Below are 53,929 nucleotides of genomic sequence, written 5' to 3'. Positions count from 1 at the left end.
GGGGTAACGCGCCGCAATGCCATCCCACGGATCGGCAAGCAGCTGCTTGATGCCGAGCGAGATGCGGTGCGTGTCCTGGTTGATCTTGATGATCTTGACCTTGACCGACTGGCCGATGGTCACGACCTCGGACGGGTGGTTGACGCGACGCCAGGCCATGTCGGTGACATGGAGCAGGCCGTCGATGCCGCCCAGATCGACGAACGCACCGTATTCGGTGATGTTCTTGACGACGCCGTCGATGACCTGACCCTCTTCGAGGCTGGCGACCAGCTCGGAACGGGCTTCGGCGCGGGTCTCTTCGAGGACGGTGCGGCGCGACACGACGATGTTGCCGCGGCGGCGATCCATCTTGAGGATCTCGAAGGGCTGCGGCTGGCCCATCAGCGGGCCGACGTCGCGGATCGGACGGATGTCGACCTGCGAACGCGGCAGGAAGGCCACGGCGCCGTCGAGATCGACGGTGTAGCCGCCCTTGACGGTGTTGAAGATGACGCCGGAAACCTTCTCGCGAGCCTCGAAGGCCTTCTCGAGCTTGACCCAGCTCTCCTCGCGGCGCGCCTTGTCGCGCGAGATGACGGCTTCGCCGAGCGCGTTCTCGATCCGGTCCAGATAGACCTCGACCTCGTCGCCGACCTTGATGTCCTGGTCACGGCCGGGGCCGTTGAATTCCTTGAGCGCGACGCGCCCTTCCGTCTTCAGGCCGACATCGATGATCGCCATGTCTTTTTCGATGGCGACGACGATGCCCTTGATGACGGAACCTTCGAGGGCTTCGTTCTGACCGAAGGATTCCTCGAGAAGGGCGGCGAAATCCTCGCGGCCCGAAAAGCTTTCCACAGCTGACATGTATACTCCTGACGCCGGCCGCGTATCCCGCGGATGTCCGGCAAGCGCCGATTGGGTTGGTGTGGCAGGCCGGACCGTTCCGTCGGCACCCCTTGCGAGGCTTGCCCGCCCTGGCCCGCGCCTGAAGGCGCCGGGGCTGGAGCGGGCGGCGCATGGCCGCCGGTTCAGATCCGCATCCGAACGATCCGCCCCAAACACGAAACGGGAGCCGGCCTGAAAGGCCGCCCCCGGCTGTGATCGATCACGGCCTTATCGGACAGGCGCGATGTAGTGGAAATGGGCCGCGAGGGCAAGGGCGAAGGCGCTTCAGCCCTCAGTCAGCCAGTTCTCGACCTTGAGGCCGGGGATGTCGCGGAAGTCGCGCTCGTTGTTGGTGACGAGGGTGGCGCCCAAGCTGATCGCGTGGCCCGCGATCATGCGGTCGAAGTCGCGACTGCGGACCCAGCCCTGCGCCGACAAGATCGCTCCGTAGGCCTCGGCCTGAGCCTTGCCGAAGGCAACGACGGGCAGGTTTGCCAGTAACTTCTCCAGCCGGATGCGACGGCCCGACGCATCCTGATGGTTCGAGCTTAGCCCTCTCTGAAGCTCGGCGATGCTCAGAGCTGACACCAACACGGCGCCTTCGTGCTCGATCATTTTCCGCAGGACGGACCGCACGCCGTCACGGGCATCAATGACGACGTTGGTGTCGAGCAGAAAGCCCACTTCTCAATACCGCTCTCGTTCAGGCAGCTCGATTCGCTCGATCGGCTCGGAAGGCGGCAGCGGTGGGGCTGCAAGAAGCTCTTCGAGGACCTGCCGAAGACCTTCGCGCTTCGGCAGGATCGTCAGCACGTCGCCATGACGCGTGATCGTCAACTCCTCGCCATCCTCGAACGCCATCTCGGCCGGGACGCGGATCGCCTGGCTGTTGCCGGATCTGAAGGCACGGGTGGTGGCCATCGACTTTCCTCCTGCGCAGCGATCTCTTCTCATGCAAAATGGCGAGCACGAAAAGCCATGTCAATCCTCGTATATACATGAGGCTGCAATGACCGACGACCCCGACACGCCCGCCGACAGCAAGCTCACCCGCACCAAGCAGGCCTGGGCGCGCTCGGCCAAGTTCCTGACCGGCCGCATCGCACGGCCCGAAAGCGATCGGCTGCCGCCCGGGCAGCATCTCGTGAAGGATTGGCCGGTGCTCGATCTCGGGCTGCAGCCGGATGTCGCGACGGCGAACTGGACGCTCGACATCGACGGCGCGGTCGAGCAGCCGCAGCACTGGCGCTGGGCCGAGTTCATGGCGCAGGAGCAGACGAGCGAGGTCTCCGACATCCACTGCGTCACGACCTGGTCGCGCTACGACAATCGCTGGGAGGGCGTATCGACGCGGACGCTGCTCGACCTCGTACAGCCGAAACCCGACGCCGGCTTCGTGGTGCTGCATTCCAATGACGGCTACACCACCAACCTGACGCTGGAGGATTTTGCCGGTGCGGACGTGCTGCTGGCGCATTCCTGGGAAGGCGAGCCGCTGACGACCGAGCATGGCGGCCCGGTGCGGCTGGTGGTGCCAAAGCTGTATTTCTGGAAGAGCGCGAAATGGCTGAAGCGGATCGAGTTCACGACCGCCAACCAGCCAGGATTTTGGGAGGTGCGCGGCTATCACGGCCGCGGTAACCCATGGGCGGAAGAGCGCTATAGCGGGGATTGACGCCGGCTCGCTTTGGGCGGCCGGTCAATGCCGGGCGCCATCGATGCGCGCCTGGATCGAAGGTCTCAGAATTCCGACCAGCCGCTCGCCGCCCCGCCGGCGGCGCGACGCTGCGGCCGGGCCGCCGGCTGGGTAGCCCCGGCGCGAGCCAGCGCCATATGGGGCGCGGCCTGCCTCAGTTCGGCGATCACGCTGGCGCCGAGGTCGCGTGCCGAAGCACCGCCGGCGATCTTGAAGTTCTCGACCATCTGCTTGAGCGAACCCGTCGCCGTCTGAAGCTCGCGCGCGACGCCGGCGCTCTGGTCGGCCATGCTCGAGTTGCGCTGGGTCATGTCGTCCATATGGGCGACGACCTTGGCGACCTCCTCGATGCCGTTGGCCTGCTCGTTGGAAGCGCTGGAGATGTCGGCAAGCGCGGCGGCGACGCTCGTCGAGGAGCCGACGATTTCGGACAGAGCCGAGCCGGCGTCCTTCACCAGCCTGACACCGGTCGCGACCTCCTGCGTCGAATTCGTAATCAGCTTCTTGATGTCGTTGGCAGCCTCGCTGGAGCGCTGCGCCAAGGCGCGGACCTCGGAGGCGACGACCGCGAAGCCCTTGCCGGCATCGCCGGCCCGCGCGGCTTCCACCGCCGCGTTCAGCGCCAGCAGATTGGTCTGGAAGGCGATGTTGTCGATGACCGTGATGATCTCGGCGATATCGCTGGATGCCTTTTCAATCCGCTCCATCGCCACCACCGCGTCGCCCACGATGCCGCCGCCGCGATTGGCGATGCCGTTGGCGGTTTCGCCGAGGCTCGTCGCCTCCCGGGCGCGCTCGGCGCTCTGCTTGACCGAAGCCGCGAGTTCTTCCGTCGTGGCCGCCGTTTCCTCGAGGCTGCTCGCCTGCTCTTCGGTCCGTTGGGCCAGATCGTGGCTGTCCTCGCCGATGCGGTCGGCGCCGGTGGTGATCCGTTGCGAAATCGTCGACACGGTCCGGATGACCTCGGCGAAGGAATCGACCAATTCGTTGATGCCGCCGCAGAGTTCGGCGATCTCGCCGGTCTTGCCCTGAAGCGAGACGCGCTGCGTCAGATCCCGTGCCATGGCAGCATTGACGACATCACGGGTGTCGGCGACGGCGGCCCGTAGCGCATCCTGAGCCAACTTGTTGGCAGTGATGTCGGTGGCGTATTTTACGACTTTGAAGGGCTTGCCCAGCGCGTCGAAGATCGGGTTGTAGCTGGCCTGGAGCCAGATCTCCCGCCCGCCCTTGCCGAGGCGGCGATACTGACCCTCGTCATACTCGCCGCGCCCGAGCTTCTCCCAGAACCGGCGATAGGCCTCGCCGTTATGCTCGGCCGGATCGACGAACAGGCGATGATGCTTGCCCTCGATATCGGCTAGGGTGTAGCCCACGGCGACGAGAAAATTATCGTTCGCATCGAGGATCATGCCGGAAAGATCGAACTCGATGACGGCCTGCGACTTGCGGATGGCGGCGATCTGGCCTTCCAGATTTGCCACTGCGTCCTTCTGTGCGGTGATGTCGGTCGCGAACTTGATCACTTTGACAGGCTTGCCGAAGCTGTTGAGAATCGGCGTGTAGGTCGCCTGTAGCCAGACCCGCTTGCCGCCCTTCGCGATGCGCAGGAACTGAGCCTCGATCGCCTCGCCGCGATTCAGGCGCGCCCACAATTCCGCATACTCGGCAGAAGCGCGATACGCCTCATCGACAAACATCCGATGATGTTTTCCAATAATTTCTGCAAGAGAGTACCCGACAACGCCAATAAAATTCTGGTTGGCGTCGATAATATTCCCTGAAATGTCGAATTCTATGACGGCTTGAGAGCGCCTTATCGCCGCGCCTTCGCCTGAAACTGAGCCTCCTGACCCCAAGAACGGCATTCTCATAGCTTTCTACTCCCGATATTTTTTGGGGCATGATAGTGACGCAGCGCCCGCTTCTGTTTTGAATTAGAATGTTAAAAAATTGATGCGCCCAAGTCTGGGCAGGGTTGCGTCGATTGCATGAAATCAGGTGGGCAGTGGCCTTCAAGCCTCGCCTTGATCGAAGCTGCGGCCCGTCTTCCCCAACGTCGCCCTTCGTGCAAGGTTGCGACCGGATTTCGACCGCAGGCAGGAGCGCGTCATGGGCTGGGTCATCTTGGGGCTGCTGGCGGCCCTCGTCGTCTACGGGATCATGACCTATAACGGTCTGGTGGCGATGCGGCAGCGTGTCGGCCAAGCCTTTGCCGACATCGACGTCCAGCTGAAGCAGCGCCACGACCTGATCCCCAATCTGGTCGAGACGGTGAAGGGCTATGCGACGCACGAGAAATCGACTCTCGATGCGGTGGTCGCCGCCCGCAATGCCGCCCAGGGCGCCGGCAGCGTGCAGGACAAGGCTGCGGCCGAACAGCAATTGTCGGGCGCGGTCGGCCGGCTGCTGGCGCTGGGCGAGGCCTATCCCGACCTCAAGGCGAGCGCGAATTTCCAGCAGCTCCAGGTCGATCTCGGCAATGTCGAGGACAAGCTCGCGGCGGCCCGGCGTTTCTTCAACAACGCCGTCGGCGAGTTCAATGCCGCGATCCAGGCCTTTCCGGCGATGCTGTTCGCCCCGCAGATGGGCTTCACGCCGCGCGAGTTCTTCGATGTCGGCGAGACCGTCCGCACGCAGATCGAGGCGCCGCCGAGCGTGAAGTTCTGACGCCGGCGCGCGGCCGGCAGACGGGGCGGCGGCAATGGTCGGTCAGGCCTTCGGGCTCTACACGCATCAGCGCAACAACCGGATCAGGTCCAACCTCCTGATCGTCGGGCTGTTCGCGCTCGCCTATCTCACGGCCTGGGGCCTGATCCTGATCGGGCTCGGCTATGGCGGCGTGCCGCGCGGGCGCACCGCCTTCGGTGAGGCCGGGCGGGTGTTCTGGTCGTGGCTGCCCTTCATCACGGCGGGCACGGCGGCCTGGGTCTTCATCGGCTTTCGGATCAATGTCGGGCTGATCGGCGCCGTCTCGGGCGCCAAGGGCATCGCTCGAGACGACAACCCCAAGCTCTACCGAATGCTGGAAAACCTTTGCATCTCGCGTGGACTGACTGTGCCCAAGCTCGCCATCGTCGAAAGCGAGGCGCTGAATGCCTTTGCCAGCGGCGTCAACGAGAAGCAGTTCACGGTCACGGTGACGACCGGCTTGCTCGCCCAGCTCGACGATGCCGAGATCGAGGCGGTGCTGGCCCATGAACTGACGCATATCCGCAATGGCGACGTCCGGCTGATGATCATCGCCATCGTCATCGCCGGCGTGATCTCGCTGATCGGAGAGGTCGTATTCCGCAGCGCAGGGCGGGTCCGCGTTTCGTCGGACGACAGCAAGAAGGGTAGCGGCCTGGCGATCCTGCTCGGCGTGGCCGTGATCGCCGTGTCATGGTTCCTGGCGGTCCTGATCCGGCTCTCGCTGTCGCGCTCGCGCGAATATCTCGCCGACGCCGGTGCCGTCGAGTTGACGAAGAACCCCGACGCGATGATCTCGGCGCTGCTGAAGATCGCCGGTCGAGCCGATATCGAGGGCGTGCCGTCTGGTGTGATGGACATGTGCTTCGAGAACGACCCCGACGATTTCGCCGACCTGTTCTCGACGCACCCTTCCGTCACCAAGCGCGTGCAGGCGCTGGTCGAGACGGCGGGCGGGCGCATGCCGGCGATGCCGCCGCACCCTCCCCTCATGGCCGAGCGTCAGCCGATTCCGAACATGGTCGAGGATGTTGCCACGCGCGACCCCGCGACGCGCGGACCCTGGGCGCGGCCGCCTTCTGGCCACTGAACCCGCTGACCGCAACGCGCAGTAGACGGCGCCGGCAACATAAGATTAACCTTCCCCAAGGGAAGACAGGAGGGTCGATCATGAGAACGATGATCGCGAGCATGGCAGGGCTGATCGCGCTCGCAGCGATGGCCGGTTCCGCCGTCGCGCAGGAGGGCTGCAAGACCTCGCAATTGTCCTGTTCGCAGATAAGCGCGGACTGCACCAAGAAGTGCCAGAGCGCCAACAGCCCCAGCGCCTGCGAGGCGCGCCTGTGCACGGTGCCGTTCAGCACCTGCAAGGCGAACGGCGTCTGGAAGTCGGTCGCCAGCCCGGCCTGCTGGAAGACGAACAACCGGAGTTAGCGCATCGGCCTCAGCGACCGTTTCTGGCCCAGTCGAGCGCTTCTTCGAGCCGGTCATCGCCCCAGAAGACTTCGCCATCCTCGGTCACGAAGGTCGGCGCGCCGAAGATGCCGAGCGACTTTGCATATTCGGTCTCGGCCTTGAGGCGGCCCTTGACCTCTTCGCTGCGCGACGCCGGGAAGGCGACGCCGGGGTCGGCGCCTGCATGCTTGAGCGCAACATTCAGCACCGACTCCTCGGCGATGTTGCGGCCCTCGCAGAACTGCGCGTGGAACAGCGCCTTCGAGAAGACCGGCATCCAGCCCGCCTCGCGACCTGCCAATGCCAGCCGCGCCGCAATCAGAGAGTTCTGCGGAAAGACCTCCGGCCGCACGATCTTCATATCATTGCGGCCGGCTCGGCGCGCTATGTCGCGCCACATGTAGCGGCCCTTGTTGGGGTAGAGATTGAAGGGCGACGTCGTCCAGCCCTGCGCTGCGAAGATCGGCCCCAGCAGGAACGGGCGCCAGCGCAGCGTGATGCCCGCTTCATCGGCGAGGGCTTCGATCCTCAGGGCGCTCAGACAGGAGTAGGTCGATGCGAACTCGTACCAGAAGTCCAGAACAGGACGATTCGGCATTCGGCCTCCGAGTCGATGGTCTAGGGTTTGAGTCGCGCAACCGGACTTTCTGCCTCGCGGCATCCGACTGCAAGGGTGGCTGGCGAACCTCCCCGAACAGGACGGATGTCATCAACATCGATCCATCAGGGGAAGACGCGAGATCAATCAAAAGGTTCCGATTGCGTCGCATCCGGCCCTGAGATAGTGCGCCATTGAGCCCAAAACGCGGCCGACCAAGGCCCGACGATCGCGGCATCGCCCGATGCCGCCACAGCAGGACAAAGCAGCCATGACCGACAAGAGCGTGAAGAAGGTCGTCCTCGCCTATTCCGGCGGACTGGACACCTCGATCATCCTGAAATGGCTCCAGATCACCTACAACTGCGAGGTCGTGACCTTCACCGCCGATCTCGGGCAGGGCGAGGAGCTCGGACCGGCGCGCGACAAGGCGCTGCTCCTCGGCATCAAGCCGGAGAACATCTTCATCGAGGATTTGCGCGAGGAGTTCGTGCGCGATTATGTTTTCCCGATGTTCCGGGCGAATGCCGCCTATGAGGGCGTCTATCTGCTGGGGACCTCGATCGCGCGGCCGCTCATCGCCAAGAAGCTGATCGAGATCGCCGAGAAGGTCGGCGGCGACGCCGTCTCCCATGGGGCGACCGGCAAGGGCAACGACCAGGTCCGTTTCGAACTCACGGCTTATGCGCTGAAGCCCGATGTCGTGGTGATCGCGCCCTGGCGCGAATGGGACCTGCGCTCGCGCGAGCAGTTGATCGCCTTTGCCGAACAACACCAGATCCCGATCGCCAAGGACAAGCGCGGCGAGGCGCCGTTCTCGGTCGACGCCAACCTGCTGCACGCCTCCTCCGAGGGCAAGGTTCTGGAGGATCCGGCGCAGGAGGTGCCGGACTACGTCTATTCGCGCACGATCTCGCCCGAGGACGCGCCCGACAAGCCGACCTACATCACGATCGATTTCGAAACCGGCGACGCAACCGCGATCGACGGCGAAAAAATGTCGCCCGCGACGCTGCTGGCCAGGCTCAACGATCTCGGCCGCGACAATGGCATCGGCCGGCTCGATCTCGTCGAGAACCGCTTCGTCGGCATGAAGTCGCGCGGCATGTACGAGACGCCCGGCGGCACGATCCTGGCCGTGGCACATCGCGCCATCGAGTCGATCACGCTCGACCGCGGCGCGGCCCATCTGAAGGACCAGATCATGCCGCAATACGCCGAGCTGATCTATAACGGCTTCTGGTTCTCGCCCGAGCGCGAGATGCTGCAGGCGCTGATCGACAAGAGCCAGGAGTTCGTCGCCGGGACCGTGCGGCTGAAGCTCTACAAGGGCGGCGTCCATGTCGTCGGGCGCTCGAGCCCCTATTCGCTATACGACCAGGACCTGGTGACGTTCGAGGAAGGCGCCGTGGCCTATGACCACCGCGATGCGGCCGGGTTCATCAAGCTGAATGCGCTGCGGCTGCGGACGCTTGGGCAGCGGAAGAAGAAGCTGGGCCTCTGAGGCAGCCTAAAAACCTCTTGGCGCGCGCCATCGCGCGCACCAAGAGGTCGAACCTCCCCGCCTTTCGCGCGTTGAAGCTGCACCCTCCCCCAGAGTGCCCATCATGACGCGCCTGACCACCACCGCCCTGCTGATCGCAACGCTGTTAGCGGCACCTGCCCTTGCACAGACCGCAGGCCCGACCTCCGGCGCCCCGTCGGAGAAGCCTGCCTCGCCGGAGATCGCTTCCTGCAAGTCGGCGGCGCTTCATACGATCTCGACGCGGGAGCCTGAGATCAAGGATATCTACCTCGACGAGGACGGCGCGACGATCGCCACGGCGGAAACCAAAGTCGAGGACACGCCGATCACCAAGATCATCATGGGCGAGGCCTATCTGCGGACCGACAAGTCGGACAAGCCGCGCCGGTTCCTCTGCCTGATCGGCGAGAAGGGCAAGGTGCTGCTGACCTTCTTTACGGCCCGCTGACCAGAGCGGTCAGGGCTGGTCGATGACACGGGTCGCCGGCCGGTCGTGACCGTCGGCCAGTTCCTCGTGCCACTTGCCGTCCTTGTCCTGATAGACGATGCCGTCGGTGGTGCCGGCCACGGTCTGGCGGGCGGCGGCACTGGACGCCGCCTTCAGGGCCGCATCATGCGTCGGAAACGTCTCCGAAATCGCATCGCCGACCTTGTAGGCCCAGCCGCCATCATGCTCGACGACTTCGTACTTGACCGTGACCATCGCGTCTCTCCTTGTCGGTTGACGGAAGAACTGCGGGCGCTCGCCCGAGTTCCTTACTCGCCGGTGCCGGCATCGGCTGCGCGCAGCCCGTCCAGCGCCGGCATCGAGGTGATGTTGTAGCCGGCATCGACATGGTGGATGTCGCCGGTGACGCCGCCCGAGAGATCGGAGAGATAATACAGCGCCGAGCCGCCGATCTCGTCGAGCGAAACCGATTTCCGCAGCGGCGAATTGGCGCGCTGCCAGGAATACATTGCGCGGGCATCCGAGATGCCGGCGCCGGCGAGGGTGCGGACCGGTCCGGGCGAGAGCGCGTTGACGCGGATGCCACGCGGACCGTAATCGGCCGCGAGATAACGCATGCTGGATTCGAGCGCGGCCTTGGCGACGCCCATGACGTTGTAGTTCGGCATGACTCGAGTCGAGCCGCCATAGGTCAGCGTGATCATGCTGCCGCCTTTGGGCATGCGCTCTGCGGCGCGTTTGGCGGCTTCGGTGAAGGAGAAGCAGGAGATCACCATGGTGCGTGAAAAATTCTCGCGGCTGGTGTCGGCGTAGAGGCCCTTGAGCTCGTTCTTGTCGGAGAAGCCGATGGCGTGGATCAGGAAATCGAGCGTATTGCGCTCGGGATCGCCGCCCCAGGCCTCGTCGATCGCGGAAAAGGCCGCATCGACCGTGGCGATATCCTCCACGTCACAGGGCAGCACGAGCGTCGAGCCGATGCTTTCGGCCAGCGGCCTGACACGCTTGCCGAGCGCATCGCCCTGATAGGTGAAGGCCATCTCGGCGCCATGGGCATGCAGAGTGCGCGCGATGCCCCAGGCGATCGAGTTCTGGTTGGCAACGCCCATGACGAGGCCGCGCTTGTTGTGCATGAGGGGGAGCATGGGGACCGTTCGGTTCGTTGATCAGGAGGCGGACAGTGCGGAAGGCAAGTCGGTCTGACCGAAGTCGTCGCCTTTGAAAAGGATCGGCAGAGCAGCTTCAGCCGCAACGGCATAAGCGAAACAATCGCCCATGTTCAGCCTCGCGGCGTGCTGGCCTTTGCCAAAACGCTCGTGCGCCGACAGCGCGGCCGAGGCATGACGATCGTCGAGAGGAGCCACCGCAACCGACATGGCCTTCAACAACCCGACGACCAGTTGCCGCGCCCGCGCCACCGGACACGACAGAACTCTGGCAACGCCAAGAGTCGCCTCGTAGATGGCGATCGGCGCTGTGAACCGGCCTGTCGTCGACGTGCGAATAGCCATGCCGAACTCTTCAGCCTCGGGCTCGTCCACGATGATCGCAACCAACGCCGAGGCATCAATATACATCAGATGTCGCCCGACAATTCGTCGTAGAACGCCTTGTCCGCCTTCAGACCCGTTTTTGGATAGGCAGCAGCCTGACGTTGGATATCGCGGATGCGCGCCATGAAAGCTTCGTCATCCACGCTATCGCGGTTGAGTTCATTCTCTGCTGCGAGCCGAACAGTCTCGGTGATGCTGAGCTTACGGCGGGTCGCCAGTTGACGAACGACCCTGTCGGTACGGTCATCGCGTATGTGAAAGGCCATCTAGCATCTCCTGATCTAGACGCAAGGCCTATCAGTCTAGACCGCCACTGTCACGTCAAATGCTTCTTGACCGCCGCCGCCGTGTCCTTCGACGTGGCCAGCGGCACGATCTCGAAGCGGGCGAGATCGCCCCAGGCCAGGACCCATTCCTGCAGCTTGGTAACGTCGTCGCATTCCATCACCTGGAAGCAGCGGGCGAAATCCGCTGAGATCCAGCTGTCGAGATAGGTCAGGCCTTCGGGCGCCATGCGGCCCTTCTCGTGGAAGCGCGCGTAGATCTCCTTCACCCGCGCCTGATCGAAATGCTCGATCACCATGAACAGCATTGGCGCGACCTCAGGCTTCGAGCTTCTTCATCACGATGGTCGCGTTCGTCCCGCCAAACCCGAAGGAGTTCGAGAGAACGCAGCCCAGCCCGGCATTGTCGATGCGCTTGCGCACGATCGGCATATCGGCGAAGGCGGGGTCTAGCTCGTCGATATGGGCGCTCTCGCAGATAAAGTCGTTGTTGAGCATCAGCAGCGAATAGATCGCCTCCTGCACGCCGGTCGCGCCCAGCGAATGGCCGGTGAGCGACTTGGTGGCGGAAATCGGCGGCGCCTTGTCGCCGGAGCCGAAGACCTCGCGGATCGCCTCGATCTCCTTGGCGTCGCCGACCGGGGTCGAGGTGCCGTGGGGGTTGATGTAGTCGACCTTCGCGTTGACGCCCTGAAGCGCCATTTTCATGCAGCGCACCGCGCCCTCGCCCGACGGCGCGACCATGTCGTAGCCGTCCGAGGTCGCGCCGTAGCCGACAATCTCGCCATAGATCTTCGCGCCGCGCGCTTTCGCGTGCTCCAGTTCCTCCAGCACGACGACGCCGGCGCCGCCGGCGATGACGAAGCCGTCGCGGTTGACGTCATAGGCGCGCGAGGCGCGGGCGGGCGTGTCGTTATAGTCGGTCGACATGGCGCCCATCGCGTCGAAGAGCACCGACAGCGTCCAGTCGAGTTCCTCGCAGCCGCCGGCGAAGATGACGTCCTGCTTGCCCCACTGGATCAACTCATAGGCGTTGCCGATGCAGTGGTTCGAGGTCGCGCAGGCCGACGAGATCGAATAGTTGACGCCCTTGATCTTGAACCAGGTCGCGAGCGTCGCCGAGGCGGTCGAGGACATGCCCTTGGGCACGGCGAAGGGACCGACCTTCTTGGAGGAGCCGCTCTCGCGGGCCTTGTCGTATGCATCGATCAAGGCGCGGGTGGAGGGGCCGCCCGAACCCATAACGATGCCGGTGCGCTCATGGCTGATCTCGGAGGTTTCGAGACCGGCATCCGCGATGGCCTGCTCCATGGCGACCTGGTTCCAGGCCGAGCCGCCGCCGTGGAAGCGCATGGCGCGCCGATCGAGCACGGTCGCGGGATCGAGGCTCGGCATGCCGCCGACACGGCTGCGGAAGCCGTGCTCGGCGAAATCGGGCATGAAGGAGATGCCGGATTTCGCTTCATGCAGGGAGGACAGCACTTCCTGCGTATTGTTGCCGATGGACGAGACGATGCCCATCCCGGTGACCACCACGCGTCTCATGCTCGCTTCTCCGGCTTCATATCTCGTGCGGCCAGGACCGTCGGACCCGGTGCTTTCTATTCGTCAGGCGCAGATGGCCTGCCGGAATGACAAGCGCAAGGCGCAAGCCGTGGTTTTGCTCAGGCGGCTTCCGGCTTGAACAGGCCGACGCGCATGTCGCTCACCGTGTAGATTCGCTTGCCGTCCGCCTCCAGCCAGCCATCGGCGATGCCAAGCACGAGCTTGGACTTGAAGACGCGCTTGAACTCGACGCCATAGACGACCTGCTTGACCGATGGCAGCACCTGATCGGCGAACTTGACCTCGCCGACGCCGAGCGCCCGGCCGCGGCCCGGCAGGCCGAGCCAGCCGAGGAAGAAGCCGGTGAGCTGCCAGAGCGCGTCGAGGCCGAGGCAGCCGGGCATCACCGGGTCGCCCTTGAAGTGGCAGTCGAAGAACCAGAGGTCGGGCTTGATGTCGAATTCGGCGCGGACGACGCCCTTGCCATTGGCACCGCCGGTCTCGCTGATCTCGACGATGCGGTCGAACATCAGCATCGGCGGCAGCGGCAATTGCGCATTGCCTGGCCCGAACAGCTCGCCGCGACCGCAGCTGAGGATGTCCTCATAGCTGAATGACGATTGCCGCTCCATGCGCGTTCCGCTCCGTGTCCGTCCGCCGAGGTGGCGGTCGTTTGCTATCGGGCCGTGCCTAACACGTCGCCACGCCGGAACGGAAGGGCGTAAGGCCAAACGTCCCGCGCTTGCGACCACCGGGCCGAAGCCTTACATCTGGACTGTGTTCTTCGTCGGACGCCGCAGGCCAGAGATGCGCGGTGCGGCAAACTCCAGAGAGGCCGGCCCAAAGCATGAGCGATCTGATCTCCCAGGACCAGGGCTATGGATCGACCGCACGGCAGGGCTGCCCGTTTCATGACGTGCGCCAGCGCCTGCGACGCGTGGGCCTTCGCCCGACGCGCCAGCGCGTTTCGCTCGGCTGGCTGCTCTTCGCCAAGGGCGACCGCCATGTCAGCGCCGAGATGCTCTACGAGGAGGCGATGAAGGCGCGCGCGCCGGTCTCGTTGGCGACGGTCTACAACACGCTGCACCAGTTCACCCAGGCGGGCCTGCTGCGCGAACTCGCGATCGACGGGGCCAAGACCTATTTCGATACCGACAACAGCGAGCATCATCATTTCGTCGTCGATGGCGAAAATACCGTGATCGACATCCCGGCCTCGGCCGTCGATGTCGCGGCCCTGCCCGAGCCGCCGGAGGGCTACGAAATAGCCCGCGTCGATGTCGTGGTGCGGCTGCGCCGGATCGACGCCTGAGCCGGCGCCCGGGTCAATCAACCTTCTCGTTGGGATAGACGCCCCACAGGCGTTCCTGCTTGAGATAGCCATCCGTCTTGGCGATGCTGACGCGGCACCAGCTGTTGGCGCAGTTCGCGACATTGACGATGACGTTGGGCTGAAGCCGGGCGACGACGGCCGCGTTCGCGTCGGCGCTGCCATACAACGTGATCGTCTGGTCCTTGGCCTTCTCCCATGGCGCGACGAGCGCGGTGCGCCGGCCCGACAGCAGGCTGTGGAGAACCCAGCCTTCCGAACCGTCGGCATCCCGAACGCGCCGCCAGGTCTCGAACTCGGCGACGATCTCGACCGGCAGGCCAGCCCGCTGATAGACCCAGCGCGTGCTATGCTCCTTGGAAGGACCCTCGCGCAGGTTCACCCGGTCCGACTTCAGACTGACATAGCGTGGGACCGGCAGGCCGGTGACGGAGCCGGCCGCCATGTCCTGGGCCGACGCGGCGCCGCCCGACAGGGCCAGACCGGCCGCCAGAACAAAAGCACGCACCGCGAAAGCCACCATCGCCTCAAACTCCCTATCATCCGCAAACCAGCCGCAGGCGGCACCCCGGCGAAGGTCATGTTGTCATCCGCCGCGCCGCCACTTAGACAACGGAACAAGTGCCCCGCGATCCAGCCGTCATTCATTCCTGATCCCACTCGGTTAATGACGGGTTGAGGCCAAAAGGCGGCGGGGCGAAGACCAGCGGAGAGGAGCAGCCGATGTCGAAGAAAAAGCCGCTGGTCGTGGTCACGCGCAAACTGCCCGCCGTGGTCGAAACCCGTATGCGCGAGCTGTTCGACGCGAGGCTCAACATCGACGACACGCCGATGAGCCAGGCAGCGCTGGTCGAGGCGGTGAAGACCGCCGACGTGCTGGTGCCGACAGTCACGGACAGGATCGATGCGGGACTGATCGCCCAAGCCGGCGACCAGCTCAGGCTGATCGCGAATTTCGGCAATGGCGTCGATAATATCGACGTCGCCAGCGCCGTGCAGCGCGGCATCACCGTGACCAATACGCCGGGCGTCCTGACCGACGACACCGCCGACATGACGATCGCGCTGATCCTGGCCGTGGCGAGGCGGATCGCCGAGGGCGCCCGGGTGATCCCAGACGACGAATGGGCCGGCTGGTCGCCGACCTGGATGCTCGGCCGCCGCATCGCCGGCAAAAGGCTCGGCATCGTCGGCATGGGCCGCATCGGCCAGGCCGTGGCAAAGCGCGCGGCCGCCTTCGGATTGTCGATCCACTACCACAACCGCCGCCGCGTCGATGCCAAAACCGAGGAAAAGCTCGACGCGACCTATTGGGATTCACTCGACCAGATGCTGGCGCGGATGGACATCGTCTCGGTCAACTGCCCGCATACCCCGGCGACCTACCACCTGCTCTCGGCGCGCCGGCTCAAGCTGATGAAGCCCGACGCGATCCTGGTGAACACGGCGCGCGGCGAGATCGTCGACGAGACGGCGCTGGCCCGGATGCTGGAGGCGGGCGAACTCGCAGGCGCCGGGCTCGACGTCTATGAGAGCGAGCCCGCGGTCAATCCGCGCCTGCTCAAGCTCGCGCGCAACCACCGCGTCGTGGTGCTGCCGCATATGGGCTCGGCCACGCATGAAGGCCGCGCCGACATGGGCGAGAAGGTCATCGTCAACATCAAGACCTTCATGGACGGCCACAAGCCGCCGGACCGGGTGCTGCCGAGCATGTTGTGACGAGACCATTTGCGAATTCGACCATGGCGGCCGTCTGACGCGACTGTCTCCGCTTCCGGTGCTCACGGACAGAAAGTCCGCTGCGCTCCGGTTCTCGACAGCCACGCCAGCCGACTCACCCTGGCGAATTCTCAAAAGGTCTCGGAGCGGAACGGCAGAAGCTGTTCACCCCGCCCGGGCCGTATCGAACTGGCCGGTCTTGCGGAAGCGCCAGAGATAGGACGGCACGATCGCCTCGATCGAACTCGGCGCGATGCCGATCCCGGCGAAGTCGCGGCCCTCGGCCCTGGCGGCATCCGACACGACATTGTCGCTTTCGAGCAGCGTGACCTGGTCGCGCGTTAGCTTGAGTTCGTTGGGAAGCAGACCGAGCGTCAACCCATCGACGATCTCGATGATGCGCGCCTGCAGGCGGGCGAGCGGAAACGGCAGAGACGCGAGGACCCGCTTGCGGCCGGTGACCTCGCAGATATAGGCGAGGAGTTCGCGGAAGCTCTTCACCTCGGGGCCGCCGAGTTCGTAGACGCGCCCGCCGGTCAGCGCACCATCGACGGCGCGGGCAACGGCCTCGGCGACATCGCCGACGAAGACCGGCTGGAACCTCGTCTCGCCGCCGCCGATCAGAGGCAGCACCGGCAGCATCCGCGCCAGCGAGGCGAAGCGGTTGAAGAAGCCGTCCTCGGGTCCAAACACGATCGAGGGCCGCAGGATCACCGCGCCGGGCACGGCCTGGAGCACGGCAGCCTCGCCTTGCGCCTTGCTGCGGGCGTAGAGCGACCCGGAATCGGCAGCAGCGCCGATTGCCGAGATCTGCACGAAGCGCGAGACGCCGAGCGCGGCACAGGCTTGGGCGATGGCGCGCGGGCCGTTGGCCTGTACGCTGGTGAAGTTCTGCCGACCACCCTCCTGCAGGATGCCGACAAGGTTGACGACAGCGTCAGCGCCCTTGATCGCGGCCGCGACCGATTCCGGATAACGCAGATTGGCCTGGACGGCATGGATTTGCCCGACCGTGCCGAGCGGCTGCAGGAAGCCCGCGAGATCGGGCCGTCGCACTGCGACGCGCACGCGATAGCCGCGCTTCACCAGCGCCCTGACGACATGGCGGCCGACGAAGCCGGAGCCGCCGAAGACCGTGACGAGTTGCTGGCTCGGAGGGAAGAGATCAGTCGCCATGGTCGGCTCGCCTCATGCGCGGGGATTGGAACGCTCCTAAAGCATTTCGCCCCGATGTGGAAAGCCGGTTTGCGTGCCGCCGGCACGCGCAACGCTCGGCCCGAGTCGAATTCGTGCGGACACTGAGACGAGGAACCGGTGAATCCGGCGCTTTTCAAAACTTCCTTAAGGCTCTGCCGCTAGGTTCCAGGCCAGTTCGATCGGATATCGCAACCGGATCGCCTGCCCGGGGATTTTCGCGGCAGCGATATAATCGGTGGAGGCATCAACGCCTCGCAGTTCGGCGAAGGGGAACGTCCGGGCTATTCGACCCATTCGCCGATTGTTGCCGCCACCCGATACACCCCTCATGGCACTCCGAGCCATTCGCCTTTCGAAGGTTTGACCGCACAATGCTCAAGCACGTCTCCATCGTGTCCAAGTTCATCGGCGTCGTCGCCGTCATGAGCGCCGTCGCCGTCGTCATCGCGATCGTCGGGTGGCTCGGATTGACCCAGATGAAGCAGTCCATGCTCGATGTCGAACAGACCGGACGGGTCGCACGCGAAAGTATGGATCTGCGCATCGACATCATCGCGATCAGCCGGATGACCTACCAGCTGTCGGGCCAACCCGAGAAACACGCCGATTTCGCCGTGGAATCGGAGCGGCGGATGAGCGAGATGCTGGCCCGGCTTCCCGTCCTGGAAAGCCTTGCCGACCAGGAGGAGAAGCGGCTGCTGGGAGATGTGCGCGCCAAGCTCGGCAGCTATTTCCAGGACATCCGCGCGATGGTCGCCATGGCGAAATCCGCGACCACGGACCGGGCCCGGATCGACGCGGCGCTGGCAGTCGCCCTGAACGGGCAGAAGAACGTCACCGACTCGGTCAAGGCCTATACGACTTATTCCGGCCAGACGATCGAAACGACGCGCAACAACGCCTTCGCGTCGGTCGATCGCTTCCTGCTGATCCAGATCGTCGTAGCCGTTCTGGGCGTGGCCGGCGGTCTTCTGCTCAGCGTCTTCGTTGCCCGCAACGGCGTCCTGCTGCCGCTGCGCGGCTTCACCGGTACGATGCGCAAGATCGCCGACGGCGACCTCGATAGCGAGGTTGCGGGCGCGGACCGCCGCGACGAGATCGGCCAGATGGCCGCATCGCTCCAGCTCTTCCGCGACAAACTGCTGGCGATGAGGAATCTCGAAGCAGCCGAGCGCACGGCTTCGGCGGCGCGTCTGGCGCGGGCGCAGTCGATGGAGGCGGTTGTCTCCGACGTCGGCGAGGTGGTTGCGGCGGCGGCCGCGGGCGATTTCTCGGCGCGGCTGCAGATCGACCATGCCGACGAGCAGATGCAGAAGCTGGTCTCCGGCATCAACGAGATCAACGCGGTGGTCGACAGTGCGACGAGCGAGTTCGCCCTGGCCCTGCAGGCTGTGGCGGGGGGCGATCTGACGAGCCGGATCGAGACCGGCTACCTCGGCAAGTTCGCCGAGTTGAAGGGCGCGATCAACGAGACGGTCGATCGCCTTTCGACGACGGTGCGCACGATCCAGACGACCTCGTCGGATGTCGGTCTGGCGGCACGCGAGATCAACATGGGCGCCGACGATCTGTCGAAGCGCACCGAGGAGCAGGCCTCGAGCCTGGAGGAGACCGCCGCCACGACCGAGGAACTCGCGGCCTCCGTCAAGGCCTCGGCGCAGGGTGCGCGCCAGGCGGCGACGATCGCCGACGAGGCGATGCAGGCGGCCCAGTCGGGCGGCGCGATCGCGACTGAAGCCGTGGCGGCGATGGCGCGCATCGAGACCGCCTCGCAGAAGATCTCCGACATCATCCGGGTGATCGACGACATCGCCTTCCAGACCAATCTGCTGGCGCTGAACGCGGCGGTGGAAGCCGCGCGCGCCGGCGACGCCGGCAAGGGTTTTGCGGTCGTGGCCAGCGAGGTGCGCACGCTGGCGCAGCGCTCGTCCTCGGCCGCCAAGGACATTTCGGGCCTGATCTCGTCCTCCAACGAGGAGGTCACCGGCGGCGTCAAGCTCGTGCGCCAGGCCGGGGAGCAACTGGCCCGCATCCTCGAGGCCTCGCGCAAGGTCGCCTCGACCATCGCCGAGATATCCACCGCCTCGGCCGAGCAGGCCAACGGCATCGACGAGATGAGCCAGGCGGTGGCCCATCTCGACGAGATGACGCAGCAGAACGCGGCACTCGCGGAACAGAGCGCGGCCTCGGCGGGCTCGCTCACCGGCAAGATCGGCCAGCTCAACGACCTCGTCGCGGCGTTCAGGACCGGCCAGGACACGCCCGGCCGCAGCACCAGCCCCGCCGGCGAGCCCGAACGCCTGCGCAAGCTCGCAGAAGCCGCGTTCGCCCAACTCAGGCCGACCCCGCCGGCAAGGACCGCGGCCCCCGCCCGGCCCGCTCCCGCATCTGCACCCGCCCGCAAGGCCGCCGCAGGCGGACGCGCAAGCGATGCGGGATGGGAAGAGTTCTGAGACGGGGGCAGCGGATCGCGCCGCACCGCAAGCCTTGCTTTCGCCGAAACGTCACGATTGTCGTTTGATGCGTTGACAGGCCCTCCCCGCCCCCGTAAACGAACCGCCGTTGCCCAGGTGGCGGAATTGGTAGACGCACCAGCTTCAGGTGCTGGCGCTCGCAAGGGCGTGGAGGTTCGAGTCCTCTCCTGGGCACCACATTGGTATGCGTCGGCGTGCGCCGACATACGAAAAAGCCCCTGAGACCACTGGTCTCGGGGGTTTTTCTTTGCGGTGGTGTGCAGCGGCATGCGTTGACAGCCAGCGCCATTGTTGGCTCTGCTGTTGGTCTAGCGCGAAAACCAACACTCTCAGGCGATCCGAGGCCAACACGATGCCTCTCACCGATACCGCGATCCGCAATGCCAAGGCCGGCGATGCTGTGCAGAAGCTCTCCGATGGCGAGGGCCTCCAACTGTGGGTGATGCCCACAGGCAAGAAGCTATGGAATCTCGCGTATCGCTACGAGGGCAAGCAAAAGAAACTCTCGATCGGCCCTTACCCTCAGATCGATCTTCGCAGTGCGCGCGCCACGAGGGACAAGGCCAAGGACCAGTTGCGAGCGGGCCAAGACCCATCCGAGCAGAAGAAGCTCGGACGGATCGCAGCCAGCGCCAGCAAGGCGCTCACGTTTGGTCTGATCGCGGACGAACTGATTGCGAGGAAGCGTCGGGAGAAGAAGGCGGAGCGCACCATCGAGAAGGTGATTTGGCTTCTGGACATCGCGCGGCCTGCGCTCGGCAGACGGCCAGTCGCGGATATTAGTGCCGCCGAAGTGCTGGCCGTCCTCCGCAAGGTCGAGGCCAGGGGCAAGCTGGAGACAGCTCGTCGTCTCCGCGCAACGATCGGCCAGGTTTTCCGCTACGCCATCGCGACCGCACGCGCGTCGAATGATCCGACCTTCGCACTTCGGGGCGCCCTGATTGCGCCAACCGTCACGCACCACGCGGCCATCACGGCTGCGAAGGAGGTGGGCGGACTGTTGCGGGCGATCGACGTATTCATGGGCCAACCCGCAACGAGGGCAGCCTTGCAGCTCATGGCGCTCCTTTTCCCCCGTCCTGGCGAGGTGCGGAATGCCGAGTGGACCGAGTTCGATCTGGATAGTGCGCTTTGGACCATCCCGCCCGAGCGGATGAAGATGCGCCGGCCGCACCACATCCCTCTACCGTCTCAGGCAATTGCCATCCTGAAGGATCTGCGCGCCATCACCGGCAAGGGGAAGCTCGTTTTTCCTTCTGTGCGGACGACCGCGCGGCCGATGTCCGAGAACACCATCAACGCTGCACTTCGCCGCATGGGCTACGGCGTCGATGAGATGACGGGCCATGGCTTTCGCGCTGCCGCGTCCACCCTTTTGAACGAATCGGGCAAATGGAACCCGGATGCCGTAGAGCGCGCGTTGGCTCATCAGGACGAGGACGAGACCCGTCGAGCCTACGCGCGTGGCCAGCATTGGGATGAGCGCGTTCGCATGAGCCAGTGGTGGGCGGACTATCTCGATACACTGCGCAGCGGCGCGAAAGTCATCGCAATGCCAACCAAGGAAGCCGGCTGACATTGCCCGAGCTGGATGGGGCTATCCCGGCCAGGAGAAAAGCGCGACGCACCGCGCGCCTGCCCCATCCTTTTGCATTCGGTGCGTCGCGAGGTGCGACGTGGAGTATCCGAAGATTTCTGCAAGTTACCGACTTGATGCCGAAGGATGGCAGCAGGCCGAGCTTGAGCCGAAGCCAATCGATCTATCCGACTATTCAAGGTCTCAACTCGCCAAAGTGGCGTCCGACCACTTTGTGCTGGCTGGGCGCCTGGCCTCGGACTTAGGAAATGATTTTTTCGGTCATTCGGAGCGGCATGCACCTCGCTCACGGATCCGCTATATCTGCGCGCTTGCTTCACTTTCTGAACACCTAGGACGCCTTGGCCTATCACCAGCGCTCTCGGTGGAGTTGCTCGAATTGGCACACGCTCTCAGCGATCTAGATGCAGGTACCGTTCATCCGGTTCTGCGTGCCTCGCCCCCCAACGGCGCGCCGCCGGCTAGAGGGGACGTATGGCGCACGCGTGCATACATTGCATCAGCTGTCTCATTACTAATGGAGGACGGCACAAGAAAAGGCGCAGCATGCGAGCTAGTCGCGAAACGACATCCTCACTTCGGCTGGCCGCCGACCGCAAAAGTGGGACCGTTGCCCGCCGATAAACTGGCTGCAGCTATCGCTGAGTGGCATAAGGTTTTTGCGGGAGGCGATGCGACAGACGAGATTGCCCAATCGTCATTTGATGATCGATATGCATTCTTCCGGTCTTTGGCGGAAACGCATGCACTGATCGAACGGCGCGACATTGCCCTTCGGGTTTTGGATCATGCGGAAGCATTGGCGGCTCGGTCCAACGACGCCGACAGTCTCGCCATCGCACGCGAGCTTCTCAAGCGCAAAAGGCCCGCCAGGGGTTAACCCCTAGGGTTTCTCCCCCGATTGCGGGGAATTAATGCCAGGCAAATCTCTGGAAAGAAAGAATTAAGCCCCAGTTTTACTCCCTGGGAAATCGTTCGAAGTTGCCTCTGCCACCAGTTGCACGCCACCGCGCGCAGCTAAACAGAGGAAGCACTATGACCCATCAGATTGCGGAAATTGTAGACCCGCTGGTGCCGATCCGCGAGGCGTTGCCGATGGCGGGGCTTCGCCCCTCCAAAGGATACGGCGAGGTTCGGGCCGGTCGTTTGAGCGTCGTTCGTAACGGCCCCCGCACCTATATTCGTGCCAGCGAGATCAAGCGCTACATCGATGCGCTGGTTGGCGCCTCCCCGAAAGCGGAGGCCGCGTGAAGCCATGACCCACAAAAAGATGAACCCCAAGGCGCCGTGCAGGGCGGCCAAGGGGTCCGGGACTTCGATCAGCTCACCAGCGATCAACTCGGACAATATCACGACGGCACTCGCGCTCAAGCGCATTCTCGCTCGCGTCACCGTCTCCCCGAGCGTCGCGCTGGTCATCGCCGCCCATGCCGGCTTTCTTCCGGAGGGCCGCATCCATGGCTAAACGGTCTTTCCCCAAGGTGCTCGCCCGCATTGCCGGCGGCGCCCTCATCAACACCACCGGACGCGAAGCGCTGACGCTTCTGACGCTCGTCGAGCGCGGCAGCAAGGGTGTCTCGGGCCTCGATTTCCCCGGCGGTCCGGCCTACCGCCTCGGCGCCTACGTCTTCGATTTGAGGGGCATGGGCGTCGGCATCCGCACTGAAACCGAGAGCCACGGCATCGGCCATCACGGACGATATTTCCTCACGACCGAGGTCCAGATCATCGCGGTCGATCACGGCGCAAAGACGGGAGAAGCGGCATGACAAACGCTACTCCCGAGCTGCGTGCTCAGCTCATCGCCGGCATCCTACAGCATGTCGCTGAGACGCCCGCGACCGTCAGCTATGACTCAGTGTTCCGGCGCGCGCTCGCCGCAACCGGGCTTCCGGAGGAAGAGATTGGCGAGGAGATCAAGGACGCCACGTCGTGCCTGATTTTCGCGAACACCCTTCTTTCCAACTGCTTTGTCCGCGAGGCGGGGGAAATCCGCTACTCGGCCAACATGGAGCTGGTGCTTGGCCCCTGGCTGCTCGGGTTCGTTCATGGCGATCGGGTGCGCCGGCATGGTGGGAGGCGAAGCATGAACGCCCCCGTCTTGATCCTGAGCCAGTGGGCCAAAAACCAGCGCGAGGTCGTCCGCGTCGCGCTGGAAGAATTCAACGGCAAGCCGGTCGTCAACATCCGCACTTGGTATCGCCCGGAAGGCAGCGATGACTTGCGCCCCGGAAAATCCGGCATCGCAATGTCGGTTCAGCATCTTCCGGCGCTGGCGGCCGCGATCAATGGCGCGCTCGGCATCGCTATCGAGCGTGGTGATATCGAGGGGTCGCGCTGATGCAGACGCACGCCAACTCGATCGCGCCCGCCGCCGCCGACCCCGCCGTGTTCATGCTGGAGCAACTTGGCTTCGTCGCGATGCACGCCGGGATGGCGCAGAACTATCTCGAAGCCGGGGATGCTCCCGGCTTCAACTACTCGGTGAAATCTTTGACCGCCCGTGTGCGCGCCGTCGTCGGGCTTGTGAATGACCTTGAGGCGCGCACTGCGGAAGCGAGCGCCCATGGCTGAGATCGATACCACCGGACTGACCATCGGCAACGGCGCCAGACCGATTGCTTTGCGTGTGGTAGACGGAGGGGGCTGGCCTAGGCCGGTCCCCATCGTCAGCACACTTCCCCCCGTAGCGCGCTTCAGCGCCGATCTGCTCCCCGAACAGCTGCGTCGCTACGTCTTCGATGTCGCGGATCGCCAACAGAGCCCGGCCGACTTCGTCGCGGTCGCGGCGTTGTGCGGATTGTCCGCCGTCGTCGGCAACAAGGTTCGGGTTCGGCCAAAGCAGCATGACGACTGGACCATCGTGCCAAACCTCTGGGGGGCCATTATCGGCCCGCCCTCGGCGATGAAGAGCCCGGCGATGGATTCCGCTCTGGCTCCGGCCTTCATGCTTCAGGACGAGATGCGGCAGCTTTGGGAACAGCGCTGCGCCACTCTTGCCGAAGACGAGATGCTTGCCGAGCTTGGAGCGAAGACTGCCAAGAGCCAGGCACTCAAGGCGATGAAGTCGGGCGATCGGGAGGCAGCACGAAAGCTTCTGCAAGAGGCCGGCGGCGACGGCGAGGAGATGCCGCCGGAGCCACGCCTGATCGTCAACGATGCGACGGTCGAGAAGCTCGGCGAGCTGCTGAACGAAAACCGCAACGGGCTGCTTCTTATCCGCGACGAGTTGCCGGGCTTCCTCTCCCGGATGGAAGACCAGGAGTGCCAGGGCGAGCGAGCGTTCTATCTGGAGGCGTTCAACGGAACCGGCTCGTTCACCTTCGATCGGATCGGCCGTGGGACCGTTCGCATTGAGGTCTGCACCATCTCGATCATCGGGGGCGTGCAACCGTCGCGGATCATTCCGCTGGTCAAAGGTGCTGTCTCCGGCGTCAGCAACGACGGGCTTCTTCAGCGATTGCAGATGACCGTCTGGCCGGATGCCAGTTCGTCATGGAGGTGGATCGATCGGGCGCCAGATGCTTCCGCTCGGCTGGCCATGGATCGGATCTTCCGTGACGTTCGCGATATCCAGCCCGGTGCTGATGGCGAACCCCGCATCATGCGGTTCGAACCGGCGGCGCAGGATGCGTTCCGGGAGTGGATGGAGAGCATTCAGAAGGAAGCACGCTCCCGGTCGCTGCCGTCTGCACTTGAAAGCCACATCCTCAAGATGCCCAAGACGGTCGCCAGCCTGGCGCTCATCTTCGACTTGATCGAGGGGGACGGTGACGACCTGATCGGTGACACGGCCATTCTGCGGGCGTTGGGCTGGGCTGATTATCTGCGGACCCACGCCAACCGGCTCTATGCCGCCGGGCAGACGATGGCTGAGGAAAGCGCCCGCCTTATCATCGAGCGTCGAGGTCAGTTGCCCGACCTGTTCACCGCGCGTGATGTGCACCGAAAGCAGTGGACCGGCCTGTCCGATCGCGAGTCCGTCGCCACGGCGCTGGAGGTGTTGGCATCGACCCATCACTGCCGCGAGCGCTCGGTCAGCCACCCCGGCGCCGGGCGTCCGACCACGGCTTTCGACTGGAACCCCCACCTTGCAGGCCAGGAGGGCTGAGCGATGAGCAAGTGGCTGGACCGACTGCGCGAGCATGAAAAAAACATGCACATGCGCAGGAACGGCACTGACAAAATTGACAGAATGCCGTCTGAGCCAATTTCGGCGATTTTGTCAGTTCGCTCTGAGGGGAATAGCGCAATATTTTCCTCCGCGGCGGAAGAGGATGCGGCGGCGCTTTACGACGAGCGCGCCGCCATACTTGAGTACGACGCAGGGCTTCCCCGCGATGAAGCCGAGAGACTGGCTCTAGCCCAGATCAGCCCGACACGACATTAGGGGCGGTGATGACCACCGCCCCTCCCGCCTATCCCAGCTCTTCGGCTCCAGCCCGGCCAAAGTTCAAGGCTGTCGCGTGCGAACGGGGAGAGCCATTTCGATCGCCGTTACTGCCCAGCACGGGCAAACTGAACAATCGCGTTGGCTGCGGCAGTGGTACGACCTGTGAATGTATGGGGCGTGTTAGGTCGACATGGTGGTCCAAAGCCGCCACCACCTGTTACCCAGTTTGCTCGGGCCCTTCCTCTCGACCAGCGCACGAATTCCGGTACAGCCTCAGGCGGCGTCATCATGCAGCCGTCGTCGCGATGGTGGAGAACCATCGTCTTAGGTAGCCGCGACGGATCACCCAATGCTTCCACCACCGAGCCGTTAGGTGTACCGGGTGGAAGAAGGCCGCCGGCAGCGAACACTACCGCATCTGGCCGAGCACCCGATGCGATTGCTTGAGCAGCGGTGACGGCGCCAAGGCTCATACCAACAAGGACGACCCGTGCATTTGACGCCTTTAGCCGAGCAATCATTGATGAGGCCTGACCCGCGCTCGTCGTATATTCGACTGTAAAGCCTGCAGCTTCAAATGTGGGCTGGCTTTGCACTAGAAAATCTAGCGGGTGAAGACCGCCCGCGCCTGGTATTAAGACCAGCGCTACAGGTTGGCGGGCGTTCTGCGCCATCGCTGGCCATGCAAATATGCCCAACAATGCGGTAATGATGCCTAACTGTTGCATGGAGTTACCATTAGAGCTTCGTTTGCAGGCTCGGCAACGAGCGGACTAGCTTTGTCCCTAGCTACCGCCAGGCTAGCTACGATTGCTCGTCTTCCAGCACGCGACCGCAGCCGACGCTTTCCAGACGCCGTTGGCCTTGCAACCATTCATGCTGACAGAACAAATTCTAGCCACGCATGCGCTGGGGTTATTTCCGTTTTGACAGTTTTTTTCGCAGGTAGCGTTCATCTGCGAACACGACGCAGCGACCGTCTTACAGCCTTCTTGCGCCAAAGCTGTCGAAGCGGAAATGCCAAATATTGCTAGCGCAAAGACCGAGGCGAATTTGAAGTTCGTACGCATATAGGTAGCCCTCCCTTTAAGTAAGATCAGACTACATGTTGGTTCCTCAGAGTCTAGTGGCCAAAGCCGGTCTGCTCGACTCATTGTCCAGCACGGCATAGCTTCCGGCCTAGGCGCCCTTGCCTAGGCCGAGCCATGAGAAATCCAAGACGCGCCTACAATCGGGACGGCAGCATGATCCAACCGGCGACGGTAGGCGACCAGCTCGCCCAAGGTCGTCACAGGGTCGAGATCTGGTGCAACCCGTGCAGCCGCCATGTCGAGGTCGAGATCGACACCATGGCGCCCGATCTGCCGATACCCGACATCGCCATGCGCTTCCGCTGCTCCGTCTGCGGCGGGAGGAATCTTACGTCCCGGATGAGCATCGTGGAGTTCTACGAGCGGCCGGATGCGAGACGCGAGCGGAGCTGAGGTTTGTCTTCCCGCAGTATGTGAAACAGAAATCCGGGCCGTGCGCGCCCGTGCGCATACTGGCGACGAAATCCTGCCTCGCGCGCGCACGGGCGCGCACTGGTCCCGAAACTCACCAAGGCCCTTGGAAGGCCGCAGGGCAGCTGGAAGGCAATTTGGCTAGCTCGGTACGGAAAAATGAGATGCCGGCAGTTCTGGCTTGCATGAAGCCGGCGCGGTATCTTCTAATTTGTACGGTCTAAAGCCTGGTCGGTATGGGGTCCGCGACGACCTTCCCTGAACTATCGTTCGCGAGCACCAGGGTGATTGCGCGGCAATATTCTCCCCAAGTTGCCAACGGCCGCGCGCATCGTCCGCACAGAACCTGGCTCTCGAAAGAAAGATTGTCCGGTATTGAGACATGGGGCGAACCGCATGTCTCGCAACGAAACTCGGTCTGATCCACAACGCTACTCCAGGTCCCTGCACCAACGATTCTTTGCAGACTTCATCTCTCTGCTTGCATCGGTCGGGCGAAGCTGAGGTTTGGTAGGCTTCGGCGCGTCGCGCTGGCTGACGAGCGGCCCTAACCCGAGAACCCGGCTGGCCACTGCCGCCGCCGGCTCGCATGATCAACCACCAAGTTCTTCCCGCTGCGCGATCAGCCGGCGGACGACCTCCCGCGTAACCCTGAGCCAATGATACATGGCAACGTCGTCGCCCGCCGCCTTCGCCTCTCGGACGCCGTCAGCGCAATAATCGATCGCGGCATCCTGATATTCGTCGAGCAGCTCCAAAGCTGAATCTTCCGGCGATACATCAGCGAGGGGCGCGCTGGGATTGTCTTGATCAGACATGGTTCCTCCGAAGCCTCAGGGGCACAAGTGCTGCCTCACGTCGAGATGTTGCCCTCCTGGCCCTCTTGCTGCCCAAGAAGCTCATTCAACCGGTCCTGCTGGTCGTTGATCCGCGCCGCGATACTTTCCTCGGCGGCGGCGCCGGAAACGCCGGTAGCTTGCGCCGTCAGATCCTCGATGTTCCGTCGGGCCATCGCGATCCGGTCTTCGAGGTTATCGACTGCATCAGCCATTTCCAGCTCCATCATGTTTTTCATCGTGCGCTACCTCTACCAGGGCGCCCGTCGCGCAGAGGACGCTGAAGGGCGGACGCTTGTTCCCAAGAGGCCGACATCAGGTCTGATCTCAGCCAAGTGCGCTTGAACGAGACGATCCGAGCATGGCAAGTTCGCGCACGCCTCGGTTCGGTCGCGGACGCAAAGTAGGCCCGGAAGGAAGCCGGGACGCAAGGACCATCGGCCGACTACCAGTACGGCGAGATCGAGATCCAAGCGATGCCGCCGAGGATGGCGGCTAAGCACAAGCCCCACAGAATTATTGACGTCGACATGGCGCTGCTAGCGCCAATCAATCGACGGGTAGATCTGAGAATTCGTTCAGACCGGATAGAGCGATCAAGATCAGGACAAACGCGAGGCCTGCCCACATCCGCTTGTGCATCCGCGCGGGCGGCGAGTTAGGCAAAGTCAATTCGGCCATAGATAGTCGTCCTTGAGGTGGTCGGCTTTTGTCGCCAACGCACAACTTTCTGGATTCCATCAAGTTCCAAGGAAAAGCGCCGCCGGTGGAGGCCTCTCTCCACCAGCGACTATTCCGCGAGACCCTGGGGTTCAGGCCCGCCGCAGCGTCTTGGAAAGATGCGCAGCGTTTGTGATTCGAGCAAAGTGCAGTCGCCTAGAGAAGTGCAACTAGCTTTTCGAATCGAGCGTTTGCGACCTGGACCTTTAGCTTTGTCGCGCCGTTGATCGCCGAGACAATTGATCGCCGAGTATTTGTCGCGGTTTCGACCTGTAGAGACGTTGCCTTGGTCGATATGCAGACGACCTCACAAACGGCCAGCATGAGCGCAAGGTCTCCGCGAGCACGCTCAGCGGTTGAAACCAAGTTGTCGTTCCGCATGGCCGTCTACCGATACCCTCGCCAGGAGATCGATCAATCGAGAACGGCGGGCGGAGTTCCGCAATTACCTTTGACAAGTGGTCCCGCGTCAGGTCGCGAGGATGAATATCTCACCGGCATCAGCATCGTCTCGCACACCCTTGAACGATGCGTGCCGGAGTTTCCCGTCGGTCGTCCAGGCCCGGAAGGCGACCTCTGCGGCGAGCGCCGGCTCAACCCACCGCATTCCTTTGGTGGTCACGCCAGCAACGGCGGGCTTCTCGATCAGGATGCTCATCAGACGACGCTTCAGTTCCGTCGCCGTCTTGGTCGTGAAGCCCGTCCCGACGCTCCCCACATATGCCAGGGTCTTGCCCTTGCGCGCCGCCAGGAGCAGGCGCCCGATGCCGCCTAGTGCCGCTGCAGACGGCTCGTAGCCAATGATCAGGAAGGTCTCCGACTGGACGCATTTGATCTTGAGCCAGTCGCCGCCGCGGCCGGATCGGTAGGGCGCGTCCAGGCGCTTGGCGATGATGCCCTCAAGGCCCATCTCGCAGGCGAGTTTCAGGAAGGGCGCGCCCTCAGCGTTGACCTCTTCGCTCATCCTGATCGAGCTGTGCTGTTTACCGATGAGGTCGTCGAGCATGGCGCGCCGATCCGCCAGTGGCATGGAGCGCAGATCGTGCCCGTTCAGATAGAGCAGATCGAACGCATATAAGAGAGCAGACGCGGAAGACCGTTTGCCACCCCGACCGCCAAGCGCCTGCTGCAGCGCGCCGAAGTCGGAAGCTCCCCGATGGTCTAGGACGACCGCCTCGCCGTCGAGGATGGCGCTGTCGACTTTCAAATCGCGCATATCGTGGGCGATGGTCGGAAAGCGCGTTGTCCAGTCATGACCGCCTCTCGTCAGGATGCGGACCTTGCGACCTGGCTCAAGATGCACGGCGAGGCGATAGCCGTCCCATTTGACCTCGAACGCCCACTCGTCACCGGTGGGCGCCTTGGCCGCCAGCAGCGCCAGGCAGGGCTCCACACGGTCCGGCATTGGGTCTAGGTCGATAGCCCGCTGACGGGTGTCACGACGCTTCGCAAGCGGACTACGGGCGACGTCGGCCTCGGGGCCGGAACGCAGGACTCGACGCGCACACACAGACCAGAACTCCGGAACGCAGAACTCAACGATTGGCGGTCGACGGGCTCGCGCTACTCATCATCTCGCGAAGGTGTTTCGAATTTCTGGCAATCGACGAGCGGAATGCTCATCCATGGCCCCGTAGCCTCCAAATCATGCGCCTCGGCGTCCTCGATCAACGAGGTGATCAGCGCGTCGGCTTCCTCGGCGACCATGGCGATGCTGGCGTTGACCGCCTCAGCATCGGTCTTGTCTGGCTCACCGGTGGTCCGGATCGCCTTCACCTCGGCGAGCTGAGCCGCAAACCCGGCAGCCTGCTCGGCGATGGCGTCGACCTTGTCGACCCAACCATCGACGGGGTTGTAGGAGCGATACGTGGTGCTCTCGATCTTGGGAAACTGCGCTTCGACCCGCGCAAGCTGCATCTTGAGCTTGGTGTTCTCGGCCGAGAGGCGCTCGATCTTATCTAACGCTGTCGACGCTGGCGGATCGAGATCAAGGGCGCCCTGACGCTCGTCTTCCCGCGGCGGAAGACGGCTTTTGGCAACGTCGGACGATAAGCCCGACCGCAACATCCGATGCTCTCGCATGACCAACTCCGCAACTCACGCGAGTCGCAACAATGACCTTGGGGAATCGTTCCAAAGCATGCAGCCTTTTAGCCTTCTACGCGTTGCCGAACTTCTGTCATCGAGCAAGACGCATCTCGTCTAGCTCGATCGCCAGCCAAGGGGGATGGGATGGCGCCGAAAGGCTCAAGGCGACGAGACGTCACTAGCATCATCAATTCCGATGCAGATTACGTACGGGCGGTAAGTCGACTTGCTGATTTAGCTGCCGGCGAAGGCCATCCCGCGGCCGAAGGTGAACTCGGGGATCTGCTTCTAGCGGCGGCAAGATGGGAAAGGTGGAAATCCAGCCCTCTCACTTCCCGACCGTTCGTTCGCACCCGGCGAACAGGGAGGGCTGCCCGAAACCTCTCGGAAATCGATTCGACGCCCTAGCAAGGAAACGCATCTGGTGGCTAAGTGGCTGTCAAATTACAGTTTATGTTCAGCGTCTATCTGGATAGGCCAACAAAAAGGCCAACAAAAATCCTTCCACACTGCCATTTTAGCGACGGAGGCGGCTCTTTCGTTGGATAAAAATCGATCACCCGCGCGGACTGCCGCCGGCTAGGCACGATGCAACCTTCTGCGCGGCGGAATCGGCCTCGTCCTGCTCCATAGCCATGTCGTCCTCGGTCCTCGCCTGGAAATGCATCTCGGCGGCGTAGACCTCCTTGCCGCTCTCGTCCTCGACCTTCACGCCAAAGTCGGCCCTCTTGCCATTGGGAAGCTTTTCGCGAGCCATCTCGGCCAGGGCGATCTGAGCGTCGTCGGTAGCAGCCTTGGTATGGGGGAACTCGATAGGCTCATCGGGCACCTCGGGTCCAGAACCCGCGTCCGTGGTGATCGTGAACTTAGGCATCTCGTTGGACCTCATGTGCCCCATTTGGTGAACGAGTATTCCTGCACCTGGTTCCGATGCCCCCGCCGGCGAGGAGATTTGCGGGTTGGCGCGCCCTATTGAGCATTTTCAATATTTTCCGCCCGGCCGCAGTTTCGGCAGACGACAGCCGGTCGCCAACTTCACTGCCTTAGCCTTGTGCGCGTCGCCGCCTTTGATCTCGTAATATCGCTCACTATCCATGGTGGTGTAGTACAGGAAGACGCCGTTCTCGCCCTTCGCGCGGCGATCGGCGGTTGGTTCTGCGCCGCCCTCCGATGCGGCGTACCCTTGTGAGTCGCGCAGGAAAGTTCCCGGGCACCCCTTGGCCGCAGCGAGCGATGGCATTGCGATTGAAGCAAGTGCGGCTAGAAGCCGGACCACGCCTGTTTTTGTCATCGAAACCTCCCTGTCATTCAAACAAATACCCCGTCGCGCCGGGGGGGCAGCACGACGGGGTAAGTTAGTCTCTCCTCCAGAAGTCTGATCATGATGCCGAACCGAGGTTAACCTTAGGTAAAGCGAAGCGTGGGCTTGATCTGTGTCGGCGCAGTCACCCCGGGCATGACTACATGATCCGTCATTCCATCGGCTTCTGGTCGCCCAGTGCCGTTACAAACGAAGGCCAGGGTTGAGATGACGACAATGTGGAGCATGGGAGCGCCGCCGGTTCGCAAGGACATCAGTGACGTCGTCGAGGTTACAGATGGCACGATCCTCGCCCGCGCGCGCTATCGCCCAGCCGGGCAAATCTGGGAAACCGATGCTTGGGTACATGAGGATGGCGAGGAGGCCCTGATGTGGCGTCCAACGCACTGGCGGACGGCGTTACCGGTTCCCAAGGAGCCGCCGGCATCGGTTTTCGAGATCGACTGAGGATTCGGACGAAAGTGTCAGTCTTAGCGTTCAGAGTGCACTGCTCATTCCAGTCCATCCACTTCGACTGGCCGTCAGATTTCCTGATACTCTCCATCTGGTGGCAATCATCGAGTCCCATAACGGCACAACATTTGGAGCGGTCGAGCCATTGCCTTATGAGGAGCGACCGTCGGTAAAGGGGTTATGGCTAATGTTGAAACCGTCCGTGTTCGATCAGGCAGAAAGCAGCGCGCTACGATACTCGCGGCCCCCGTCGATCAGGCCGATGTTTGCCGGCATTGTCGCCGCTTCGACCGCCGCCGCTCTTTTTGGTGTGCTCACCGGGCTCTCAAAGCCGGAACACGAACTGATTGAGGATATCCTTACGGTTATTTTCGTGTCGGCAGTCGCCTTTTGCGCGATCTACCTCGTCATCCGGAATTTGCACCAGGCATACTGGAAAGACGTGCAGCAGGAATTGATCCGTTTACAGCACAGCGTAGAAATCCCGGTGACGCCTGAAGTGCAATTGCCTCGCAAGAAATCCAATGCGCAAGGTTTACAAGCTCAGGCGGCGGTGGAAGGTAGGCAATGACGCACCATCTCCTTTCTCGCTGCGCTGGGTAAGAGCAATCAAGAGACCAAGCGCGTTGACAAAATTTAACTACGCTTGGAAATCGGATACGGCCACGAGTTGACACTATCGGTGCCATCATCAATTGCTGCTCCAGACGCGGGTGTAGCTCAATGGCAGAGCGTCAGCTTCCAAGCTGAAGACGAAGGTTCGATCCCTTACGCCCGCTCCAATCCTTCAGACGCAGAACCGCTCCATCCATTCGGTCTCAGTCAAGATCGGCGCAAGCTCATCGGGCTCGTCGAACAGGAAGCCGTCGTCATCCTTGCTCGCGTGCCACTCGTCCTCGGTTAGAGGACGGTCGCTGACGATGTAGCGGATGCGGGCGCCGCCTCGATCTCGTTCCAAGTTAGCCAAGCGCCTATTGATTTCTCGGCTCATGCTGCGGCCCTCGGCAGGCGGGCGACGATAGATGCGTGAAGCTCCGCGTCGGACATCGAGCGAGCAGCCTGATAATCGCCCTTTCCACCGCCATCATGGACAGTCGAGAGATACTCCAGTTCGACGAGCGACAAGTCCGCGATGTCGGTCCAGCGGATGGCAGGAAGGGGACACGGCTTGGGGATGACGCCCAGGATGATCGGATCGCCGACCTTCACCTCGCCCTCAGCCATGGCAAGCTTAAGCGTGGCGTCAGCCTCATCAAGGGTGTGTTCCCAGATCACAAAAGCAATGGTCGGCCGGTTGTCACGACTGCTGCGGATCTCCAGTGCCTTCAGCCGTCGTTCGATCGTTGCGAGGTTCATGTGTCCGCCCTCCATGCTGCCAGTATCGCTGCGTGATGAGCACGGGCGCCGGGGTAGTCGCCACCAAGTAGTCTGACGCCGATCTGGTGGAACCATTCCGGGTCGGCCAGTGCCATAGCGACCGCTGCATCGCGCTCGGCCTTTGGCGTAATATGGATGCGTGGCCGGCGACGCGCCTCCAGCATCACAAGCCGATGACTGACTGAATGCCTCATGTCCGCAAACCCTCCAGAGCATCGAGACGGCGGGAAAGGTCCGTCACCTCGATCGCCTTCACATGGGCATCCACCAGCTTACCGAGCTCGGCAGCTTCGGAAGGCGTCAGGTCGCCAGCAGCCACCGCCGACATGAGGGCCTGCGTCGCTTTCGGAAGGTCGTCGACACTATCGATCGGGGGCAGTTCGAACGACACCGGCCTGTCTTTCCGAGCGGGTGCGATGCGATCCATGCAGAGGCGCAGCGCCTGCATGTCGCCAGCAAGGGCAAGCTCAATCGCCTTCCGGGTCAACGCCTCGGCGTCGCCATCGAGAAGTGCCTCGATCGCAAGCGTCACCTTGTTGCGTGAGCCTTTCGGACGCCCTGACGGGTTCGGAGACGCGCCAGGGGCAAACGGAGCACCCCGCTGTTCTTTCGCTGTTTTATCAGCGTGGCGAGCCATCAGACGAGCCCTCGCATCATCGCCCATGCGACCATGGCAAAGCTTGCGCTCATCAACGCGCCAGCGGTCCTTGCCGGCGCCGAACGCAACGCGCATGCTGACATCATGAGACGGTTCGCCTTCATTGCTGCCATGGCTTTCGTTTGGCTGGTCATCGATTATCCGTGGGGCTTTCTACTGTTCGTCGTCGGCTGCGGCTGGCATGCCGCCCTGAACAATCCGAGGCCTGACCGTTACCTCAAGTGGAGCCGCTGAGGTGATGCCGGCGAGCTTGCCGGCTTCGTCTGCAATGCCGCCGAGCAGCTTCATGATGCCGGGGCTTTTCACCGCCATCTTGGTGACCTTCTGGAGCTGCTTCACGTCACCGCTTGCCAGCATCTCCGCTATTTTCTTCGCGAGGCCAGCGTCGAGCTTCATGCGCCCATTTCGGAGGGCGGCACCTGCGACGGCGCCAGCGACTGCCCCGGGACTTCCACCCTGATAATAGCCCGCAGCTCCCCCTACCGCGCCCGCCATGCCCTGCTGGGCCAACTGATAGGCCGTGCTGGAATTGCCCCCTACGGCCGCCTGCAACCGCAGCATCGCCGTCTCGGTAGCGAGCGCACCTTCAAGGGCAACTGCCTGCTGCGGTCCAAGGGCGATGCTGACGCGCTCACGGGCAGCCGGCGTGCCAAAGATGGCTTTGACGATGTCGCGGCCGTCGCCGGTCTCCCGAATCTTGGCGATCAAGTCGGTTCGGAAGCCCTCGGCGAATAGGTCGCGCTCGGCCGCATTCATCCGCGCGAGCGCCTTGCGAGCCGAGATGTTGTCCATGCGGGACATGACGAACTTCTGGCCGGCCTCCAGCGCGTCCTCCGCCTGGAACGCCTGCGCAGCGCCTGAGCGCGCCTCCCGGAAGGCGGGGACGGCTTCGTCGAGATGGCCGAGGATCTGACGGCGCAGGTTGGTGTAGTCGCCCGCCAGATCCTTATTGCCGCCACGAGCTGCTTCCCCCGCCTTCCCGCGAAGCTCGCGGGAGACGTAATCCCAAAACTGCAAGTTCGGTCGTGCGATCGAGCCATCGGCCTGGCGAGCGAGCGTGAGATTGCCTGCGGCATCGGTCGTGAAGGGATTGCGGATTGGTGGCATGCCGTCGGCGACGGTCTTATTGGCGCCGGTCTTGATCACACTGCGGATGGCGTCCTGCACCGCCGGGGCCTGGGCAAGGCCCTCCAGCTCGGGCGTCCAGAGGCCGCCTCCGCCTTGCGCGTACGCACGACCGTAGGCGGGGCGGTTGGCGGCACGGGCGGCGGCCTGCAATTCGTCCAGCGTCTTGCCAGCGGCGGACGGGCCAAACCCCCTAAGCAGATCCGTGATCCGATCGCCCTGGCCGGCGAAGCGATCTGAGGTCGCCTCGGTCAGCGCCCCCCGGCCTTCAGTCGAAAGGTTCGCAGCCGATCGAGCCAGCGCCCGCGTGGTCTCTCCACCGACATCGCCTATGACAGCCGGAGCCCCCTGCGCCTGCATCTCCGCGAGACGGGCTGCCGGGTCCTCGACGCCGTCTCGGGCCATCGCGGCATTGATCCGGCGTGCTGCCTCGGTCTCGGGGGTGAGCGCCGATCGGAACGGCCGAGCAACGCTGCTGGCAAGCCTCCCGGTCGCGCGGGCGAAGGCTTCAGCGCCGCGAACGAAGGTTGGGGCAACGGCACCTGCCGCCAAACCCATGGCGCCCTGCTGGGCTGCGCCAACGGCCTTGCCCTGCATGCCGCCATCCGTCTCGACGGCGCCGGTCAATGCACCATAGAGGCCGCCGGTCGTGGCTGCGTTGATCGTGGCGCCACCCCGCACACCTTCCTTGACGATGTTGGCCGCCGGGAGCACCGCAGCGGTCGCGACAAGGCCCGCGCCCTGGCCGGTCATTCTCGAGCCGGGGTTCAGCGCTTCGTCTGCCGTATCCATGGCGCGCTGGCGCATCAGGTTGTCGCTGTAGCGCTCGCCGAAGCCTTCGCCCTGACCAGCACCGAATGCAGCATCGCCAGCAGCGGCGAGCTTGTTCATGCCGGGCATCCATCCGGCGACACCACGGGCATAGGCGTCGAGCCGGCCCATGGGGCTCGTCTGATCCTGCTGAACGCGCGTGCGAACCGCGTCAGCCAGATATTCCGCCTCCTGCATGTTGCCGCCCTCGCGTTGCCCTCGCGTAGCAAAGCCGGAAGGTGATCCACTCGGCGCGGCTGGCGCGTCGAACTGGTCGAAGACATTGCCGGACGCGCGGGCGGGGGGCTGCGCCATCGAGGGCACTCCCCTGGCAGGGGAAGGGGCAGGCGCATCGAACTGGTCGAAGATATTAGCCATCGCTATCGCCCCAGCACAGACGCCGAAGCGCCCTGTCCATACTTCGCATCGAACTCCTGACGGGCGCCGGGATTGGCGCGCAGGAACTCGATCGCCTGCGCAGGAGCCGCGACGGTCTGGCGCTGCTGCGGCTGCTGGGCCTGGGGCTGGGCCTGCTGGGGAGCGGGCTGGGTCATTCCGCCCTGCTGCCGGCCCTGGCCGCTGCCGGGCTTGTAGAACCCGCCGCCGCGAAGCTCGTCTGCGCGCTGCTGGCTGAAGCCAAGACGCTTCTCAGCCATGGCGATGCCCCTGTCGTAGATCTTCTGACGGACGTTGTCGGGCTGGCCGATCGAGCCTTGGATATCGAGCAGGATCTTGCGCTCGCCCTCGGTCGGGGCAGATCCAAAGATGGACTTGAGCTGCGCAAGCGCCTGGCTCGTCACCACGTTCTCAAGTTCAGCCGTGGACTCGCCCTGCTGAGGGCTGCCGATAAGCCGATCAGGCACCATCCAATCCGGCAGGTTGTTCGCAACCGATGCTTTGCCGCTGGCGCCCCAACCGCCGAGAGCCTGAGGCGAGAGCTTCTTCGCGGTCTTAAGCGCGTCGATTGCCGTGTTGGCCGCGAGCACGCCCTCGTCGGCATCGAGGATGGCTTTCTTGTCCGTCGCGGTCAGCGGCCCCATGTCCTCGCGCGGCATCTTGCCGGTCAGGACATAGCCCTGATACCCGGCATCGCCCGGCTTCAGCCCTGCTGCGGCCGCTCCGCCCTTGCGACCCTCGACCTCCTCGGCCGGCGTCGTCTTGGTCTTCTCGCGAGCGTACTCGTTGGGACCCTTCGCGGTCGTCCAGCCCATGGACTTGGCATAAAGATATTCCTTCACGCTGTCGGGCACCTTGGAGGCCTCAAGCGCTTCCTTCAGGAATATCTCGCCGACGGCGCGAGCGTTGGCAGGCAGGTTGGGGTTGGCGAGCGCAGTCGCGATCTGGTTTGCCTTGCCCTTCGCTGCCTCCATCTGCCGGGTCGCGTGATACTCCTTGGCTTCCTCGCGGTTGGTCGGGCGCGGCATCTCTGCGCTTGGGACCGGCGCGACGGGCTGAGCAGGAGCCGGAGCGACCGGAGGCGGAGCGCCTTGCGGTGCATAGCCCTGACCTTGGGCCGGGGTCGCGCCCATGGCCGGACGATCGGCGAACGAGGGCTGCGCCGGACGCGAGGCGGCAGGGTTCTGCGGCGCCTGTTCCAGAGCCCGCCCCGACCGCTCGGCGCCAGGCGTCATCGCGAATACGCCCGAGGCCGGAGCGGGCGACTGACCGCGACGCTGCTCCTCGCTCTGGACCAGAAGCTGACGGGCTCCGGCGTCGTTCGCGTTTGAATAGTCGGGCTGAGCCGGCCCCGCATTCGGCATTTGGCCGATGGCCGGGACTGCCCCACGGGCCGGCAGATCGGCGCCGAGGTCGTAGGGGCGCGAAGGCGGCATCGGGTCGTTGCTGGCGCTGTCGGGAACGCGGGGCTTGCCGAGCGCCGTATTCATCCACGGCTGAGTGGCTCCCTCGCTCTGGAAAGTCGGATCGAGGCGCTGACCGTCCTGAATACCGTTGAAAGTCCGGCCGTCCATGGGAGGAGAACCGGGGACCGCAAACCCGGACTGACCGCCGTCCATCAGGGCGGGCGTCGCGCCGGCTGCGGGCATGTCCGGATCACCTTGCGCAACCCGAGAGCGCTGGCCGCCGTGGCGGCTAAAGTAGTCCATCAGCGACGTGCCGTTTTCGTCGCGGGCATTGTACGCGCCGCCGCTCTCGACGAACTTGCGCATCCCTTCCTTGCCGCCGAGATGGGCGACGGCGCGCAAGCCGTCGATCGTGACCGGCACACCGTTGATCGGCTGGCCGACAAGACGGTCATAGCCGTTCGCCTTGATGGTCAGATCGATATCGTTCCAGTGCCAGCGCTCTGCGCTCTGCTGAAGCTCCGGCGAGGCCATAAATGCGCGCGGCGTCGTGCCAGGCGGAATCGCCCCGGCGTCCTGGGCTTCCTGCAAGCGGGCCTGTCCAAATTGGATGCGCCCGAAGTGACCGCGCTGGCCTCCTGCTCCTACCGCGTTGTTCTCGGCATTCCAGCGTCCACCGCTCTCGTTCTGGATCAGCGACGCCGGGCCGGATCCTGTCGAAGGTGCCGGCGCGGATGCATCTGAACCAAGCAAACCTCCACCACCGAGGACGCCGAACAGGCCCCGCGTCGCTTCCTGCCCAAGCGTGCGGGTCTTCGCCGCCTCGCCCATCCTCAGCAGTTCGATCGCATTGCCCATGTCGCCGAGGGTCGCTAGACCGCCCGCAGCCTTGGTGTGGTCCAGCGTGCCGTCAGCGATGCCCTTGCCGATGCGCGCCCGCTCCTCGCGCTTCCGCAGTTCCTCGTCGCGCTTGCGGGTTTCCTCATCCTGCTTGCGCATGTCCGGGATAAGGTCGCCGAGGGTCTGCCCGAGATTGGCGAAGGCGCTGTTCTCCGCCCGGTAATCGGTGCGCAAGTTCGGCATCTGAAACGGGCGGGGCTGGAAGATGGCCATCAAGCCTGTCCTTCGCATTCGATGACCGCCCGATAGGCGCCATGGTGGTCGTAAATGTCAGACCAGGCCGCGATGATGTCGTCTTGCAGGCGATCGACCATGGCGGCGTCGCGGGGGGCGTGTTGCAGGACCAGGAGCATCTGAGCCGCCAGGGCACGGACGCGCTCTGCGGCAAGCGCGGCCGATACGATGTGCTTTTCGATCGGGAGCGGCGGGCTCTGCGATTGCGCTGAGAGCCGCGCCTGCTGGCCGGCGGCGAACTCGTGGACGGTCCCGCTCATGCCGACACCGAACGGTCGTTGCGCCCAGCCGCGAGAGCCACGCGGATCAGGGCGCGAACCGTGCTCGACAGCGACGTGTCACGGCGATCGGCCTCAGCCTCGACGGCTGCTCTCAGCTCGGGCTCGACGCCGCAGATCAAGGTCGCCGTGCGCTTGCCTCGCTTGGATCGGCATGGATGCATGGACGCCTCCTGAAATTCGAGTTCGATCATGCGCGTTTAACCGATAAAAATCAATGATTTCAATTTGTTGTGCATTGGATTGCACTGACACGCATCGACATGCACTGACGCGCACGGGCGCCCACTTGCGTATTGCGCGCGCGGTTAGGTTTTGCTCGAATAGCGAGCAGCCTGGGGGCATCTATGCATCGGCCTAAGAAAACCACCCGCTTCCCAAACAAACAGAAATCGCTTTTCCGGCCCGAGAGCCACGCCGCAGCTGACCGCCTAAACAAGGCGGCGGAGCGGGCGAGCTATGCTGCTAGCGAGTACCATTGCCCAACCGAGGCGGGAAAGCGTCCTACATGGCGGCCCAAACCTGCCATGCACTGCGAGCGGCGCTGGCGAACACAGGAAGCTCTCAACGCCATTCGGACGGCCATATTTGCGGGCAGAGTGTCTTCCGCTTGGACTGAAGTCGGCTTCCCAAGGTATGTCTGGCACCAGGAAGGCGAAGTGTGGTATGAAGCTCGAACCGAAGATCGGAAGGCGGGCGAGTATCACGGACATCCTGTCGAGGGCATCGGCATTCCAAGAGAGCTTCGCCGATGACCGATTTTAAGGTTCACACAAGATGGATCAGAGTGGAGGCGCGAGACATCGCGGCCGCGACCGCTTGTCATCTTAAGGTGATGCTCGCGGACAGAAATCTTACCGAATACACCGGCGAAGACACTCCCAGCGCGGACGGCCTCGAAATCCCGGCATACTATCTAGCGGAGTGGGTCGCGTTAAATTGGTGGGCGCTCCTTTGGGAGCCCCGCAAGAATGAAGACGAGGCCGATTCTGACGACTTCCTGAGCAGGCACGCTTTCCCCGCCGCGGATAATGGCTACGCGCTCCCCGACCTGAAAATCATCCCTGTTGGGGACGTGATCGAGATGCGAGCCAGTCGGCGCCGACCTCTATTCGCTGGCGTTCGTTTTCGCAACGGCGCCTTTGCATCCCTCCCCCGCCAGCTGGTGGTTTCCGAGTTGAGGAAATTCATTTCGGTTACGTCAACACACCTTGGCTCTCGCGGGTTTACGGGCACGCCCCTCCAGGAAATGGTTGAGTTGATTTCGACCACCGAACCGGAGCAGGAGGCCTATTGCCGGATGGTTGGGGCGCTTGGCCTGTCTCCATATGCAGAAAACGAAACACTCGACGGACATTTGGCCGAGGCGATCCAGAATCTCGGCGAGCGCGTTGCAATGGATCTTTGTTTGGCGGCAACCGCAGAGACATTCGCAGTGGCGGAACGCCGGGCCGGTCTGGCTCTAGAGCTAGCCGGCAGAAGCGACCCGGCAAGCCTTGCTCCACTATCCCCGATAGCGCCGCCGCCCGATATCCTGACACAAGAAGCCTGGCGTCGAGGAGTCGCCGCAGCTGCGCGCGTTCGTGACGGTCTCCGGATATCGGAGACGGACGCCAAGGGCGGAACAGCTTTTCTTGAGCGGCTAGGGATCGAATTGGAGAAGGCGACCCAGCTCGCTTCGACAGACAATGAAGATGTAACCGGCGCGGTTATCAGAGACGATCTTGCGATGAGATTGGGGCTGATCCAGCCACGGAAGGAGCAGCGCCGTTTTACTGCGGCCCGAGGCGCATACGCGGCTTGGACCGCCGAAAGCGCTCAGAATTCGCAATTGCTAACCTACTCGTTGACAAGAGATCAACAAGCCAGCAGAGCTTTTGCGGCTGAACTCATGGCACCCAAAGCGTTCATTCGATTGCGATACAGGACCGCCGAAAAATCTAAACATCTGGTTGATGATATCGCGGCCGAACTGACGGTAAGCCCCGAAGTGGTCAGGTATCAAGCCGAGAATAATGGCCTGATCTAGCATGAACACGCGGCATGCCCTTCGCCATCACGCGGTGGGGCGCCTTAGCTTGTAAATTTTCTGCCCGAACGCATCCGCCGTCGCCATGTAGCGCTGCGCGGTGCGCTGATCGATCCCGCATCCCTGCTCCAGCCAAGGCAGCCAATTGCCGTGGCCGAGCTTGTCCTTGATGCCGGCGAGCGAGCGGCCGGCCTCTACCGCCATCTCAAGATGAAGCTGCTGGCTATCGACAATACGCTTGGCGACGGCGCGCGCCTCGCCCACGATGCCCGCTGGCAACGCACTGTATTTGAAGCCTGTCGAGATCGAGCCGGGCTTTGCGATGGCGGGGGCGCTCCTATCGAACAAATCTCCGGTTGCTGTGTGCATTTCAGCCACCAAGCCTCTTGCGACGCTTTTCCGCTCGCGACGGCGGCATGTTTTTCAGCGCCTCGATGAAGGGGTCTGGCAGCCGATTTTCCTTTTCGGTCGCAAGCGCAGTTTCGATCGAAGGCCAATGCCATCGCACAATCTGCCCTCTGCTAATGTGTGCTGCCGGAATGAAGCGGGTGCGCACCCACGTTTCAAAGGTATCCACGCTGATCATCAGACGCTCGGCCGCTGCCTGGCGAGTGACAAAGACGGCGGTTTCCGGTGCTCGTGCCATCAGTGCTCTCCGATCGTACCATCCGCGCGCTTCGCTAACCTGACGCCAGCGCCGCCGCCGTTCTCGGGGATGAACTCGACGCCACCCGATACAAGCGCCGCACGTATTGCTTCAACAGTTCGATCCTGCGCCGCGAGAGGCCCCGGCTTGCTCTCCAGCCGCTTGATGGACGGCAAGGATACCCCCGACGCATTGGCAACGTCCTTCTGCTCCCATCGCAGGAGCGCCCGCGCCGCCCGCATCTGCTCACTTGTCAGCATAATCAATCCCTAAGGAATTAAATGATACCTGAGGGATTGACAGTACCCTGAGGCGCGACTTATACCTGAGGCATCATACAGACATGCCGAAGGCAAGCAAATGCTCCTCGCTCAAATTCACACCGCCCGCATCACCTTCGACTTCGCCGCCATCATGCGCCGCGCCCATCACGAGGCCCGGTTCGCTCTCCAGCTGAGCCGCGCCCGCCGCGAGCCGGCCAGCGCCCGACACGCCATCATGTCCCGCTTCCTCAAGAAGGCATGGGCCGCAGCCAAGGCCGACGCGTTCTGCCTGCGCCGCGCCGCCGAACAGGAAATCGCCGTCCGCGCTCGTCTGACCGCCCGTGCTGCCGAGGCTGTCTCGCTCGCGGCGTCCTTCGGGAATGACCCCGACGCCATCCGCTGGGAGATCGAGCGCGAGAACTATCGCCAGCATTTCAACCCGGCCCGCGCTGATGCCCTGCGCGCTGCCCTGTCCAGCATGGGAGCCTGACCGATGGATCTCCGCCTGCTCACCTTCAACTACTGGATCGAGGCCGCTCGCGATCAGCTCGCCCGCGCCGCGCTCTACAGCGCGCCCGTTGTCCGGGCTGATTTCCTCAGGATGACGCAGTCTTTCGTTCGGCTCGCACTTCGCGCCGCCAATGCCATGGGCTGCGCCGCCCGCAAGGCGCTCTGCCTGCGCATCCTGAACTGGCTCCGCGCCGATCTGATCCACTGCACCGCCTGACAGCCTGACCACTCACCCAACAGGAGATACTCAATGCTCAACGCACACGTTGGGGCAGCCGCTACCGGCTTGCCCAAGTCCAGCCGCCGCGCCTTCCTCGCTTCCGCCGCCGCGCTTTCGGCCACCCTGCCGGCCGCCGTCGCGGCTGCCGCGCCTGCCGATGACCCGATCTTTGCCGCCATCTCGGCTTGGCGGGAGGCCGATGCCACGTGGCTCGCAAAGCTGGACAAGCATTGCGAGGCCGAGAATGCATGTGCGGCCGAGAACGCGCTGATGGATCCCTGTCTCCAGATCGAACTCTGCGGCGTGCCGTTCTCGTTCAAATCGAACGCGGAAATCACGTATTTCCTGCGCAACCTTCCCAACCGGGGGGCGTCCGCGACTGAGAATGTCGAGCGCATGGAGGCCGCAGAGCAGCGTCTGCGCGAGGCGCTGGAGGCCGAACGCCAGCGCGTCGAGATGGTCCGCTCAAAACACGACCTCGACGCTCTGGAGGCGCATCATGAAACCGCCAGCGATGCCGCGAGGATTGCGCTCGGCCGGGTCGTCGAGACCGTTCCGACAACTCTCGCTGGCATTCGGACACTGGCGGAGCTGATGGCCGATCCGGACCTGTTTTACACGGGCCAGAGCGAGACCGGCCTTGCTTCGCTCGCCGCTGCCTGCCGCGCCTTGTTGCCAGCCGCCTGAGCCGCCGCCTGACCCTCCGACCCATCCCTTCATAGAGGAGTGCTCTACGATGCCTAGAGCCTCGACCCGCCGCGCTTTCATTGCCGGCACCGCCACGGCCGCCTCTGTGCTGGCCGCACGGTGCGGCCCGCCGGCCTTTGCCGCGACCTCGCCCGACGCGGAACTGCTTAGCCTCGGCGCCGAGTTCGATCGCATCATCAGCGAAGCGGATTCGCTATGGTCGCGCTTCCGAGCGACGGCCGAAGGATCAGACGAAGCCCGCGCCCTCAGCGAGGAATGCGATACGTTTTGGCCCCGAACCGAAGTGGCGGCTAGCCGCATCATGGCCGTGGCGCCTGTCACCCTGGCTGGGCTCGCCTTGTGGGCGCGCGTCATGCTCTGGCGGTTTGATCCGACCCTTTCGCGGCATCGTCGCCAAGCCCTCGCCGGAGCTGGACGAGTATGGCGTCAACGAGGCCTTCGCCCTCGCGGCGGCGATCGAGCGCATGGCAGCGCAGGCGGTGCAATCATGAGCCCGGTTCGCATCACGGCTCGCCAGGGCAAGACCCGACCAGCCCGAACCACCTACCGCGTCAAGCCGGTGACGCTCCCGACCTTCGGCTTCTACGGCCATCTGCCCGTCGTCTATGCCGATGGCGAATTGCTGATCGGCCGACGCGTCATTCCGCTGGAGCGCCGGTCATGAGCCTTGCTGATTTCGAACGAGCAGGCACCGGCCGATATCTCGGCCCGCTGGTCCACGGCGAACTCGACGGCCTGCTTGAGCCACTGAGCCAGGCCGAGCGCCGCGATGTGCGCGACATGCTGGAGTTGATCGCCCGGCGGCTCGCGGTCCGGTCGGACGGGATCAAACATTTTCGGTCCCGGCTCGACATGGTCATCGCGTCACTGATCGGCGTCGGGGGCGATTGCGATCTGGAGCCTTCATCCGACGATGAGGGCGCTCAGTGCGACGACGAAGGCGAGCCCCGACGACAACGGCCTTGCCGGCCAAGCCGGACATGACGAGCAGATGGCGCTGGGCGGGGCGGCGCTTTGGTTCCTACAGATATTCTAGCGATGGCAGAGCGATCCGCTGAAGGCACGCGGCAGCAGGGCGGCGCAGACCCGGGGTGCCAACCATCTTCGTCAGCAGCAGCATAGAAAATTAAATGATGGCGGTTTGGATAACTCGATAAAACGAGGGTGAAACTCGACACCTCGCAGAGTCGTTGGCCATACGACGCCCATTTTGGGACTGGTCGTTCCCGGAGCCGCCCCAATGAAAAACTTCATGGCACGCGATCTGGCAGGGTCTGTAGTCGACGCGCTGACGTCGAGCATCTGCGTTGTGGATTTGAACGGGCAGATACTGGGGGTGAATCGCGCCTGGGCTGAGTTCAGTACCGGTAACGCGGGTGGCGCTGATTATGAATATCGGGGAACCAACTATCTGTCAGTTTGCCAGCAGTCTGCAGGAGCAGCCTCGGCTGAGGCATCGGAATTTTCGAATGGCCTACAAGACGTCCTTCAGGGGCGGAAAGAGGTTTTTCAGTTAGAATACCCCTGTCATTCTCCCACCGCGTTGCGCTGGTTTCTAGCGAGAGTGACGCCGCTTGTCCGACAAGGGATCAAAGGGAGAAGCGAAAGAACTGGTGCAGTCGTCTCGCACATGGATATCTCAGACCGCAAATTACTAGAGCTGGAATACGCCAAGCTAGCCTCCACTGATCCGCTGACAGGTTTGCCTAATCGACGTTTTTTTGAAGAATATGCAAAGCTCGAAATCGAACGTCTGCGCCGGTTTGGGGGATCAATGTCGCTCCTGATGATTGATCTAGATAAATTCAAGAACATTAATGACACCTATGGCCATATTGCTGGCGATGATGTGCTCAAGATGTTCGCCTCTCACGGAAAGAGCGTATTCCGAGCAACCGACCTCTTTGCACGGATCGGGGGCGAGGAATTTGTTGCTCTACTCGTCGGCACCGATAAACCCGGCGGATTGCTGGTAGCCGAGCGGCTCAGGTCGAGCATTGCTGAGTTGAATATCCGGACACGCGCCGGCGTCATCCGGGTCACAGCCAGTGTGGGGCTGACAGCAGTCACGATGAAGGATCGATCAGTGACATCACCGCTTCGCCGCGCTGACAAAGCGCTGTATCGGGCGAAGGAAAGCGGCAGAAACCGGGTAGAGGTCGCGGCTTAAGCGTATCTTCCTTCCTGCGAGCCTCCCATGCGGCCTTCTCGTTGAGGCGACGATGTCGCAGCGGCGGATGAAAATGAGAGTTCGCCGGTGAAACGGCGAAACGTGGGGCCTACGTGTTTTCCGCTCCAAATTTGGGCTGCGACAACATGTCCGATATGCGCCGGGATACATATCCGTGCGGCAGCGGCCAAAAATGGGAAAGTTGGCCTGATTGTTGGCCTTTTTCTGAAACGTGATTCGTAATCATGTTTTATCTAAAATGCTTAGCCCATTACTTGAGTGCCTCTCCTGGGCACCACTCTTTTTCCTCAGCAGGACAAAGAGTTACGGTTTTGTAAGGGCTTATCGGCTATCCGCTTTCACACAGCGGTTTCACACATGGCCCTTGCGATGCCCCGTCCCTTCGCTACCAAGTCGGGATCCTACTACCTCAACGTTCGGGTGCCGAACGAGCTGCGCGAGGTCGCGCGCGGCCGCGCCGTGACCCTGCCGATCGCCGGCGAATCGGTCACCGTCACCGTCTCCGACAAGGTCTATGTCTCGCTGCGCACCAAGAGCGCGAGAGAGGCCAAGGAGCGCTTTCAGACCGCGCTCGGTCGGCTGGCCGCGTATTGGGATTCGCTGCGTATCGCTCCCCTCGCCCTCAAGCCTGACGAGGTGAAGGCGCTGGCCGGCGAAAGCTATCGGGACGCCGTCACGCAGCTCGAGAGCGACTACGATTTCAACGACCGGATCGAGGCCTTCGTCCAGGAATACGACGAGGCGACGCAGTGGCATCTCGACCATGGCGTCGATGATCCCAAGCTCGCCGAACGCATGGCGTCGATCGAGATGCAGTATCCCTTGGCGCTGCATGCCTATGCGTTGCGCCATGGCGATGGCGTCCTGTCGCGGGAGGAGATCGTCGAGGCTGCCTTCGGCGAGGACGCGCGCCAGCTCGTGGCCGAAAAGCAGATGCAGGTCGACGAGACGTCGATCCGACGGGTGGCCAAGGAGCTCGTCAACATCGCCGAGGCGTTCGGCGATCTCGCCATGCGCCGCCTGGCCAGCGCCGATCATTCCGACGAGATCGGCAAGAACCTGCCGGCGTGGAAGGCGCCCGTCACACCCGTGCAAGCTTCGGGGCCGAAAGGCGACCGCGAGCTCGAGTCCATCGCAGATCTCTACAAGCGCTGGTGCGCCTATCAGACCGACAAGAAGGCGGCGAGCACACTGCGCCGGTATGGCCCATCGCTCGAGTCGCTCGATCGGTTCTGGAAGGGCAAGGATTGGAGACTGGTCAGCGGCGACGACATCTTCGCTTGGGCGAACCATCGCAGGGATGTCGACGGTATCGCCCCGCGGACGATCAACCGTAACGACCTCGTCGCCGTTTCCTCGATCTTTGCGTGGGCGACGACGCGACAGGGTGGCCGCAAGCGTGATGAGAACCCCGCCAGGGGTATCAAGCTCGACGTGGATCGAAAGACGACGACCAGGGAGAAGCATTTCGAAGATCACGAGGTCTCCGCGATCCTGATCGCCGCGCGGAATGCCAGGCCGAGCCGGCGCTACCCGCGCGCTTCCGCCTCGCGCCGGTGGGCGCCATGGATTTGCGCCTACACCGGCGCCCGTATCCAGGAGGTCTGCTGGCTCAGCCGCCACGACATTCGGCAAGAAGCCGGCATCTGGGTGATCCACTTCCCGACGACGAAGACGAATGTCGCTCGCAAGGTACCTTTGCACCCTGCGCTGGTCGACGAGGGCCTTTTGAGCTTTTGGGAAAGGGCTCCAGCCGGCTTCCTGTTCGTCGGCGACGTTCCTCAGAAGGAGGGCGCGACGCGCAGCCAGCAGGAGCAGCGCGCCAGCGAGCTGGCAGAATGGGTCCAGGAGCAGGTCACCCTCGAGGACGGCGTCAGCCCCAACCACGGCTGGCGACACACCTTCGTGACCCGTGCCGAGGAAGCCAACATCTCGAAGCGCTTCAGCAACGCGATCACCGGCCACAACCACGGCAAGGACGTCTCGGACGGATATTTCCGTGGGCGGATGTCCGCCTTGAAGGTGAGGATGGACCGGTACCCACGCTACGTCATCAGCAAGAGCTGAGGTTGCGCCACCGGCGGACCTCGCTCGATTTGCTCGGCGATCAGTCCGCCGGCCCTACTCGGGGATGGCGTGTCACATCGGACTTAGACCGCCGGAAGCGCTTTGACGTAGCCTTGGCCGAGCGACTTGTAGCTGACGAGCTTGCGCCGCGACGCCGGATTGGTGACCCAGTCGTGGATGATGGCCTCGGCGATCCGGATGAGGCGGTCCGCGTCATCGGATTTCGGGCGGAAGAAGTAGAACTCCTTGGCCTCGCTGAAGCGCACGCTATCGCCGAAGCCGTAGGCCGTCTGCCGGGTGAACTCGGCCGGGGCGTAGCCGATCTGGGCGCAGTGGCGCCGCGCTTCGGGCGTCTTCAGCCAGGCATTGAGGGAGGCATGGTGCATCCGCTGGTGCAGCCGCTCCTCGAACTCGTCCCGCGAGAGCCCCAGCGGCAGCCGGACCGGGAGGCAGCGGTCGCTGATCGACACCGGCGAGCCAGGCAGCGGCATCCCCTCGGGCAGGATGTGCTGCAGCATCCAGTTGTCGAAGCCGCGATCGCAGCAGAGGTGCCCGTCGGCGCTGATGGTGATGCTGCCATAGCGATCCCGGTTGAGCTCGCGCACACGGTTGGTGAGCTTGACCTGCGACGTCACCGATACCTTGTGGATCGCGGCGAAGAGGCGCTTGGCGACGCCGAGCAGGCCGGTGGCGACCTGCGGCATCCGGTGATCCTCGCCGCAGCCGGCGCAGTAGATGTAAGCCAGCGTGCCGGGGACATAGGCGTTCTGGAAGGCCTCGCTGGTGAAGGCAGCAGCCGACAGCGGCAGGAGCGCGACGCCGCCGACCCGCGGCCAGCGCACCGGCCACCAGCGCGTGACCGCGCCTGCGCTTCCGGGCGGCAGCAGCGGGACTCCGGGCTGCTTCGTCGAGGTCTGGGGGCTCTGCGGGATGAGGCCGGCACCGGTGCCGGCGGGTGGTGTGATCGATTTGGTGGTCATTGTTCGGTCTCGGTTAGGTCGTCGAGCGGCTTTCAGGGGGGTATTCCCCTTCAGCCCTCACTTTCATGCTCCTTCCCCGCCTTCTGACGACCGTCGCGCCCGCGATGGAGTTCTGCCTTCCCCTCGCGCCCGCGATCACCTGTATCCGCCATGGGATGGATGAACCCGATCGGTCGGCTTTGCGCCGTGCCGATGGCGAGCGCCTCGGCGGCTTCGATGTCGCCGATGGTCAGGGCGTCGCGCTCCTGCGATGCGGCGAAGCCGAAGGCCAGCCGCAACAGTTTGCCGAGGCGACGCGGGTTGTGCCGCGCGGCCCGCAGGAGGACGTCATCGGCCGGCATCGCCACGGCATCTCGCAGTTCGGCAACGACGTCCTCGGCGACCAGTCGCGTGACCGACAGAAGCGCTTTTCCGACGGGGGGATCGATCGCGAAGGTCGTGAAGCGGTCGATGATGAAGGCGGGCAGCGCCTCGATGTCGTTGGCCGTCGCGATGACGATCGCGCCCGAGAGGTCGAACGACACGCGGACGAACTCGTCGACGAGGGCGCTGCTGTTCTCGCGCTCGAGCACCGTCAAAAGCGTGTGGTAGGGCTTCTCGGACGAGTGGGTCACCAGCTTGTCGACCTCGTCGAACACGATGACGGGCTGGGCAGACGATCCCGATGCCATCGCCTCGGTCAGCACGCCCATGCGGGCGGCCTTCCACGAGCTCGGGTGCCCAACCACGAGCGCCTGGGCGTCACTGTTAGTGGCACAGCTGACAGAATGGATGTCGGTTCGAAGCGCGCTGGCGATCTGCCGGCTTGCATGGGTCTTGCCGGTGCCGGGCGGTCCGACCAGCAAGAGCGGCGGCACGAACAGCGGCGTGCCGGTGCGGATCGCGAGGTGAACGGCGCGGCTGATCAGGTCGATGATCCCCTCGAAGCCCGGACAGAGTCTGCGGGCCCGCGCGAGGTTGGCGATATGCTCGTCGCTTCCAAACAGCAGTTCGCGGCGTCCGTCACGCGGATCGTGGTGGAGACCGATCAGGCAATCGAGTCGGGACTGGTCAGACTCGTTCAGTGTCGGCAGCGGGGAGCCGAGATACTCTTCCCTGTCGCCATAATACGGCCTGCCGATCAGGAGTTCGATCTGGCGTTCGACCGCGGCGTGGTCGTAGACCGCCATCATCGTGGCGCTGTCGTCGATGCGTCCAGGCGACGTTTCCGTGATCGGGACGTCAGCATCGGCCGTCGGCTTTTCCTCGGTGGTGGTCTTTCGGGAGGCTGTGCGCTTCGCCCGCACGACACGCGCCTTGAGCGCTTGGTCCGCGAACGCGAAGTCGTAGGTGTCCTTGGTCATCGAGCTGGTTTCGCTATTCCACCGACCCTGAGCGTTCGACGGGGTGGTCGGTCCGACCCTCCGTGAACCCGGTTCAACGCGAACAGGCGGCACCGCGCGGCGCCGCCTGTCATGAGGCCGTGAACGTCGCTCATCGTTGATGAGCGACGTTGATAGTGGGATGAACGAGGTTCAGACGATGTCGCTCCACGCGATGTTCGGATGCCGCCAGCGGAAGGGCGCGCTGCCCAGCCGGACCGCCTCACGTGAACGCTCATAAGCGAGCATGACGGCGGCGATCATGTGGGTCGGATCGGCGCTGCTGACGCGGTCGTTGACCAGCGTGATCAGCTCGACCTTGGCGGCGATGTCGTCCCGATCATCCCGGCTCGGCCAGAGGGCGGCCTGCGCGAGGAGCGAATAGGCCGAGATTAGAGCGCCCTCGGACGCCAGCCGCAGTTCGGAAGCATCCGGCCCCAGCCGCATCGCCTGCACCCGGAGCTGGTCGGACGCCACCAGCAGCTCGCGGGCGCGCGCGATCAGTGGCGCCACCGAGGGACCATTGAGCGCAAACATCGCCAGGCGCTGGCACTCGGCCTCGCCGTAGGTGTCGCCATCCCGCAGCATCACGTTGTCCTCGGCGCGGACGTCATGTCGGACAGGCCAGGACGCCAGCGCGCGATCATCCGGTGTCGGCGTCGCCGGCGCCGCGACGCGCAGATAGCCCGGATGAAGGGCGGCGAGTACGACCCGCAGATGACGGTCACCACGCAGGTGGCGCTGGGTTTTGGGATCGGGGTGAAGCGAGAGTTTCGCTTTGGCGACCTCACTGTCGTCAACCGGCCAAATCGCGACGATCGCCTCGTCGGCCGCGGCCAGCAGCTGCAGGCCGGCCTGGGCCAACCCGGAGAGCCGCCCGAAGCCGACGCCGTGCGGGCGCACCCGGAGCATCGCCTCGAAGAAGGTTGCGGACCGAGCGGCCTCGGCCAGATCCGGTTTCGCGCGACGCAGCGCGATCAGGTCGCTGATCAGCGGGTCCTGCGGGAGGATCGCCACGAGCGCTCCGAGCGGCTGCGTGATCGGGCGGGCGTCCTGGGCGAGAGGCTCCTCTTCGAGAGGAACAGAATGCGTTTCGTCAGTCATGTGGATCTTTCGTGTGGGGTTACAGCCATGGTGCTGCTGCCTGCCCATTCTCCCGGGACGTGAACAAAGGCGCCCCTGAGGAGCGCCTTCATCTCGTCTGACGCGGCTCTGACCGTCCTCGCGTCGTGTTACTGCCGTGTTGTTGCCGTCCTGGCTCGGCCTCGCCCATGAATGTGGTGGGAGTGCCGTCCTGGATCCTCCTTGCAGCCAACCCGGCCTTCTTGGCCCGCGGCGGAAGCCACCGATTTGGACCGGATGTGCGCAGGGAGCCTTCCTGCGAGCTCCTGACCCGATCTGTCCTTCCTGGGCGCGTCCTGGCGCCGTGTTGTTGGCTACCGGGTCGCCCATGCCCTCCCCGGAGCCCGTCAGATTTCGGTCTCGCCCAGGCGCGCGGTGAGCGCGCCAAAGCTCGACTGCATCTTTTCCCGATCGCGAAGGCGAGTTCGACGATGGCCTTATGCTGCTGCGGATCCTGCCTCGTCCGCATCAGCTCGCGCGCCTGGGTCTTGACCTGATGGTCCTCGGGACCACGGCTTGGCCAGAGCCCGATCCTGGCGAGATCGGCGAGAGCCAGGATCGTCGCGCCGGCCTGAGCCCGGCCGAGCCTGTCGCGATGGGCCGGGCTGAGCTCGCCATTCTCATGCAGTGCTGCGAAGTTGTCGGCCCAGCGCAGATGGTGCCGGACAGAATCGAGTCGGTACTCTAGGTCGAGGTGATCGGTGACGTAGTCAGCCAGCGTTTTCCCACGTTCGAGCCAGTGAACCCCGGCGGGGTAGTCGTCACTGTCCCTGCTGGGCGCCAGTGCATTGGTCGCCGCGAGAAGACGGTCGGCTCCCGCGACGAAGACCCGCGGCGACGTCAGGGCCGCATTCACCGTGGGCGTGTCCAGGCCGAAGGCCGCGCGAGCCAGTTCGGCGGTCGTCGGGTTCTGATGCCGCTTCGCCGCTTCGACGACGCTCGTCCCAGCTGGGTCCGCCTTCGGGAACTGTAAGGATCGAGCAGCTTCAGGTTGCCTTTATCGGCTCCGGAGCGATCGGCGGCGGAAAGCTGAACTTCCGCGGCCGGTCCTTCGACATCACCGCGGCGGGCTTGGGCATTGGCGGCATAGGCGCCTCGCGACTACGGGCCACGGGCACTGTCTACGGGCTCCATAACGTCGATGATTTCGTCGGGGCCTATGTCCAGCTTCGCGAAGGCTGGGCAATCGGCGACGAAGGCAGAGGAAGGCTCTGGCTCCGGAACGCCAATGGTGTGACACTGCGCCTGAATACGCAGCGGAGGGGATTGCAGCTGTCGCTTGGTGCCGATGGCGTGCTGATCGGTTTTAAACGCTAGCGCCGGAAGACCGAGCCGACCTCGGCGCGTCGATAGTGCGTCGCGGCCGGCTCGCGGCGGTCATGGTTCCAGATAGCAAGTCTGGAAAAGGATGTTCGACTTCGGGAGGGGATATGCGGCGTATTCAATCGCGGCGGGTCAGCCAACTCAGGTGCAGCGTCGTTGCTCTGGGGTTGGCATTTTCAACGATGACCGCTTGGGCTGCGGATCGGTCAGCGCCGGCGCTCTCCGCGCCGGTGTTGACCCAACCCTCTGGCTGGCATTTCCAGGCCACGGCCTATGGCTGGGCGACCGCGCTCAAGGGCGAATCCGGAGTGCGCAACCTGCCTCCCGTCAGCATCGACATGAGCTTCGGTGACCTGCTGGAGAAGCTCAACGGCGCCGTGATGGGCTCGTTCCTCGCCAAGAACGACGACTGGATGATCCTGACGGATCTGATTTGGGCGCAAATTTCCGCCGATGCGCTCGTCAAGCCGCCGGGTGCGCGACGTCCGGTGCTGGCAGCTGTTCTGCCCGGCACGAGGGTCGAGTTCGAGATGCGACAACTCGTTGCGTCGGCCATCGCCGGATATCGTCTACCGCTCGCCAGCAGCGACTTCGACCTCTACGCGACCGCAGGCATTCGCTATCAGCGCATCACCGGTAAGATCGAGGCGACGCCCGGATTGATCCCCGTCACGATCAGTAACAGCAGCGTCGAGCAGTGGGCCGACCCGATTGTCGGACTAGCGGCCAACTGGCGCATCAATGATCGCTGGTTCGTCAATGGGCTTGTCGATGTCGGCGGCTTTGGCGTCGGCTCGCGTTTCACGACACAGGGCTTCGCCTCCGTCGGATACCGCTGGACGGAGTCGATTTCTACGGCTCTCGGCTACCGGGCGATTTATACGGACTATCGCAAGGATGGCTTCAGCTATCGTGCCACTCAGCATGGCCTGTTTTCTAGCATCGCTTATCATTTCTGAACCCGCACCAAACCGGCGGCTGACAATAATGGGGCGGATAAGACTGGCTCCGACTACCGTGTACTTTTTCGCCA

At 63.7% G+C, this 53,929-nt stretch carries 64 protein-coding genes and 2 tRNA genes (1 of these 66 only partly in view); 34 read left to right on the top strand and 32 right to left on the bottom strand.

Annotation, left to right across the window (positions count from 1 at the left end; genetic code table 11):
• The 3 genes from rpsA to AXW83_RS24750 form a co-directional block, all read right to left on the bottom strand.
• A protein-coding gene (rpsA, locus tag AXW83_RS24760) for a 30S ribosomal protein S1 (RefSeq protein ID WP_066618772.1) crosses the window boundary here: on the bottom strand, positions 1-849 show its 5' portion. It extends 858 nt beyond the left edge of the window; the window shows 849 of its 1,707 coding nt (coding positions 1-849); the start codon lies at positions 847-849; the stop codon falls past the left edge of the window.
• 306 nt (positions 850-1,155) lie between these two features.
• A complete protein-coding gene (locus tag AXW83_RS24755; RefSeq protein ID WP_066618769.1) occupies positions 1,156-1,554 on the bottom strand; it encodes a type II toxin-antitoxin system VapC family toxin in 399 nt (132 codons plus the stop codon).
• 3 nt (positions 1,555-1,557) lie between these two features.
• Complete coding sequence (locus AXW83_RS24750) at positions 1,558-1,791, bottom strand: antitoxin (RefSeq protein ID WP_066618766.1); 234 nt, start codon at positions 1,789-1,791, stop codon at positions 1,558-1,560.
• 88 nt (positions 1,792-1,879) lie between these two features.
• On the opposite strand from AXW83_RS24750, the gene AXW83_RS24745 reads away from it, so the two are divergent.
• The gene (locus AXW83_RS24745) at positions 1,880-2,545 is read left to right on the top strand and encodes a sulfite oxidase-like oxidoreductase (protein ID WP_066618763.1); all 666 of its coding nucleotides are present in this window, start codon (positions 1,880-1,882) and stop codon (positions 2,543-2,545) included.
• Positions 2,546-2,610: 65 nt separating this feature from the next.
• Here AXW83_RS24745 and AXW83_RS24740 read toward each other — a convergent pair whose 3' ends face one another.
• Positions 2,611-4,434, bottom strand: coding sequence for a methyl-accepting chemotaxis protein (locus AXW83_RS24740; RefSeq protein WP_236841990.1), 1,824 nt, complete (start codon positions 4,432-4,434; stop codon positions 2,611-2,613).
• A gap of 244 nt (positions 4,435-4,678) precedes the next feature.
• Here AXW83_RS24740 and AXW83_RS24735 point away from each other — a divergent pair, with 244 nt between their 5' ends.
• The 3 genes from AXW83_RS24735 to AXW83_RS24725 all read left to right on the top strand — a co-directional run bounded on the left by AXW83_RS24735 (position 4,679) and on the right by AXW83_RS24725 (position 6,691).
• Positions 4,679-5,236, top strand: coding sequence for a LemA family protein (locus tag AXW83_RS24735; RefSeq protein ID WP_066618755.1), 558 nt, complete (start codon positions 4,679-4,681; stop codon positions 5,234-5,236).
• A 34-nt stretch (positions 5,237-5,270) separates the two neighbouring features.
• Positions 5,271-6,347 (top strand): M48 family metallopeptidase, encoded by a 1,077-nt coding sequence (locus tag AXW83_RS24730; RefSeq protein WP_066618753.1) that lies wholly within the window; start codon positions 5,271-5,273, stop codon positions 6,345-6,347.
• A gap of 80 nt (positions 6,348-6,427) precedes the next feature.
• The gene (locus AXW83_RS24725) at positions 6,428-6,691 is read left to right on the top strand and encodes a hypothetical protein (protein ID WP_156640397.1); all 264 of its coding nucleotides are present in this window, start codon (positions 6,428-6,430) and stop codon (positions 6,689-6,691) included.
• Positions 6,692-6,701: 10 nt separating this feature from the next.
• On the opposite strand, the gene AXW83_RS24720 is transcribed toward AXW83_RS24725, so the two are convergent.
• Positions 6,702-7,310, bottom strand: a complete 609-nt coding sequence (locus AXW83_RS24720; RefSeq protein ID WP_066618747.1) for a 2-hydroxychromene-2-carboxylate isomerase — start codon at positions 7,308-7,310, stop codon at positions 6,702-6,704.
• Between the two features lie 271 nt (positions 7,311-7,581).
• Between AXW83_RS24720 and AXW83_RS24715 the strand changes: the two genes are divergently transcribed.
• Together AXW83_RS24715 and AXW83_RS24710 are read left to right on the top strand one after the other, a co-directional pair.
• On the top strand, positions 7,582-8,814 hold the full coding sequence (locus tag AXW83_RS24715) for an argininosuccinate synthase (protein ID WP_066621195.1): 1,233 nt from the start codon (positions 7,582-7,584) through the stop codon (positions 8,812-8,814).
• Positions 8,815-8,917: 103 nt separating this feature from the next.
• On the top strand, positions 8,918-9,283 hold the full coding sequence (locus tag AXW83_RS24710) for a hypothetical protein (RefSeq protein ID WP_082767391.1): 366 nt from the start codon (positions 8,918-8,920) through the stop codon (positions 9,281-9,283).
• Positions 9,284-9,292: 9 nt separating this feature from the next.
• On the opposite strand, the gene AXW83_RS24705 is transcribed toward AXW83_RS24710, so the two are convergent.
• The 7 genes from AXW83_RS24705 to fabA all read right to left on the bottom strand — a co-directional run bounded on the left by AXW83_RS24705 (position 9,293) and on the right by fabA (position 13,294).
• Positions 9,293-9,538: a DUF2188 domain-containing protein gene (locus tag AXW83_RS24705; protein ID WP_066618745.1), complete on the bottom strand. Its 246-nt coding sequence runs from the start codon at positions 9,536-9,538 to the stop codon at positions 9,293-9,295.
• Positions 9,539-9,591: 53 nt separating this feature from the next.
• The gene (gene fabI / locus AXW83_RS24700; protein WP_066618742.1) at positions 9,592-10,425 is read right to left on the bottom strand and encodes an enoyl-ACP reductase FabI; all 834 of its coding nucleotides are present in this window, start codon (positions 10,423-10,425) and stop codon (positions 9,592-9,594) included.
• Between the two features lie 21 nt (positions 10,426-10,446).
• Entirely contained in the window at positions 10,447-10,857 is a 411-nt protein-coding gene (locus AXW83_RS24695; protein ID WP_066618739.1) for a type II toxin-antitoxin system VapC family toxin, read from the bottom strand.
• On the bottom strand, positions 10,857-11,099 hold the full coding sequence (locus AXW83_RS24690; RefSeq protein WP_066618738.1) for a type II toxin-antitoxin system VapB family antitoxin: 243 nt from the start codon (positions 11,097-11,099) through the stop codon (positions 10,857-10,859). Before AXW83_RS24690 ends, AXW83_RS24695 begins: the two co-directional genes overlap by 1 nt.
• Before the next feature lie 50 nt (positions 11,100-11,149).
• Positions 11,150-11,425, bottom strand: a complete 276-nt coding sequence (locus AXW83_RS24685) for a DUF3303 domain-containing protein (RefSeq protein WP_066618734.1) — start codon at positions 11,423-11,425, stop codon at positions 11,150-11,152.
• A 10-nt stretch (positions 11,426-11,435) separates the two neighbouring features.
• Positions 11,436-12,662: a beta-ketoacyl-ACP synthase I gene (gene fabB, locus AXW83_RS24680; RefSeq protein WP_066618726.1), complete on the bottom strand. Its 1,227-nt coding sequence runs from the start codon at positions 12,660-12,662 to the stop codon at positions 11,436-11,438.
• 119 nt (positions 12,663-12,781) lie between these two features.
• Positions 12,782-13,294, bottom strand: coding sequence for a 3-hydroxyacyl-[acyl-carrier-protein] dehydratase FabA (fabA, locus tag AXW83_RS24675; RefSeq protein WP_066618725.1), 513 nt, complete (start codon positions 13,292-13,294; stop codon positions 12,782-12,784).
• 215 nt (positions 13,295-13,509) lie between these two features.
• Between fabA and irr the strand changes: the two genes are divergently transcribed.
• Positions 13,510-13,974, top strand: coding sequence for a Fur family transcriptional regulator Irr (gene irr, locus AXW83_RS24670; protein WP_066618722.1), 465 nt, complete (start codon positions 13,510-13,512; stop codon positions 13,972-13,974).
• A 13-nt stretch (positions 13,975-13,987) separates the two neighbouring features.
• Here irr and AXW83_RS24665 read toward each other — a convergent pair whose 3' ends face one another.
• On the bottom strand, positions 13,988-14,515 hold the full coding sequence (locus AXW83_RS24665; protein WP_066618716.1) for an SH3 domain-containing protein: 528 nt from the start codon (positions 14,513-14,515) through the stop codon (positions 13,988-13,990).
• 200 nt (positions 14,516-14,715) lie between these two features.
• Between AXW83_RS24665 and AXW83_RS24660 the strand changes: the two genes are divergently transcribed.
• Entirely contained in the window at positions 14,716-15,711 is a 996-nt protein-coding gene (locus tag AXW83_RS24660; RefSeq protein ID WP_066618714.1) for a 2-hydroxyacid dehydrogenase, read from the top strand.
• Positions 15,712-15,876: 165 nt separating this feature from the next.
• On the opposite strand, the gene AXW83_RS24655 is transcribed toward AXW83_RS24660, so the two are convergent.
• On the bottom strand, positions 15,877-16,887 hold the full coding sequence (locus tag AXW83_RS24655; protein ID WP_066618711.1) for a complex I NDUFA9 subunit family protein: 1,011 nt from the start codon (positions 16,885-16,887) through the stop codon (positions 15,877-15,879).
• A gap of 392 nt (positions 16,888-17,279) precedes the next feature.
• On the opposite strand from AXW83_RS24655, the gene AXW83_RS24650 reads away from it, so the two are divergent.
• From AXW83_RS24650 to AXW83_RS24600, 12 genes are all read left to right on the top strand, one after another.
• Positions 17,280-19,361, top strand: coding sequence for a methyl-accepting chemotaxis protein (locus AXW83_RS24650; RefSeq protein WP_066618708.1), 2,082 nt, complete (start codon positions 17,280-17,282; stop codon positions 19,359-19,361).
• A gap of 111 nt (positions 19,362-19,472) precedes the next feature.
• Positions 19,473-19,559 (top strand) — tRNA-Leu (locus tag AXW83_RS24645).
• A 175-nt stretch (positions 19,560-19,734) separates the two neighbouring features.
• Positions 19,735-20,958 carry a tyrosine-type recombinase/integrase gene (locus AXW83_RS24640; protein ID WP_066618705.1) on the top strand — a complete coding sequence of 408 codons (1,224 nt, stop codon included), beginning with the start codon at positions 19,735-19,737 and terminating at the stop codon, positions 20,956-20,958.
• 100 nt (positions 20,959-21,058) lie between these two features.
• Positions 21,059-21,859: a hypothetical protein gene (locus AXW83_RS27390; RefSeq protein WP_156640395.1), complete on the top strand. Its 801-nt coding sequence runs from the start codon at positions 21,059-21,061 to the stop codon at positions 21,857-21,859.
• A 155-nt stretch (positions 21,860-22,014) separates the two neighbouring features.
• A complete protein-coding gene (locus AXW83_RS24635) occupies positions 22,015-22,230 on the top strand; it encodes a hypothetical protein (RefSeq protein ID WP_066618701.1) in 216 nt (71 codons plus the stop codon).
• Positions 22,231-22,234: 4 nt separating this feature from the next.
• Positions 22,235-22,444: a hypothetical protein gene (locus AXW83_RS24630; protein ID WP_066618700.1), complete on the top strand. Its 210-nt coding sequence runs from the start codon at positions 22,235-22,237 to the stop codon at positions 22,442-22,444.
• Positions 22,437-22,748: a winged helix domain-containing protein gene (locus AXW83_RS24625; RefSeq protein ID WP_156640393.1), complete on the top strand. Its 312-nt coding sequence runs from the start codon at positions 22,437-22,439 to the stop codon at positions 22,746-22,748. The genes AXW83_RS24630 and AXW83_RS24625 overlap by 8 nt, the downstream gene beginning before the upstream one ends.
• Positions 22,745-23,320, top strand: coding sequence for a transcriptional coactivator p15/PC4 family protein (locus AXW83_RS24620; RefSeq protein ID WP_066618695.1), 576 nt, complete (start codon positions 22,745-22,747; stop codon positions 23,318-23,320). The genes AXW83_RS24625 and AXW83_RS24620 overlap by 4 nt, the downstream gene beginning before the upstream one ends.
• Positions 23,320-23,553, top strand: coding sequence for a hypothetical protein (locus tag AXW83_RS24615; protein ID WP_066618690.1), 234 nt, complete (start codon positions 23,320-23,322; stop codon positions 23,551-23,553). Before AXW83_RS24620 ends, AXW83_RS24615 begins: the two co-directional genes overlap by 1 nt.
• Entirely contained in the window at positions 23,546-25,090 is a 1,545-nt protein-coding gene (locus tag AXW83_RS24610; protein ID WP_082767389.1) for a YfjI family protein, read from the top strand. Before AXW83_RS24615 ends, AXW83_RS24610 begins: the two co-directional genes overlap by 8 nt.
• 3 nt (positions 25,091-25,093) lie before the next feature.
• Positions 25,094-25,369, top strand: coding sequence for a hypothetical protein (locus tag AXW83_RS24605; RefSeq protein WP_066618687.1), 276 nt, complete (start codon positions 25,094-25,096; stop codon positions 25,367-25,369).
• A 1,247-nt stretch (positions 25,370-26,616) separates the two neighbouring features.
• A complete protein-coding gene (locus AXW83_RS24600) occupies positions 26,617-26,856 on the top strand; it encodes a hypothetical protein (protein WP_066618684.1) in 240 nt (79 codons plus the stop codon).
• A 611-nt stretch (positions 26,857-27,467) separates the two neighbouring features.
• Here AXW83_RS24600 and AXW83_RS27385 read toward each other — a convergent pair.
• The 6 genes from AXW83_RS27385 to AXW83_RS24575 form a co-directional block, all read right to left on the bottom strand.
• Positions 27,468-27,632, bottom strand: coding sequence for a hypothetical protein (locus AXW83_RS27385; protein WP_156640391.1), 165 nt, complete (start codon positions 27,630-27,632; stop codon positions 27,468-27,470).
• A 95-nt stretch (positions 27,633-27,727) separates the two neighbouring features.
• Positions 27,728-27,949, bottom strand: coding sequence for a hypothetical protein (locus AXW83_RS24595; protein WP_236841766.1), 222 nt, complete (start codon positions 27,947-27,949; stop codon positions 27,728-27,730).
• Between the two features lie 950 nt (positions 27,950-28,899).
• Positions 28,900-29,835: a non-homologous end-joining DNA ligase gene (gene ligD, locus AXW83_RS24590; protein ID WP_082767388.1), complete on the bottom strand. Its 936-nt coding sequence runs from the start codon at positions 29,833-29,835 to the stop codon at positions 28,900-28,902.
• 158 nt (positions 29,836-29,993) lie between these two features.
• A complete protein-coding gene (locus tag AXW83_RS24585) occupies positions 29,994-30,512 on the bottom strand; it encodes a hypothetical protein (protein ID WP_156640389.1) in 519 nt (172 codons plus the stop codon).
• Positions 30,513-31,074: 562 nt separating this feature from the next.
• On the bottom strand, positions 31,075-31,392 hold the full coding sequence (locus AXW83_RS24580; protein ID WP_156640387.1) for a DUF6894 family protein: 318 nt from the start codon (positions 31,390-31,392) through the stop codon (positions 31,075-31,077).
• Positions 31,393-31,500: 108 nt separating this feature from the next.
• Positions 31,501-31,809: a hypothetical protein gene (locus AXW83_RS24575; protein WP_066618671.1), complete on the bottom strand. Its 309-nt coding sequence runs from the start codon at positions 31,807-31,809 to the stop codon at positions 31,501-31,503.
• Between the two features lie 237 nt (positions 31,810-32,046).
• On the opposite strand from AXW83_RS24575, the gene AXW83_RS24570 reads away from it, so the two are divergent.
• The 3 genes from AXW83_RS24570 (at position 32,047) to AXW83_RS24560 (ending at position 33,074) form a co-directional block, all read left to right on the top strand.
• A complete protein-coding gene (locus AXW83_RS24570) occupies positions 32,047-32,286 on the top strand; it encodes a hypothetical protein (RefSeq protein ID WP_156640385.1) in 240 nt (79 codons plus the stop codon).
• Positions 32,287-32,386: 100 nt separating this feature from the next.
• A complete protein-coding gene (locus AXW83_RS27380) occupies positions 32,387-32,863 on the top strand; it encodes a hypothetical protein (protein WP_156640382.1) in 477 nt (158 codons plus the stop codon).
• 138 nt (positions 32,864-33,001) lie between these two features.
• A tRNA-OTHER gene (locus AXW83_RS24560) sits at positions 33,002-33,074 on the top strand.
• A 5-nt stretch (positions 33,075-33,079) separates the two neighbouring features.
• Here AXW83_RS24560 and AXW83_RS24555 read toward each other — a convergent pair.
• The 7 genes from AXW83_RS24555 to AXW83_RS24525 all read right to left on the bottom strand — a co-directional run bounded on the left by AXW83_RS24555 (position 33,080) and on the right by AXW83_RS24525 (position 39,640).
• Entirely contained in the window at positions 33,080-33,283 is a 204-nt protein-coding gene (locus AXW83_RS24555; protein ID WP_066618661.1) for a hypothetical protein, read from the bottom strand.
• Positions 33,280-33,648 carry a hypothetical protein gene (locus AXW83_RS24550; RefSeq protein WP_156640380.1) on the bottom strand — a complete coding sequence of 123 codons (369 nt, stop codon included), beginning with the start codon at positions 33,646-33,648 and terminating at the stop codon, positions 33,280-33,282. Before AXW83_RS24550 ends, AXW83_RS24555 begins: the two co-directional genes overlap by 4 nt.
• A gap of 211 nt (positions 33,649-33,859) precedes the next feature.
• The gene (locus AXW83_RS24545) at positions 33,860-34,402 is read right to left on the bottom strand and encodes a DUF5681 domain-containing protein (RefSeq protein ID WP_335339328.1); all 543 of its coding nucleotides are present in this window, start codon (positions 34,400-34,402) and stop codon (positions 33,860-33,862) included.
• 78 nt (positions 34,403-34,480) lie between these two features.
• Positions 34,481-36,577 (bottom strand): hypothetical protein, encoded by a 2,097-nt coding sequence (locus AXW83_RS24540; protein ID WP_066610429.1) that lies wholly within the window; start codon positions 36,575-36,577, stop codon positions 34,481-34,483.
• Positions 36,578-36,642: 65 nt separating this feature from the next.
• A complete protein-coding gene (locus AXW83_RS24535) occupies positions 36,643-39,177 on the bottom strand; it encodes a hypothetical protein (protein WP_066618658.1) in 2,535 nt (844 codons plus the stop codon).
• Positions 39,177-39,458, bottom strand: coding sequence for a hypothetical protein (locus AXW83_RS24530; RefSeq protein ID WP_066618655.1), 282 nt, complete (start codon positions 39,456-39,458; stop codon positions 39,177-39,179). The genes AXW83_RS24535 and AXW83_RS24530 overlap by 1 nt, the downstream gene beginning before the upstream one ends.
• The gene (locus AXW83_RS24525) at positions 39,455-39,640 is read right to left on the bottom strand and encodes a hypothetical protein (protein ID WP_156640378.1); all 186 of its coding nucleotides are present in this window, start codon (positions 39,638-39,640) and stop codon (positions 39,455-39,457) included. Before AXW83_RS24525 ends, AXW83_RS24530 begins: the two co-directional genes overlap by 4 nt.
• A 587-nt stretch (positions 39,641-40,227) precedes the next feature.
• Here AXW83_RS24525 and AXW83_RS24520 point away from each other — a divergent pair.
• Positions 40,228-41,505 (top strand): ImmA/IrrE family metallo-endopeptidase, encoded by a 1,278-nt coding sequence (locus AXW83_RS24520; protein ID WP_066618650.1) that lies wholly within the window; start codon positions 40,228-40,230, stop codon positions 41,503-41,505.
• Positions 41,506-41,532: 27 nt separating this feature from the next.
• Here AXW83_RS24520 and AXW83_RS24515 read toward each other — a convergent pair whose 3' ends face one another.
• Complete coding sequence (locus AXW83_RS24515; RefSeq protein ID WP_066618647.1) at positions 41,533-41,874, bottom strand: DUF3102 domain-containing protein; 342 nt, start codon at positions 41,872-41,874, stop codon at positions 41,533-41,535.
• A 1-nt stretch (position 41,875) separates the two neighbouring features.
• Entirely contained in the window at positions 41,876-42,151 is a 276-nt protein-coding gene (locus AXW83_RS24510) for a hypothetical protein (RefSeq protein WP_066618640.1), read from the bottom strand.
• Positions 42,152-42,511: 360 nt separating this feature from the next.
• Between AXW83_RS24510 and AXW83_RS24500 the strand changes: the two genes are divergently transcribed.
• The 8 genes from AXW83_RS24500 to AXW83_RS24475 all read left to right on the top strand — a co-directional run bounded on the left by AXW83_RS24500 (position 42,512) and on the right by AXW83_RS24475 (position 48,110).
• Complete coding sequence (locus AXW83_RS24500; protein WP_066618634.1) at positions 42,512-42,904, top strand: hypothetical protein; 393 nt, start codon at positions 42,512-42,514, stop codon at positions 42,902-42,904.
• A gap of 3 nt (positions 42,905-42,907) precedes the next feature.
• Positions 42,908-43,141, top strand: a complete 234-nt coding sequence (locus AXW83_RS24495) for a hypothetical protein (protein WP_066618632.1) — start codon at positions 42,908-42,910, stop codon at positions 43,139-43,141.
• A gap of 33 nt (positions 43,142-43,174) precedes the next feature.
• On the top strand, positions 43,175-43,831 hold the full coding sequence (locus AXW83_RS24490) for a sensor histidine kinase (protein ID WP_066618630.1): 657 nt from the start codon (positions 43,175-43,177) through the stop codon (positions 43,829-43,831).
• Between the two features lie 386 nt (positions 43,832-44,217).
• Positions 44,218-44,343 (top strand): hypothetical protein, encoded by a 126-nt coding sequence (locus tag AXW83_RS28080; protein WP_257722109.1) that lies wholly within the window; start codon positions 44,218-44,220, stop codon positions 44,341-44,343.
• Positions 44,340-44,516 (top strand): hypothetical protein, encoded by a 177-nt coding sequence (locus tag AXW83_RS27375; RefSeq protein ID WP_156640374.1) that lies wholly within the window; start codon positions 44,340-44,342, stop codon positions 44,514-44,516. Before AXW83_RS28080 ends, AXW83_RS27375 begins: the two co-directional genes overlap by 4 nt.
• A complete protein-coding gene (locus tag AXW83_RS24485) occupies positions 44,513-44,836 on the top strand; it encodes a hypothetical protein (RefSeq protein ID WP_066618628.1) in 324 nt (107 codons plus the stop codon). Before AXW83_RS27375 ends, AXW83_RS24485 begins: the two co-directional genes overlap by 4 nt.
• A 256-nt stretch (positions 44,837-45,092) precedes the next feature.
• Positions 45,093-46,022, top strand: a complete 930-nt coding sequence (locus AXW83_RS26840) for a sensor domain-containing diguanylate cyclase (protein ID WP_082767387.1) — start codon at positions 45,093-45,095, stop codon at positions 46,020-46,022.
• Positions 46,023-46,301: 279 nt separating this feature from the next.
• On the top strand, positions 46,302-48,110 hold the full coding sequence (locus AXW83_RS24475; RefSeq protein WP_156640372.1) for a tyrosine-type recombinase/integrase: 1,809 nt from the start codon (positions 46,302-46,304) through the stop codon (positions 48,108-48,110).
• Between the two features lie 83 nt (positions 48,111-48,193).
• Here the strand turns inward: AXW83_RS24475 and AXW83_RS24470 are convergent, their stop codons facing one another.
• From AXW83_RS24470 to AXW83_RS24460, 3 genes are all read right to left on the bottom strand, one after another.
• A complete protein-coding gene (locus AXW83_RS24470; RefSeq protein ID WP_066618617.1) occupies positions 48,194-49,090 on the bottom strand; it encodes a hypothetical protein in 897 nt (298 codons plus the stop codon).
• Positions 49,091-49,140: 50 nt separating this feature from the next.
• Entirely contained in the window at positions 49,141-50,433 is a 1,293-nt protein-coding gene (locus tag AXW83_RS24465) for an AAA family ATPase (RefSeq protein WP_066618615.1), read from the bottom strand.
• A 171-nt stretch (positions 50,434-50,604) separates the two neighbouring features.
• Positions 50,605-51,468, bottom strand: a complete 864-nt coding sequence (locus tag AXW83_RS24460) for a hypothetical protein (protein ID WP_156640370.1) — start codon at positions 51,466-51,468, stop codon at positions 50,605-50,607.
• Between the two features lie 544 nt (positions 51,469-52,012).
• Between AXW83_RS24460 and AXW83_RS24455 the strand changes: the two genes are divergently transcribed.
• On the top strand, positions 52,013-52,261 hold the full coding sequence (locus AXW83_RS24455) for a hypothetical protein (protein ID WP_066618611.1): 249 nt from the start codon (positions 52,013-52,015) through the stop codon (positions 52,259-52,261).
• Positions 52,262-53,003: 742 nt separating this feature from the next.
• Positions 53,004-53,855: a hypothetical protein gene (locus tag AXW83_RS24445; protein WP_156640368.1), complete on the top strand. Its 852-nt coding sequence runs from the start codon at positions 53,004-53,006 to the stop codon at positions 53,853-53,855.
• The last annotated feature ends 74 nt before the right edge of the window (positions 53,856-53,929 follow it).

Source organism: Bosea sp. PAMC 26642, assembly GCF_001562255.1.
Classification (GTDB): Bacteria; Pseudomonadota; Alphaproteobacteria; order Rhizobiales; family Beijerinckiaceae; genus Allobosea.
The sequence above is the reverse complement of the archived record's forward strand: the minus strand, read 5'-3'. Positions and strand labels throughout refer to the sequence as shown.

Coding starts and splice junctions, on each gene's coding strand:
- AXW83_RS24520 (WP_066618650.1), top strand. CDS start 40,228: ATGACCGATTTTAAGGTTCACACAAGATGGATCAGAGTGGAGGCGCGA.
- AXW83_RS24650 (WP_066618708.1), top strand. CDS start 17,280: ATGCTCAAGCACGTCTCCATCGTGTCCAAGTTCATCGGCGTCGTCGCC.
- AXW83_RS24620 (WP_066618695.1), top strand. CDS start 22,745: ATGACAAACGCTACTCCCGAGCTGCGTGCTCAGCTCATCGCCGGCATC.
- AXW83_RS24710 (WP_082767391.1), top strand. CDS start 8,918: ATGACGCGCCTGACCACCACCGCCCTGCTGATCGCAACGCTGTTAGCG.
- AXW83_RS24655 (WP_066618711.1), bottom strand. CDS start 16,887: ATGGCGACTGATCTCTTCCCTCCGAGCCAGCAACTCGTCACGGTCTTC.
- AXW83_RS24500 (WP_066618634.1), top strand. CDS start 42,512: ATGCTCCTCGCTCAAATTCACACCGCCCGCATCACCTTCGACTTCGCC.
- AXW83_RS24580 (WP_156640387.1), bottom strand. CDS start 31,392: ATGCCTAAGTTCACGATCACCACGGACGCGGGTTCTGGACCCGAGGTG.
- AXW83_RS24615 (WP_066618690.1), top strand. CDS start 23,320: ATGCAGACGCACGCCAACTCGATCGCGCCCGCCGCCGCCGACCCCGCC.
- AXW83_RS24470 (WP_066618617.1), bottom strand. CDS start 49,090: ATGACCACCAAATCGATCACACCACCCGCCGGCACCGGTGCCGGCCTC.
- AXW83_RS24445 (WP_156640368.1), top strand. CDS start 53,004: ATGCGGCGTATTCAATCGCGGCGGGTCAGCCAACTCAGGTGCAGCGTC.
- AXW83_RS24485 (WP_066618628.1), top strand. CDS start 44,513: ATGAGCCTTGCTGATTTCGAACGAGCAGGCACCGGCCGATATCTCGGC.
- AXW83_RS24745 (WP_066618763.1), top strand. CDS start 1,880: ATGACCGACGACCCCGACACGCCCGCCGACAGCAAGCTCACCCGCACC.
- AXW83_RS24600 (WP_066618684.1), top strand. CDS start 26,617: ATGATCCAACCGGCGACGGTAGGCGACCAGCTCGCCCAAGGTCGTCAC.
- AXW83_RS24595 (WP_236841766.1), bottom strand. CDS start 27,949: ATGAAAAACATGATGGAGCTGGAAATGGCTGATGCAGTCGATAACCTC.
- AXW83_RS24705 (WP_066618745.1), bottom strand. CDS start 9,538: ATGGTCACGGTCAAGTACGAAGTCGTCGAGCATGATGGCGGCTGGGCC.
- AXW83_RS24575 (WP_066618671.1), bottom strand. CDS start 31,809: ATGACAAAAACAGGCGTGGTCCGGCTTCTAGCCGCACTTGCTTCAATC.
- AXW83_RS24720 (WP_066618747.1), bottom strand. CDS start 7,310: ATGCCGAATCGTCCTGTTCTGGACTTCTGGTACGAGTTCGCATCGACC.
- irr (WP_066618722.1), top strand. CDS start 13,510: ATGAGCGATCTGATCTCCCAGGACCAGGGCTATGGATCGACCGCACGG.
- AXW83_RS24530 (WP_066618655.1), bottom strand. CDS start 39,458: ATGAGCGGGACCGTCCACGAGTTCGCCGCCGGCCAGCAGGCGCGGCTC.
- AXW83_RS24545 (WP_335339328.1), bottom strand. CDS start 34,402: ATGCGCGTTGCGTTCGGCGCCGGCAAGGACCGCTGGCGCGTTGATGAG.
- AXW83_RS24630 (WP_066618700.1), top strand. CDS start 22,235: ATGACCCACAAAAAGATGAACCCCAAGGCGCCGTGCAGGGCGGCCAAG.
- AXW83_RS26840 (WP_082767387.1), top strand. CDS start 45,093: ATGAAAAACTTCATGGCACGCGATCTGGCAGGGTCTGTAGTCGACGCG.
- AXW83_RS24725 (WP_156640397.1), top strand. CDS start 6,428: ATGAGAACGATGATCGCGAGCATGGCAGGGCTGATCGCGCTCGCAGCG.
- AXW83_RS24455 (WP_066618611.1), top strand. CDS start 52,013: ATGCTGCTGCGGATCCTGCCTCGTCCGCATCAGCTCGCGCGCCTGGGT.
- AXW83_RS24665 (WP_066618716.1), bottom strand. CDS start 14,515: ATGGTGGCTTTCGCGGTGCGTGCTTTTGTTCTGGCGGCCGGTCTGGCC.
- AXW83_RS24735 (WP_066618755.1), top strand. CDS start 4,679: ATGGGCTGGGTCATCTTGGGGCTGCTGGCGGCCCTCGTCGTCTACGGG.
- AXW83_RS24490 (WP_066618630.1), top strand. CDS start 43,175: ATGCTCAACGCACACGTTGGGGCAGCCGCTACCGGCTTGCCCAAGTCC.
- AXW83_RS24495 (WP_066618632.1), top strand. CDS start 42,908: ATGGATCTCCGCCTGCTCACCTTCAACTACTGGATCGAGGCCGCTCGC.
- AXW83_RS24585 (WP_156640389.1), bottom strand. CDS start 30,512: ATGCGAGAGCATCGGATGTTGCGGTCGGGCTTATCGTCCGACGTTGCC.
- AXW83_RS24555 (WP_066618661.1), bottom strand. CDS start 33,283: ATGAGCCGAGAAATCAATAGGCGCTTGGCTAACTTGGAACGAGATCGA.
- AXW83_RS24535 (WP_066618658.1), bottom strand. CDS start 39,177: ATGGCCATCTTCCAGCCCCGCCCGTTTCAGATGCCGAACTTGCGCACC.
- AXW83_RS24695 (WP_066618739.1), bottom strand. CDS start 10,857: ATGTATATTGATGCCTCGGCGTTGGTTGCGATCATCGTGGACGAGCCC.
- AXW83_RS24570 (WP_156640385.1), top strand. CDS start 32,047: ATGACGACAATGTGGAGCATGGGAGCGCCGCCGGTTCGCAAGGACATC.
- AXW83_RS24660 (WP_066618714.1), top strand. CDS start 14,716: ATGTCGAAGAAAAAGCCGCTGGTCGTGGTCACGCGCAAACTGCCCGCC.
- AXW83_RS24625 (WP_156640393.1), top strand. CDS start 22,437: ATGGCTAAACGGTCTTTCCCCAAGGTGCTCGCCCGCATTGCCGGCGGC.
- AXW83_RS24510 (WP_066618640.1), bottom strand. CDS start 42,151: ATGGCACGAGCACCGGAAACCGCCGTCTTTGTCACTCGCCAGGCAGCG.
- AXW83_RS24540 (WP_066610429.1), bottom strand. CDS start 36,577: ATGGCGCAGCCCCCCGCCCGCGCGTCCGGCAATGTCTTCGACCAGTTC.
- ligD (WP_082767388.1), bottom strand. CDS start 29,835: ATGCCGGACCGTGTGGAGCCCTGCCTGGCGCTGCTGGCGGCCAAGGCG.
- AXW83_RS24525 (WP_156640378.1), bottom strand. CDS start 39,640: ATGCATCCATGCCGATCCAAGCGAGGCAAGCGCACGGCGACCTTGATC.
- AXW83_RS24715 (WP_066621195.1), top strand. CDS start 7,582: ATGACCGACAAGAGCGTGAAGAAGGTCGTCCTCGCCTATTCCGGCGGA.
- AXW83_RS24465 (WP_066618615.1), bottom strand. CDS start 50,433: ATGACCAAGGACACCTACGACTTCGCGTTCGCGGACCAAGCGCTCAAG.
- AXW83_RS24750 (WP_066618766.1), bottom strand. CDS start 1,791: ATGGCCACCACCCGTGCCTTCAGATCCGGCAACAGCCAGGCGATCCGC.
- fabA (WP_066618725.1), bottom strand. CDS start 13,294: ATGGAGCGGCAATCGTCATTCAGCTATGAGGACATCCTCAGCTGCGGT.
- AXW83_RS24515 (WP_066618647.1), bottom strand. CDS start 41,874: ATGCACACAGCAACCGGAGATTTGTTCGATAGGAGCGCCCCCGCCATC.
- AXW83_RS24640 (WP_066618705.1), top strand. CDS start 19,735: ATGCCTCTCACCGATACCGCGATCCGCAATGCCAAGGCCGGCGATGCT.
- AXW83_RS24610 (WP_082767389.1), top strand. CDS start 23,546: ATGGCTGAGATCGATACCACCGGACTGACCATCGGCAACGGCGCCAGA.
- AXW83_RS24685 (WP_066618734.1), bottom strand. CDS start 11,425: ATGCTGTTCATGGTGATCGAGCATTTCGATCAGGCGCGGGTGAAGGAG.
- AXW83_RS24740 (WP_236841990.1), bottom strand. CDS start 4,434: ATGCCGTTCTTGGGGTCAGGAGGCTCAGTTTCAGGCGAAGGCGCGGCG.
- AXW83_RS24635 (WP_066618701.1), top strand. CDS start 22,015: ATGACCCATCAGATTGCGGAAATTGTAGACCCGCTGGTGCCGATCCGC.
- fabI (WP_066618742.1), bottom strand. CDS start 10,425: ATGCTCCCCCTCATGCACAACAAGCGCGGCCTCGTCATGGGCGTTGCC.
- AXW83_RS27375 (WP_156640374.1), top strand. CDS start 44,340: ATGAGCCCGGTTCGCATCACGGCTCGCCAGGGCAAGACCCGACCAGCC.
- fabB (WP_066618726.1), bottom strand. CDS start 12,662: ATGAGACGCGTGGTGGTCACCGGGATGGGCATCGTCTCGTCCATCGGC.
- AXW83_RS24605 (WP_066618687.1), top strand. CDS start 25,094: ATGAGCAAGTGGCTGGACCGACTGCGCGAGCATGAAAAAAACATGCAC.
- AXW83_RS24550 (WP_156640380.1), bottom strand. CDS start 33,648: ATGAACCTCGCAACGATCGAACGACGGCTGAAGGCACTGGAGATCCGC.
- AXW83_RS24690 (WP_066618738.1), bottom strand. CDS start 11,099: ATGGCCTTTCACATACGCGATGACCGTACCGACAGGGTCGTTCGTCAA.
- AXW83_RS24730 (WP_066618753.1), top strand. CDS start 5,271: ATGGTCGGTCAGGCCTTCGGGCTCTACACGCATCAGCGCAACAACCGG.